The 57,671-nt window shown below is 46.7% G+C and carries 52 protein-coding genes and 1 tRNA gene (1 of these 53 running past the window's edge); 37 read left to right on the top strand and 16 right to left on the bottom strand.

What is annotated here, in order from left to right; translation table 11 throughout:
* On the bottom strand, positions 1-700 hold the 5' portion of the coding sequence (locus tag PHH59_RS10725) for a bifunctional (p)ppGpp synthetase/guanosine-3',5'-bis(diphosphate) 3'-pyrophosphohydrolase (protein ID WP_300015497.1). Its footprint begins 1,427 nt before the window's first position; the window shows 700 of its 2,127 coding nt (coding positions 1-700); the start codon lies at positions 698-700; its stop codon lies off the left edge, out of view.
* Between the two features lie 304 nt (positions 701-1,004).
* Between PHH59_RS10725 and PHH59_RS10720 the strand changes: the two genes are divergently transcribed.
* The 8 genes from PHH59_RS10720 to PHH59_RS10685 all read left to right on the top strand — a co-directional run bounded on the left by PHH59_RS10720 (position 1,005) and on the right by PHH59_RS10685 (position 10,452).
* Positions 1,005-2,825, top strand: coding sequence for an asparagine synthase-related protein (locus tag PHH59_RS10720; protein ID WP_300015495.1), 1,821 nt, complete (start codon positions 1,005-1,007; stop codon positions 2,823-2,825).
* A 21-nt stretch (positions 2,826-2,846) separates the two neighbouring features.
* Positions 2,847-4,202 (top strand): PEP-CTERM-box response regulator transcription factor, encoded by a 1,356-nt coding sequence (gene prsR / locus PHH59_RS10715; protein WP_300015493.1) that lies wholly within the window; start codon positions 2,847-2,849, stop codon positions 4,200-4,202.
* Between the two features lie 395 nt (positions 4,203-4,597).
* The gene (locus PHH59_RS10710; RefSeq protein WP_300015491.1) at positions 4,598-5,161 is read left to right on the top strand and encodes an SRPBCC family protein; all 564 of its coding nucleotides are present in this window, start codon (positions 4,598-4,600) and stop codon (positions 5,159-5,161) included.
* 9 nt (positions 5,162-5,170) lie between these two features.
* A complete protein-coding gene (locus PHH59_RS10705) occupies positions 5,171-6,124 on the top strand; it encodes a beta-propeller fold lactonase family protein (RefSeq protein ID WP_300015490.1) in 954 nt (317 codons plus the stop codon).
* A gap of 61 nt (positions 6,125-6,185) precedes the next feature.
* Positions 6,186-6,479 (top strand): hypothetical protein, encoded by a 294-nt coding sequence (locus PHH59_RS10700; RefSeq protein ID WP_300015488.1) that lies wholly within the window; start codon positions 6,186-6,188, stop codon positions 6,477-6,479.
* 346 nt (positions 6,480-6,825) lie between these two features.
* Positions 6,826-8,313 (top strand): NAD(P)H-hydrate dehydratase, encoded by a 1,488-nt coding sequence (locus PHH59_RS10695; RefSeq protein ID WP_300015486.1) that lies wholly within the window; start codon positions 6,826-6,828, stop codon positions 8,311-8,313.
* Positions 8,313-8,720 carry a tRNA (adenosine(37)-N6)-threonylcarbamoyltransferase complex ATPase subunit type 1 TsaE gene (gene tsaE / locus PHH59_RS10690; protein WP_300015483.1) on the top strand — a complete coding sequence of 136 codons (408 nt, stop codon included), beginning with the start codon at positions 8,313-8,315 and terminating at the stop codon, positions 8,718-8,720. Before PHH59_RS10695 ends, tsaE begins: the two co-directional genes overlap by 1 nt.
* 211 nt (positions 8,721-8,931) lie before the next feature.
* Positions 8,932-10,452, top strand: coding sequence for a sulfatase (locus PHH59_RS10685; RefSeq protein WP_300015481.1), 1,521 nt, complete (start codon positions 8,932-8,934; stop codon positions 10,450-10,452).
* Between the two features lie 86 nt (positions 10,453-10,538).
* On the opposite strand, the gene PHH59_RS10680 is transcribed toward PHH59_RS10685, so the two are convergent.
* On the bottom strand, positions 10,539-11,297 hold the full coding sequence (locus PHH59_RS10680; RefSeq protein WP_300015478.1) for an ATP-binding protein: 759 nt from the start codon (positions 11,295-11,297) through the stop codon (positions 10,539-10,541).
* 291 nt (positions 11,298-11,588) lie between these two features.
* Here PHH59_RS10680 and dhaL point away from each other — a divergent pair, with 291 nt between their 5' ends.
* On the top strand, positions 11,589-12,227 hold the full coding sequence (dhaL, locus tag PHH59_RS10675; RefSeq protein ID WP_300015476.1) for a dihydroxyacetone kinase subunit DhaL: 639 nt from the start codon (positions 11,589-11,591) through the stop codon (positions 12,225-12,227).
* On the opposite strand, the gene dhaK is transcribed toward dhaL, so the two are convergent.
* Both dhaK and PHH59_RS10665 read right to left on the bottom strand, forming a co-directional pair.
* Positions 12,210-13,199 (bottom strand): dihydroxyacetone kinase subunit DhaK, encoded by a 990-nt coding sequence (gene dhaK / locus PHH59_RS10670; RefSeq protein ID WP_300015474.1) that lies wholly within the window; start codon positions 13,197-13,199, stop codon positions 12,210-12,212. The genes dhaL and dhaK overlap by 18 nt on opposite strands.
* A gap of 20 nt (positions 13,200-13,219) precedes the next feature.
* The gene (locus PHH59_RS10665; RefSeq protein WP_300015472.1) at positions 13,220-14,053 is read right to left on the bottom strand and encodes an HAD-IIA family hydrolase; all 834 of its coding nucleotides are present in this window, start codon (positions 14,051-14,053) and stop codon (positions 13,220-13,222) included.
* Positions 14,054-14,467: 414 nt separating this feature from the next.
* On the opposite strand from PHH59_RS10665, the gene hxlA reads away from it, so the two are divergent.
* The 7 genes from hxlA to fbaA all read left to right on the top strand — a co-directional run bounded on the left by hxlA (position 14,468) and on the right by fbaA (position 21,717).
* The gene (gene hxlA / locus PHH59_RS10660; RefSeq protein ID WP_300015470.1) at positions 14,468-15,115 is read left to right on the top strand and encodes a 3-hexulose-6-phosphate synthase; all 648 of its coding nucleotides are present in this window, start codon (positions 14,468-14,470) and stop codon (positions 15,113-15,115) included.
* A 3-nt stretch (positions 15,116-15,118) separates the two neighbouring features.
* Positions 15,119-15,652 carry a 6-phospho-3-hexuloisomerase gene (gene hxlB / locus PHH59_RS10655; RefSeq protein WP_300015468.1) on the top strand — a complete coding sequence of 178 codons (534 nt, stop codon included), beginning with the start codon at positions 15,119-15,121 and terminating at the stop codon, positions 15,650-15,652.
* 127 nt (positions 15,653-15,779) lie between these two features.
* Positions 15,780-17,780 (top strand): transketolase, encoded by a 2,001-nt coding sequence (gene tkt / locus PHH59_RS10650; protein ID WP_300015466.1) that lies wholly within the window; start codon positions 15,780-15,782, stop codon positions 17,778-17,780.
* 113 nt (positions 17,781-17,893) lie between these two features.
* Positions 17,894-18,583 (top strand): hypothetical protein, encoded by a 690-nt coding sequence (locus tag PHH59_RS10645; protein ID WP_300015464.1) that lies wholly within the window; start codon positions 17,894-17,896, stop codon positions 18,581-18,583.
* 3 nt (positions 18,584-18,586) lie between these two features.
* The gene (locus tag PHH59_RS10640) at positions 18,587-19,399 is read left to right on the top strand and encodes a hypothetical protein (protein WP_300015462.1); all 813 of its coding nucleotides are present in this window, start codon (positions 18,587-18,589) and stop codon (positions 19,397-19,399) included.
* Positions 19,400-19,554: 155 nt separating this feature from the next.
* A complete protein-coding gene (locus tag PHH59_RS10635) occupies positions 19,555-20,541 on the top strand; it encodes a transaldolase (RefSeq protein ID WP_300015460.1) in 987 nt (328 codons plus the stop codon).
* Between the two features lie 96 nt (positions 20,542-20,637).
* Positions 20,638-21,717 (top strand): class II fructose-bisphosphate aldolase, encoded by a 1,080-nt coding sequence (gene fbaA, locus PHH59_RS10630; protein ID WP_300015458.1) that lies wholly within the window; start codon positions 20,638-20,640, stop codon positions 21,715-21,717.
* A gap of 90 nt (positions 21,718-21,807) precedes the next feature.
* On the opposite strand, the gene yfbR is transcribed toward fbaA, so the two are convergent.
* From yfbR to PHH59_RS10610, 4 genes are all read right to left on the bottom strand, one after another.
* Complete coding sequence (gene yfbR, locus PHH59_RS10625) at positions 21,808-22,413, bottom strand: 5'-deoxynucleotidase (RefSeq protein ID WP_300015456.1); 606 nt, start codon at positions 22,411-22,413, stop codon at positions 21,808-21,810.
* A gap of 344 nt (positions 22,414-22,757) precedes the next feature.
* Complete coding sequence (locus tag PHH59_RS10620; RefSeq protein ID WP_300015454.1) at positions 22,758-25,091, bottom strand: dynamin family protein; 2,334 nt, start codon at positions 25,089-25,091, stop codon at positions 22,758-22,760.
* Positions 25,092-25,101: 10 nt separating this feature from the next.
* On the bottom strand, positions 25,102-26,019 hold the full coding sequence (locus tag PHH59_RS10615) for a hypothetical protein (protein ID WP_300015452.1): 918 nt from the start codon (positions 26,017-26,019) through the stop codon (positions 25,102-25,104).
* Positions 26,016-28,178 (bottom strand): dynamin family protein, encoded by a 2,163-nt coding sequence (locus PHH59_RS10610; protein WP_300015595.1) that lies wholly within the window; start codon positions 28,176-28,178, stop codon positions 26,016-26,018. The genes PHH59_RS10615 and PHH59_RS10610 overlap by 4 nt, the downstream gene beginning before the upstream one ends.
* 752 nt (positions 28,179-28,930) lie before the next feature.
* On the opposite strand from PHH59_RS10610, the gene ylqF reads away from it, so the two are divergent.
* The gene (gene ylqF / locus PHH59_RS10605) at positions 28,931-29,836 is read left to right on the top strand and encodes a ribosome biogenesis GTPase YlqF (protein WP_300015449.1); all 906 of its coding nucleotides are present in this window, start codon (positions 28,931-28,933) and stop codon (positions 29,834-29,836) included.
* A 104-nt stretch (positions 29,837-29,940) separates the two neighbouring features.
* Here ylqF and PHH59_RS10600 read toward each other — a convergent pair whose 3' ends face one another.
* The gene (locus PHH59_RS10600) at positions 29,941-30,630 is read right to left on the bottom strand and encodes a rhomboid family intramembrane serine protease (protein WP_300015447.1); all 690 of its coding nucleotides are present in this window, start codon (positions 30,628-30,630) and stop codon (positions 29,941-29,943) included.
* Between the two features lie 167 nt (positions 30,631-30,797).
* On the opposite strand from PHH59_RS10600, the gene PHH59_RS10595 reads away from it, so the two are divergent.
* The 3 genes from PHH59_RS10595 (at position 30,798) to PHH59_RS10585 (ending at position 34,204) form a co-directional block, all read left to right on the top strand.
* Positions 30,798-32,129, top strand: a complete 1,332-nt coding sequence (locus tag PHH59_RS10595) for a DEAD/DEAH box helicase (RefSeq protein WP_300015445.1) — start codon at positions 30,798-30,800, stop codon at positions 32,127-32,129.
* Between the two features lie 321 nt (positions 32,130-32,450).
* On the top strand, positions 32,451-33,434 hold the full coding sequence (locus PHH59_RS10590) for an acetylxylan esterase (RefSeq protein ID WP_300015443.1): 984 nt from the start codon (positions 32,451-32,453) through the stop codon (positions 33,432-33,434).
* A gap of 41 nt (positions 33,435-33,475) precedes the next feature.
* Positions 33,476-34,204, top strand: a complete 729-nt coding sequence (locus tag PHH59_RS10585; protein WP_300015440.1) for an alpha/beta hydrolase-fold protein — start codon at positions 33,476-33,478, stop codon at positions 34,202-34,204.
* Between the two features lie 77 nt (positions 34,205-34,281).
* Here PHH59_RS10585 and PHH59_RS10580 read toward each other — a convergent pair whose 3' ends face one another.
* The 4 genes from PHH59_RS10580 to PHH59_RS10565 form a co-directional block, all read right to left on the bottom strand.
* A complete protein-coding gene (locus PHH59_RS10580; protein ID WP_300015437.1) occupies positions 34,282-35,064 on the bottom strand; it encodes an alpha/beta hydrolase in 783 nt (260 codons plus the stop codon).
* Positions 35,054-36,079 carry a M14 family zinc carboxypeptidase gene (locus PHH59_RS10575; protein ID WP_300015434.1) on the bottom strand — a complete coding sequence of 342 codons (1,026 nt, stop codon included), beginning with the start codon at positions 36,077-36,079 and terminating at the stop codon, positions 35,054-35,056. The genes PHH59_RS10580 and PHH59_RS10575 overlap by 11 nt, the downstream gene beginning before the upstream one ends.
* A gap of 87 nt (positions 36,080-36,166) precedes the next feature.
* A complete protein-coding gene (locus tag PHH59_RS10570) occupies positions 36,167-36,946 on the bottom strand; it encodes a lysophospholipid acyltransferase family protein (protein ID WP_300015431.1) in 780 nt (259 codons plus the stop codon).
* On the bottom strand, positions 36,918-37,709 hold the full coding sequence (locus PHH59_RS10565) for a GNAT family N-acetyltransferase (protein WP_300015428.1): 792 nt from the start codon (positions 37,707-37,709) through the stop codon (positions 36,918-36,920). The genes PHH59_RS10570 and PHH59_RS10565 overlap by 29 nt, the downstream gene beginning before the upstream one ends.
* 223 nt (positions 37,710-37,932) lie before the next feature.
* On the opposite strand from PHH59_RS10565, the gene coaD reads away from it, so the two are divergent.
* The 4 genes from coaD to PHH59_RS10545 all read left to right on the top strand — a co-directional run bounded on the left by coaD (position 37,933) and on the right by PHH59_RS10545 (position 41,131).
* Positions 37,933-38,418 carry a pantetheine-phosphate adenylyltransferase gene (gene coaD / locus PHH59_RS10560; RefSeq protein ID WP_300015425.1) on the top strand — a complete coding sequence of 162 codons (486 nt, stop codon included), beginning with the start codon at positions 37,933-37,935 and terminating at the stop codon, positions 38,416-38,418.
* 3 nt (positions 38,419-38,421) lie between these two features.
* Positions 38,422-38,667: a YfhL family 4Fe-4S dicluster ferredoxin gene (locus tag PHH59_RS10555; RefSeq protein WP_300015422.1), complete on the top strand. Its 246-nt coding sequence runs from the start codon at positions 38,422-38,424 to the stop codon at positions 38,665-38,667.
* 22 nt (positions 38,668-38,689) lie between these two features.
* A complete protein-coding gene (gene acpA / locus PHH59_RS10550; RefSeq protein WP_300015419.1) occupies positions 38,690-40,183 on the top strand; it encodes an acid phosphatase in 1,494 nt (497 codons plus the stop codon).
* Between the two features lie 240 nt (positions 40,184-40,423).
* Entirely contained in the window at positions 40,424-41,131 is a 708-nt protein-coding gene (locus tag PHH59_RS10545) for a 4'-phosphopantetheinyl transferase superfamily protein (RefSeq protein ID WP_300015416.1), read from the top strand.
* Between the two features lie 33 nt (positions 41,132-41,164).
* Here PHH59_RS10545 and prmC read toward each other — a convergent pair whose 3' ends face one another.
* The 3 genes from prmC to hemA form a co-directional block, all read right to left on the bottom strand.
* Positions 41,165-42,001 (bottom strand): peptide chain release factor N(5)-glutamine methyltransferase, encoded by an 837-nt coding sequence (gene prmC / locus PHH59_RS10540; RefSeq protein WP_300015413.1) that lies wholly within the window; start codon positions 41,999-42,001, stop codon positions 41,165-41,167.
* A gap of 364 nt (positions 42,002-42,365) precedes the next feature.
* Positions 42,366-43,451 (bottom strand): peptide chain release factor 1, encoded by a 1,086-nt coding sequence (gene prfA / locus PHH59_RS10535; protein WP_300015410.1) that lies wholly within the window; start codon positions 43,449-43,451, stop codon positions 42,366-42,368.
* On the bottom strand, positions 43,448-44,707 hold the full coding sequence (gene hemA, locus PHH59_RS10530; RefSeq protein ID WP_300015592.1) for a glutamyl-tRNA reductase: 1,260 nt from the start codon (positions 44,705-44,707) through the stop codon (positions 43,448-43,450). Before hemA ends, prfA begins: the two co-directional genes overlap by 4 nt.
* Positions 44,708-45,209: 502 nt before the next feature.
* Here hemA and PHH59_RS10525 point away from each other — a divergent pair.
* The 13 genes from PHH59_RS10525 (at position 45,210) to PHH59_RS10465 (ending at position 57,317) form a co-directional block, all read left to right on the top strand.
* The gene (locus PHH59_RS10525; RefSeq protein ID WP_300015407.1) at positions 45,210-46,964 is read left to right on the top strand and encodes a tetratricopeptide repeat protein; all 1,755 of its coding nucleotides are present in this window, start codon (positions 45,210-45,212) and stop codon (positions 46,962-46,964) included.
* Between the two features lie 2 nt (positions 46,965-46,966).
* Positions 46,967-47,560, top strand: coding sequence for a lipoprotein insertase outer membrane protein LolB (gene lolB, locus PHH59_RS10520; RefSeq protein WP_300015403.1), 594 nt, complete (start codon positions 46,967-46,969; stop codon positions 47,558-47,560).
* On the top strand, positions 47,550-48,422 hold the full coding sequence (gene ispE, locus PHH59_RS10515; protein ID WP_300015400.1) for a 4-(cytidine 5'-diphospho)-2-C-methyl-D-erythritol kinase: 873 nt from the start codon (positions 47,550-47,552) through the stop codon (positions 48,420-48,422). The genes lolB and ispE overlap by 11 nt, the downstream gene beginning before the upstream one ends.
* Before the next feature lie 4 nt (positions 48,423-48,426).
* Positions 48,427-48,501 (top strand) — tRNA-Gln (locus tag PHH59_RS10510).
* A 40-nt stretch (positions 48,502-48,541) separates the two neighbouring features.
* Positions 48,542-49,495: a ribose-phosphate diphosphokinase gene (locus PHH59_RS10505; RefSeq protein ID WP_366145449.1), complete on the top strand. Its 954-nt coding sequence runs from the start codon at positions 48,542-48,544 to the stop codon at positions 49,493-49,495.
* Between the two features lie 42 nt (positions 49,496-49,537).
* Complete coding sequence (locus PHH59_RS10500; protein ID WP_300015397.1) at positions 49,538-50,125, top strand: 50S ribosomal protein L25/general stress protein Ctc; 588 nt, start codon at positions 49,538-49,540, stop codon at positions 50,123-50,125.
* A gap of 35 nt (positions 50,126-50,160) precedes the next feature.
* On the top strand, positions 50,161-50,727 hold the full coding sequence (gene pth, locus PHH59_RS10495) for an aminoacyl-tRNA hydrolase (protein WP_300015394.1): 567 nt from the start codon (positions 50,161-50,163) through the stop codon (positions 50,725-50,727).
* A 176-nt stretch (positions 50,728-50,903) separates the two neighbouring features.
* Positions 50,904-51,305, top strand: coding sequence for a RidA family protein (locus PHH59_RS10490; protein ID WP_300015391.1), 402 nt, complete (start codon positions 50,904-50,906; stop codon positions 51,303-51,305).
* Between the two features lie 167 nt (positions 51,306-51,472).
* Entirely contained in the window at positions 51,473-53,554 is a 2,082-nt protein-coding gene (gene recG, locus PHH59_RS10485; protein WP_300015388.1) for an ATP-dependent DNA helicase RecG, read from the top strand.
* 2 nt (positions 53,555-53,556) lie between these two features.
* Positions 53,557-54,117, top strand: a complete 561-nt coding sequence (locus PHH59_RS10480) for a chorismate lyase (RefSeq protein ID WP_300015385.1) — start codon at positions 53,557-53,559, stop codon at positions 54,115-54,117.
* Positions 54,118-54,490: 373 nt separating this feature from the next.
* Positions 54,491-55,243, top strand: a complete 753-nt coding sequence (locus PHH59_RS10475) for a DUF5765 domain-containing protein (protein WP_300015382.1) — start codon at positions 54,491-54,493, stop codon at positions 55,241-55,243.
* A 518-nt stretch (positions 55,244-55,761) separates the two neighbouring features.
* Entirely contained in the window at positions 55,762-56,694 is a 933-nt protein-coding gene (msrP, locus tag PHH59_RS10470; protein WP_300015380.1) for a protein-methionine-sulfoxide reductase catalytic subunit MsrP, read from the top strand.
* Between the two features lie 2 nt (positions 56,695-56,696).
* Positions 56,697-57,317 carry a protein-methionine-sulfoxide reductase heme-binding subunit MsrQ gene (locus PHH59_RS10465; protein WP_300015376.1) on the top strand — a complete coding sequence of 207 codons (621 nt, stop codon included), beginning with the start codon at positions 56,697-56,699 and terminating at the stop codon, positions 57,315-57,317.
* Positions 57,318-57,671 lie beyond the last annotated feature (354 nt).

Raw genomic sequence — 57,671 nt, 5'->3', positions numbered from 1 at the left:
CATAAATGGTCGCGCTGATGCCTTCCTTGGCGAGCGTGGTTTTCAGGACTTCGATAAACCGGTTGACGCAATTTTCCCTTTCACTGCGCTTGTCACTGAGCGATTTGGCGATGTGCAGGTAGGATTGTGGCTTGAGATAACGGAACGCCATATCTTCCAGCTCCCACTTGAGCTGATGGATGCCCATGCGGTTGGCGATGGGGGCGTAAATGTCCAAGGTTTCCTGGGCGATGAAGCGGCGCATTTCATAAGATTCTTTCGGCAACACGCCCAGGCGTTTGATGCGGTAAGCCAGTTTGATCAGCACCGCCCGCACATCCTGGGTCATCGACAACAGCATCCGGCGCAGGATTTCCGATTGGTTGGGCTGGTCGGTCATATCCAAGGAATAAATGGCGATGGTGTTCAGCCAATTGACATCTTTGACCAAAGCCGCCACGGTTTCGCCAAATTGCTCTTTAATCTGTGGCAAGAGTTTTAGTGGCGTCAAACGCGGGTCGCTGAGAATGGCCGCTAAAATAGTATTTAAATCGACATGGAAATCCATCAGGATCATCGCCACTTCATAACCTTTAGGGCGGTAATACTGAGGGTCATCAACGATTTGCCCGACTATCGCCATCGCGTTGTCAATTTTCAAGCGATCTGGCTCTGAGAAATTGCCGAATAGGGATTTGCCGGGGGGGGTATTTTTTTTCATCAGAAGTTTGTCACCGGTTTAGAAACCTTAAAGTGGATGTTGCAACGGTTTTAACACTTAAAATGGCCGAAGAAGCAGGTGGTTTTCAACCCATTCGCCAAGTTTTGAGTACTTTTGGATAGGTTGAACCCCATCCTGTTATGGTTCGGCTAGAAACGTACCAACAGATAAGCGATAAACATGCCATTGTTTTTTATTTATAAATCCCCTTTGAATAACTTGGCCTACAGCTTTCATTAAGCAACGGTACAATGCCATAATATCTAGGTTTTTCGCTGCCCCAACAACTTTTGGAAGACTGCTTATGAGTGCTATCTACGGTTGGCTATCCGCCGCCAAGACTTTCGAACCGCTCCATTTGCTTGGAGTCCAACGCAACGCGGCTTATGGCCTGACCGGGCATTTGCCACATGTTGTCGCCCATTATAAATCGGCAGGACTAGGTGGTCATGGCATAAATGCCGCTCCCGGCATTTATGAGGGCAGGGGCTTGCTGGTGATTGTCGATGGGGTGCCGGATTGGCAAGACCCGGCATTGGCGGCAATCGCGCAACACCATGATGCCGCCCACGCCCTGGCGGAAGGCTTTCTACAGCAAGGCCGTGACGTGTTGAAGCAAATGACCGGCGCGTTTGCTGCCTGTGTGCTGCAAGCCGACCATCACTACGCCTTGTTGGCCGTTGACAGGATGGGGCTGCGTCCCTTGGCCTATTATCAAAAAGACGATGTGTTGGTGTTCGGTAGCCAATTGGACCAGATTCTCGCCCATCCAGATGTGCATTCAGAAATCTCGGGGCAGTCTATCTTCAATTATTTGTATTTCCACATGATCCCCAGCCCAGGCAGCATTTATGCCGGAATAGGCAAATTGCAGCCGGGCGAATTTTTGGAAGTCAACCAAGGGCAGGACACCCGCAGTTTTTACTGGCAAAGAAGTTACCAGGACAGCACCGCCAGTAAGCGGGAGTTGCTTGCCCAGCTCCCTATCGAGCTGGAACTTGCGACAAAACAGTGCGTAGCGGATAAGCAAACGGGTGCGTTCTTGAGTGGCGGTCTGGATAGCAGCACGGTAGTCGGCGTCTTCCAAAAAATGTCCGGGCAACCGGTAGATGCCTTTAGCATTGGATTTGCCGCCCAAGGTTATGATGAAATGGAATACGCCCGCATCACCGCCAGGCATTTCAAGGCCACGCTGCATGAATATTACGTCACGCCCGCTGATGTCCTGGCCGCCATCCCGATGATCGCCCATGCTTATGATGAACCTTTCGGCAACGCCTCCGCCGTCCCTGCGTATTATTGTGCGAAATTTGCCCACGAACAGGGCATGGCACAATTGCTGGCGGGTGATGGCGGCGATGAGATTTTTGCCGGTAACGCCCGCTATGCCAAGCAAAAAATATTTGATCTTTACCGGCATGTCCCCGATTTTGCCAAAGCCATGTTGGAATCCCTCGCAGATAACATTCCGTTGTTGAGGAAGCTGAAAAGTTATATCGAGCAAGCCAAAATTGCCATGCCGGAACGCTTGGAAACCTATAATTTCTTACATAGAACGCCATTGGCAGAGATTTTTGCTGCGGATTTTTTGGCGCAAACCAACGCCAATGCGCCGCTGGAACAATTGCAAGCGACTTATCAACGTACAGCAGGCGATGATCTGATCAAAAAAATGTTGTTTTTGGATAATAAATTCACACTTGCCGACAATGACTTACGCAAGGTCAACCGCATGTGCGAACTGGCAGGCGTGGATGTGAAATACCCGATGTTGCAGGAAAATCTGCTGGCCTTTGCCGCGTCAGTCCCGTCGAAATGGTTGATGGAAGGCTTTGAGTTGCGCTCATTTTACCGTCAGGGCATGGAAGGTTTTCTGGCGAAAGAAACCCTGGCTAAAAGCAAACAGGGTTTTGGTTTGCCATTTGGCGTGTGGATGGGTTCCGACAAAGCCTTGAAAGATTTCGCCGAAGCCAATTTACAAGGCATCGCCAAGCGCGGATTTTTGAATCCTGCTTATATTACCAAGCTCATCCAATTGCATCAAAGCAGCCATGCCTCCTATTATGGGGTGATGATTTGGCTTTTGGTGATGCTGGAACAGTGGTTATTAACCCATAAAGTTTAAATGGTAGAGGGCGGGTGGAACGTGGGCGATAAAAAAGTGCTGTTGGTTGTGGAAGATGATCCGGGCTTGCAAACCCAATTAAAATGGGGATTCGAAAATTACCAAACCGTCATTGCCGGCAATAGGAATGATGCGATTGTCGCCTTGAGGCGGTTCATGCCCGCCGTGATCACGCTGGATTTGGGCTTGCCGCCCGACACCGCCAATGCCAGCGAAGGCCTTGCGACCTTGAAGGAAATGCTGCAACTGGCACCGGCAAGCAAGGTCATTGTCGTGACCGGCAACGATGACCGTGAAAATGCCATCAGGGCAATCGCGATGGGTGCGTATGATTTTTATCAAAAACCCATTGATTTGGATGTGCTGACGCTCATTGTGGAACGCGCTTTCCAGTTTTCCGAGTTACAAAAAGCCTATACCCATCTGCAACATAAAATCCATGAACCCTTGGCGGGCATTATTGCCTCCTGTAAAAAAATGCAGGATCTGACGCGTATGGTGGAAAAAGTTGCGCCGACCAATGCGACGACCTTATTGTTGGGCGAGAGCGGCACCGGCAAGGAAGTGTTGGCAAAAGCCATACACAATTTAAGCGATAGGGCGGACAAGCCCTTTGTCGCCGTCAATTGTGCGGCGATACCGGAAAACTTGCTGGAAAGCGAGTTGTTTGGTTACGAGAAGGGCGCGTTTACCGGAGCGGCGCAACTAACCAAAGGCAAAATCGAATATGCCGACAAAGGCACTTTTTTCCTCGACGAAATTGGCGATTTGCCAACCGCCTTGCAATCAAAATTATTACGTTTTCTTCAGGAGAGGAGCATAGAGCGCATTGGTGGGCGCAAAGAAATTCCCGTCGATGTGCGGATTATTTGTGCAACCCATCAAAACTTACAGGGCTTGATTGACGAGGGGCGGTTTCGGAGTGACTTGTATTACCGCGTCAGCGAAATCACCCTGATTATTCCGCCGCTAAGGGAGCGCGAAGGCGATGCCATCACTATCGCCAATGTCTTGTTAAAACGTTTCAGCGAAGCCAATCACAAGGTGTTGAAAGGTTTTAGCCAGGAAGCGGTGCAAGCGATTGAAAGCTATCCGTGGCCCGGCAATATCCGTGAGTTGGAGAATAAAATCAAGCGGGCGGTCATTATGGCTGACGATGCCATTATCGATTTTGATGATTTGGAATTGGGCGAGACGGGTGAGGAGACCATGCCATTCAACCTCAAAACCGTCCGCGAAGTTGCCGAAACCTTGGCGATAAAACGAGCCTTGGCGTTTTCCCATAACAATATTTCCAATGCCGCAAAACTGTTGGGCGTGACCCGTCCCACCTTATACACCTTGTTTGAAAAATATGGGATCAAGGTTAATGATTGAGCGATGTCTTTCGTCCACGAAACGCCAAAAAAGTAAACCTCATCGTCCTGGCCAATTTTCGTGCCTTTCGTGCTTTTCGTGGACAAAGCTGACCAACTAAGTAGTAGTGCAAAAGTCTTTTAACATTACAATTTGTAAAATCCGGTGCCTACACCTTCACCATAAAGCCAAGAAAAGCATCGTCATTCCGGCAGGGATTGCCGGAATCCAAGGGCCACGGACGGCAATCTACACGCGTGTACATACCTGTATTCTGGATTCCGGCAATCCCTGCCGGAATGACGGCTTCTTTTTAAAAATGTTAAAAGACTTATGCACAACACCTACTTACTGGTGCTTGCAATGGGTAGTTGGCATATAATGCCGCGTTTATTTGTTCTCACTAGGAAAAGATTATGAAAAAAATAGCGTTACTGAGTTTGTCTGCGATGTTTATGTTTACAACGCTTGCCAATGCCCACGGCCCGGTCCGTCAAAAAGCGGAAGAAGAAATCACCATCAACGCCACCGCCGAAAAAGTCTGGAATATCATTAAAAATTATGATGATATGTCTTGGTTGCCCGGCGTTAAAAGCACTACGGCAGATAAAGGCAACAACAAAGGTTCAATCCGTGTCCTTACCTTGAAAGATGGCGGTACCATCACCGAAGAGCTGAAAAAGTATGATGATAAGAAAATGACTTACGCATACAAAATCACCGATATGAGCACGGCGAAAACCATCACCCATTCAGGTGCCGAAGAAAAAGTCCCCGTGTTGCCGGTTGACAATTATGCCGCCAGCATTGAAGTGGAAGACAAAGGCGGGGCGGCGTTGGTGTCATGGAAAGCGGGTTATTACCGTGCGTATATGAACAACAATCCACCAGAAGAAATGAACGAAGACGCCGCCAACACGGCTGTCACCGCCATTTTAAAAGGTGGCTTGGCGAACCTGAAAGCCTTGGCTGAGAAATAAGGTTTTTCAGTGCCAATTAAACTATTGCAAGCGGTGGTTGCCGCCACCGTTTTTTTTACGTCCGCACTCGCTGCCGCGCCGTTGGCGTATATCAGCAACCAATTAAGCGACAGCGTCTCCATTATTGACACCGGACTTGGCGAAGTGGTGGCAACCATTGCCGTGTCAGGGAAACCTGCCGGTGTCGCCATTGCCCCCGATGGCAAGCATTGCTATATCAGCACTCCCGAAGCCCACGGCTTTGCCGTGATAGACACCGAAAAACGTCAATTGGTGGCGCAGGTTAAAGTGAGCGACGGTGCATTGGGCATTGCCGTCAGTCCTGACAGCCAGCGGATTTATGTCGCCGATTGGTATAACAATACCGTTGCCGTCGTCGATGCGGGCAATTACCACGTTGTGCAAACCATTGCCGTTGGACAATCGCCTTCCGGTTTGATGGTCAGTCCAGATAACCGCTGGCTTTATGTGGCGAATCGTTTGGGTAATTCGGTGAGCAAGATTGACCTCAAGCGCGGGCTGGTCAAGCAAACGGTTGCCGTGGGTAGCCATCCATTTGGCTTGACGCTTGATAGCCGGGGCGAGAGGCTTTATGTCGCCAATGTCCAAAGTGATGATGTCACGGTGCTGGATACCCAATTGATGCAGGCCCTGGCAACGGTCAAAGTCAGTATGTTGCCTTATGCGGCGACGCTGGCTTTAAACGACAGCCGCTTGTTGGTCACCAATCAGGACGACAGTTCGGTTTCAGTGATTGATACCGGAACCTTAAAAGCGACGGGTTTGATACCGGTTGGCGACAAACCCGAAGGCATAGACACCCATCCCGATGACCGCCATGTCTATGTCGCCAATTGGTTTGACAGTAATGTCTCGGTCATTGACGCGAAAACCTTGCGCGTCATCAAGACCATCAAAACCGGTGAAGGCAGCCGTGCTTTCGGGCAATTTATCGGCAAATGATGTTTGCCTGTTATCTTGATGTGATAGACTCCGATTTATTTGTTAATGGTTGAGGATGACAATGGCTGAAACAGTAGATGAATTGACGGTGGGTTACCAAGATGGCGGTGTTGAAACCGTTAAGGAATTGGATAAAAAGGTTTTGACCAAAGGGGCCTGGGCGACCGTGATTTACCGCTATCAGGACTGGAACCGGGCTAAAGAAGAATACGGCCCCGATAAATACACCATCCGCCGTTACCAAAAACGCAATGGTGAATATCAGCAAAAATCCAAGTTCAATATTTCCAGCAAAGATCAGGCAAAGAGCATTATTGCGGCGTTGGAAGAATGGATGGATATGGATAAAGATTAAGGCTCTATATGGGTTTTAAGGTCTTTTGTCCGTTAATAAATATAGCGGTCATAAATACCCCCGTCATTCCGGCAGGGATTGCCGGAATGACGGGTATTTTAGATAACCACGCTTATTAATGGCTTAACGTATATTTTTAGCAAAAGACCTTAAAACCCATATAGAGCCAAGATTAATAAGCAATGGCTGGATATATTCATCACTTGGTGGATACGGATAATTTAACGATATTGGCTATTCTAACGTGGTTGGATGTATAGTTCCGTGCGATCTCCTATGAAATTAAGGCAAGAACCTAGGGGATTGTAATAAATTGGAATTCTGAAAAGCTTGCTTAAACAACATTATGCAAACACTCCCCACAACGCTTTACAGTACGGCTCAAATCCATGAATTGGAGGATAGGGCGATATACCAGTGCGGTATTTCTGGATTTGAATTAATGATCCGGGCGGGGACTGAGGTTTTCCGTTATTTACGGGAACGTTGGCAGAACACTAAATCTATCGCCGTGTTTTGTGGTGCTGGCAATAATGCTGGTGATGGTTATATTGTCGCGGAATTGGCACTGTCCTTTGGCTTTGGCGTTCAAGTCTATACTTTGGTCAATCCTGACGCGCTCATGGGCGATGCGGCGAAAGCCTATAAAAAGTACCTTGCCGCCCGTGGTACGGTATTGCCTTTTCGTAGCGAGTTGTCGATACGGGCTGATGTCGTCGTCGATGCTCTGTTCGGCGTAGGCTTGAACAGGCCGGTGGCAGGGGATTATTTAACCGCTATCCGCATGATTAACCGGAGTCCGGCACATGTTATAGCGGTGGACATGCCGTCGGGATTAAACGCCAATACCGGCAAAGTGATGGGCGAAGCCGTAAAAGCCGGCGGTACAGTGAGTTTTATCGCGTTGAAACAAGGTTTGTTTACCGGCGATGCGGCAGATTATTGCGGGGATATAAAATACGCATCGCTGGGCGTACCCGAAGACATTTTTGAAGAAGTCCCGTCTAAGGTCTACCGTGTCGTACCCAGGACATTTCCCCGTCGTGATCGCTGTATCCACAAAGGGAAAAATGGCCATGTCTTGGTTATCGGCGGGGAACAAGGCTACGCTGGTGCGGCGATGTTGACGGGCGAAGCGGCCTTGCGGGTAGGCGCAGGTCTGGTCAGTATCGCCACCCGCAAAGAGCATACCGGGCTGATGAGCATACATCGGCCTGAGCTGATGTGCCACGGGGTGGAAAATTCTGACGAGTTGACAGGCTTGCTTGAAAAAGCCAATGTGCTTGTCATAGGCCCTGGCCTAGGGCAAACCGACTGGGCAAAAGATTTATTGCTGGCGGTCATTGATTCCAGAAAACTGGCGGTCATTGACGCTGATGCGTTGAATATGTTGGCAAAAATACCGGCGGCGCATAGTAATTTGCTACTGACCACTTACCGCAGTATCTTGACCCCGCATGTAGGGGAAGCGGCTAGATTGCTCAATCTGTCAACGGCGCAAGTACAGCAGGACCGCTTTGCCGTGGCGAAAATGATTCAGAAAAAATACGGTGGTATTGCCATCCTCAAAGGAGCCGGGACATTGATCGCATCAAATGAGGATGTTTCTGTTTCGACGACCGGGAATCCAGGTATGGCATCAGGTGGCATGGGTGACGCGCTCGCCGGGGTTATCGCCGGGCTGCTGGCCCAAGGCTTCCCGCTTAAAGACGCCGCGCAACAAGGTGTTTATATCCACGGACAAGCCGCCGATATTGCCGCAGAACAAGGCGGCGAACGCGGCTTGTTGGCGAGCGACTTAATGCCGCATTTACGACGCCTGGTTAATCAATAGTGCAACGATATTTAGCGACGCCCGAAGCGACCGATCAATTCGGTGCCGAATTATGGTCATTATTGCCTGCACAGGCCGTGGTTTTCCTGCAAGGTGATTTAGGCGCAGGCAAAACCACCTTGGTGCGGGCCTACCTGCGTGCCGCCGGTTTTGTCGGTGCGGTCAAAAGCCCCACTTACACCTTGGTTGAAGAATATTTAGTCAATGACCGAAAAATCGTCCATTTTGATCTATACCGGCTTGCTGAACCGGAAGAATTGGAATGGATAGGCATCCGTGATTATTTTAATCAAGAGTGCGTTTGTTTTATTGAATGGCCCGACAAGGGCGAAGGCTTTCTGCCACTGCCGGATTATGTCATTACCCTAAGTGCCGAAGGTAGCGGGCGGCTGTTGGACATGAGCTAGGCTCCCTTTGGGGGAACTTAACAATCAACCGGCAAACGCGCCGCCAACCTATTTCATTCGATGGCAATATGAGCCTCAAATTCCAATGTGTGCATAGGCATTGCCCTTTGTGCAGTTTGGTAATGGTTCAGATCCTGTGGATGATGGCCAAATTACCCGCCATTAAATAGCAACCTTTTTTCTAAATAAACGATTGTATCTATTTGAAAATATGAATAATTTTTTATCTAAGTCCGGCTGGTTTTGTTTCTTGCCAGTTGTTTTTCTGTTCGGGATGCCGGCGCAAGCGAAATCGCCTAATATCATCTTTATTTTGGCGGATGATCTCAACAAGGAAGTTTTCAGCCATCAGGTGAAAATTAATTCACTGCTTACGGCCAATGGCATGACGTTTAAAAATAATTTTGTCAGCTTATCCCTGTGTTGCCCGTCCCGAACGTCTACCTTGAGAGGGCAATACGCCCACAATACAGGGCTGTTTAAAAACAATCCTCCTGATGGCGGTTTTGGAAAAATTTATAGCGGCGGTTTGGAGAAATCGACCGTCGCCACTTGGTTGCAAAATGCCGGATACAGGACGGCTTTGATCGGTAAATACCTCAATGGTTACCCCAGCAAATTATCAGGCATAAGTTACATACCTCCAGGTTGGACTTACTGGGTCAGCCCTAATCAAGGCGAGCCTTATTCAGAATTTAATTACTCGCTTAACGAAAATGGCAAAACCGTCACCTATGGCAATGCAGATAAAGACTACATGGTTGATGTGTTGGCGGATAAGACAACTCAGTTTATTGGCGACACGACAAGCAAATATCCGGGTAAACCTTTCTTTATCTTTTTGGCCCCTTACCTGCCCCACCAACCGGCAACCGCCCCTTTACGCTACGCCAATGATTTCCCCAATGTAAAAGCCCCCCGTCCGGCTTCTTTTAATGAGGCCGATGTCAGCGATAAACCCGCATGGGTGCAAGCCAAGCCGCTTTTGACAAGCCAGCAGATTGCGAATATAGACATTCTTTATCGCAGGCAAAGGCAGTCCATGCAAGCGGTTGGGGATTTAGTGGAAAACGTGGTGAATAAATTGCGTGCTGTCGGGGAACTCAACAACACGTATGTATTTATCACCTCCGACAATGGCTTCCATCTTGGTCAGCATCGTCTAAACTCAGGCAAGAACACGGCGTTTGAGGAGGATATCAATGTGCCGCTGGTGGTGCGCGGCCCCGGTGTGGCGGCTGGATCGGTGGTTTCTGAAATTACCGCCAATGTCGATTTTGCCCCCACTTTTGCCAAAATTGCCGGGATCACGCCACCTGCATTTGTCGATGGCCGATCTTTGTTGCCTATTCTGCATGGCATCACACCAACGAATTGGCGCAAAGTCTTGTTGCTCGAACATGCCAGTCAAAGCATCACGTCTTTCAGTGCAGATCCGCTGCTGGAACCTCAAGACGAGTTTGATATTCAGGCGGCGGCGACCTATGATCCCAGTGCTTTTGCGGGTCTTCGCACCCAAGAGCGGGCTATCGGTAATTATGGGCCAATCAATTATATTGAATATGATACGGGGGAGCGGGAGCTTTATCGTCTTTGGCCTGATCCGCTCCAGGTTAATAATGAATATTTAATTATGGATCAATGGGTTAAATATAAGTTGAAGCTTTGGCTGGGCAAATTACGCACTGCTTCGGGACAAGCCCTGCGTAATGCGGAGCAGACGGCCCCATGATCCTATCTAAAAAGTATAAACGCTGATTATCGGCCACGATTAAATCGTGGTGGGCAAAACATCCTTAATGGTCCAGTGGATCAAACTTAACCCCCCACAAACGCATTATAAAATTGCTTGGCTGTCCTGCCGCTTTTCGATGCCCGTTGATGGGCAAAATCCAGAGCTGCTTTATGTAAGTTTTCACGACCATCCGGCGCATCGGGGAAAAAGCCGTCAACTATGCTCAAATAAGTTTGCGCCGTTTGCGGATAAAATCCCAGGGACAAACCAAAACGGTCGGAGAGCGAGGTTTTTTCTTCCACAGTGTCGGAATAATGCACTTCCCGGTCTACCAAATGGGATTCAAGGTTGTCCTTCATCAGTTCCGGCAGCAAATGGCGGCGGTTAGAAGTGGCGTAGACCAACACGTTTTCCGGCGGCAGTTCAACCGAGCCTTCCAGGACGCTTTTTAAGGACTTGTACTGGCTGTCGCCGGATTCAAAAGACAGGTCGTCACAGTAAATGATAAACCGTTGCGGCAGTTCGCGGATGTCATCGACAATTTCCGGCAAATACACTAAGTCCTGTTTGTCCACTTCAATCAGCCGTAAGCCTTGGGATTTGTAAGTATTCAGCAAGGCTTTGATTAACGATGATTTGCCGGTGCCGCGCGAACCCCACAACAGGGCGTTGTTGGCGGGTTGGCTGGCAAGGAAACGTTCGGTGTTTGCCAGCAGTTGCTGTTTTTGTGCATCAATTCCCAATAATTCATCCAATCGGATCGGATCGGTTTGACGCACGGGGCGCAGGTATTCTTTACGTTGCCGCCAAATCGCGGCGTAAGTTAAATGCCAGTCAATCATTGTTTATTCCTTGCCAAGTAAAAGTTGCTTGGCATTATAAGGCAAAACAACAAGGCTTTAGTTGGGCACGGGATTTTTCTGAAGTTGTTTTTTTCAACTACGGTTTATAGGGATATGCTTTTGGCATCTTAGGAACGAGCATGAAATAATTTCCGCACCGGCTCGTCAGACCTGTCAGGTTTTGAAAACCTGACAGGTCTTTATCCGCGAATTTATTCCATGCACATTCCTTAATGTCGCCAGCCGCTAGGTTGATTTTTTTGAATTGTTTAATATCCCAAGAGGAACATCATGACTTATGCCACTGCGTTATTGCCACAATTGATTGAAGCCATTGCCGATGCTATCAACCAAAATGCCGGGGAAGTGACGGCACTCGACCAGGCGATTGGTGATGGCGACCATGTCGTCAACTTGCAACGCGGTATCCATGCCCTGATGGAGCAACGCCATGAATTGGTCCTGCTTGACTGGGTTGCGGCATGGCAAAAAATAGGCATGACACTGATGTCAACCGTGGGGGGTGCGTCGGGTTCTTTGTTGGGGACTTTATTTGTGGCGATGGCTAAAGCGGGTAAAGGACAGATATTGGATGCGGCCGGTTTCGCCGCCATTTTTAACCAAGGCGTGGAGTCGATGAAGCAGCGCGGTAAATCCGATGCGGGTGAAAAAACAATGCTGGATGTGTTGGTCCCGGTCGCCAATTATTTACAGGCATCGGCTAAGGCAGATATAGCCCTTGCAGGAGTTTTGGCGGCGGTACAGGAAGTTGCGCTGGCGGGTGTGGAGTCTACGCGGGATATGGTTGCGACCAAAGGCCGGGCATCATTTTTGGAAGCGCGTACCCTTGGCCATATTGATGCAGGTGCGAAGACCTCACAACTGATCATCTGTGCAATATGCCCGGTGTTATCAGCAAGCCCAGCGTAGGTTTGCGGTATGGACGGGCGCATCCCATAAGCCAAGCAATTCATCGTCCAATACACTCAGTGTGATTGAGCAGCCTGCCATATCCAGCGATGTGGTGTAATTGCCCACCAAAGAACGCACGATGTTGACGCCTTGGTTTTGCCAGTGTCGCGCCGCCAATTCGTAAATCAGGTAGAGTTCCATCAATGGCGTTGCGCCAAAACCATTGACATGCAGCAGTGCGGATTGGCCTTTTTGGGGGTTGAGATCCCCGTTGATTGCGTTGACAAGATGTTCTACGATTTCAGTGGCATTGGTCAACGGCAAAGTGGCGAGGCCCCGTTCTCCATGTATGCCAACCCCCATTTCCATTTCCTTATCATTAATGGCAAACGTTGGATGCCCCAAGGCGGGTACGGTGCAACTGCTGAGTGCCACGCCCATAGATGCGCTGCCACGGTTTATTTTTTCCCCTAAAGCTTTGCAGCTTGCCAGGTCAGCACCTTTTTCGGCTGCTGCGCCTAACATTTTTTCGACGATTAAAGTACCCGCGACGCCACGCCTTCCAGTACTGTGGGTTTTGGGTAGCGAGACATCGTCGTTGATGATGACCGATGCGTTTGGGCAACTGAGCATTTCGGTGGCAATTTCAAAACTCATGATGTCGCCGGCATAATTTTTGACGATAAACAATACGCCGCCGCCATTGTCCACCGCCTCTGCCGCCGCCAGCATTTGATCGGGGGTAGGGGAAGTGAAAATTTGGCCCGGACAGGCCGCATCCAGCATACCGGAACCAACAAAGCCAATATGCAAGGGTTCGTGGCCTGAGCCGCCGCCAGAAATTAATGCGACTTTGCCGGACGTTGCCGGTTGCCGGCGTTTGATGAAATGCGGTTGTGCGTTGAATTGGATAATATCTGCATGGGCTTTGGCAAAACCGCTTAGGCTTTCCTCCAGCAGGGTATCAACAGAGTTAATAAATTTTTTCATAACGACCCGCCTTTTCTGGTTTAGTGGGGCAAAGATTGCAATGCGGCCGTGACGGCGAGGATGTCATCCATGACCCAAGTAGGTTGGTAGTCCGAGGTCTTGAGATCTTCTTGGGTGGACACGCCAGTTAATACCATCAGGCTACGGATTCCGGTACGCACCGCACCCAGAATATCTGTTTCCAGACGGTCACCAATGGCGATGGTTTCGGATGTGTCCGTACCAAGCAATGCCATGGCTTGTTGATAAATGATAGGTTCAGGTTTGCCAATGATGGTCGGGATGACACCGGTAGCCGCTTGCAGGGCGGCTAGAATCGCGCCGTTGCCATGCGTGATGCCGTATTCTGTAGGTAGGGTGGTGTCTGCATTGGTGCCTATGAACTTAGCCCCTGCACGGATGTTTAGGGTTGCTGTTGCCAGCTTATCCCAGGTGAGTGTTTGGTCTTTGCCGCAAACGACAATATCCGCACCTTGGTTAGGCGTTGCGGTGGTATTGACCTCATACAAGCCTGTTAAGGTGAAACCGCATTTTTTTATCGGTTCGCTTGCCCCGGCTTCACCTAGGACAAATACCCTTGTAGTTGCCGGGTTTTCATGCTGGCTTAAATATAGTGCGGTAGTAATGCCTGAAGTGAGAATTTCATCTTCTGTAACGGTCACCCCCATTTTCGCAAGTTTGAGCACATATTGTGCCGGTGTCATGCCGGCATTATTGGTGGCGAGAATAAAGCGGATTTTTTGTTTGCGTAGCGTTTCGAAAAACGTGGTTAATCCGGGTATGGCTTGGTCGCCATGCCATAACACGCCGTCCATATCAATGATGAGGGCGCGAACGTTTAAAAATGGTTCCATAAATATCTCAATAGGGAATGTCTCAATATGGGGGGCGTTTAAAGTTTTTTACGATAGTATAAAAGGTTTGTTGTTTGCATGACATGCCTAAGATGTTAATGAACAAATAGATGGGGTTTTAAACGGAAATCCCACCGATAATCCAATCAATGGCTACCATGAATACCGAGTTTGAATGGCTATTATGCGTTCATTGATTTTAAAGTTTAGGGAGGAGGGGATGTTTATCGTGTTTTTATTATAACAATATAATTTTTTATGATATTTTTATGGGGTAATATTTGTCTGATAGGAGGAGGGATTAGCCAATAAGCATTGGGCATTGACAGGCGTCCCCTTTCTACTTTACAGTTACGTCCGCAAAACAATTATGCAACCAACAATAATTATTAATAACCCTTCGGAGCACATATCATGGCTAGACCATTAATTCAAATGGCATTGGATTCATTAGATTTCGACGCAACAGTTGCACTTGCAGAGCAGGTTGCACCACACGTTGACATTTTTGAAATCGGAACCCCATGTATCAAACACAACGGTGTCAACTTGGTTAAAACACTGAGAGCAAAATTCCCGGACAAACTGATTTTAGTTGACCTGAAAACTATGGATGCTGGCGAATATGAAGCTACTCCATTTTATGCTGCTGGTGCAGATATTTGTACAGTGCTGGGTGTGTCTGGATTGGCAACCTGCATGGGTGTCATCAAAGCTGCAAATGCTTTCGGTGCAGAAGCTCAAATCGACTTAATCAATGTAGAAGACAAAGTTGCTTGCGCACGCGCAACTGCTGAAGCAGGTGCCCACGTTATGGGTATCCATACTGGCCTTGACGCACAAGCTGCTGGTCACACTCCATTTTCTGATTTGAACGACATCGCCAGATTAGGTTTGAACGTCAGAATTTCTGTTGCTGGTGGTATCAAAGCCGCAACAGTTCAGGACGTTGTTAAGTCAGGTGCTAACATCATCGTTGTTGGTGCTGCAATATATGGTGCTCCATCTCCTGCTGAAGCTGCTCGCGAAATTCGTGAACTGGTTGATGCCACAGAGGCTTAATAAATGCATCAGCAACTTGTCGTAGAAAAGATATCAAGCATTCTTGAAGCTACAGATGACACCTATGATGTAAAGTTGACGCAATTGCTAGACAATGCCAAGCGTGTGTTTATTGCAGGTGCCGGGCGTTCAAAGCTTGTTGGTAACTTCTTTGCAATGAGATTGGTACATGCGGGTTACGATGTAAGTGTCGTGGGTGAGATCGTCACGCCTAGCATAAAAAACGGTGATTTATTAATCATTATCTCTGGTTCAGGGGAAACTGAGCAATTGATTGCGTTTACAAAGAGCGCCCAAAAAATAGGCGCCAACATTGTGTTAATCTCTGCGAAAAGCGAATCCACAATCGGTGACTTATCAGATGCAGTATTTCAAATTGGTCGTTCAGAACAATATGGAAAAGTTTTTGGTATGCCAATGGGGACTGTTTTTGAACTATCTACATTACTGTTTTTGGAAGCAACCATTTCTCATGTAATTCATGAAAAAGGGATACCAGAAGAAGTGATGAGGGAAAGACACGCTAATTTAGAGTAATGCTTAAGGAACGGGTTATTAAATAGCCCGTTCCTTATTCGTTTCGATAATAACAAAAAAATATTTCTGACAAATCATCTTTAGATGATAGTCAATAATTTGTAATTAAAATAGTAAGGAGAACAATATGACTTCGCGCCGAGAATTAGCGAACGCCATACGCGCTTTGAGCATGGATGCTGTACAAAAAGCAAACTCTGGACATCCAGGAGCTCCTATGGGCATGGCGGATATCGCCGAAGTTCTCTGGAATGACTTCATGGCTCATAATCCGACCAATCCAAAATGGTCAAATCGTGATCGTTTTGTTTTATCAAATGGTCATGGCTCAATGCTGATTTATTCTTTGTTACATCTCACAGGATATGATCTGCCAATCGAAGAGTTGAAAAACTTTCGTCAATTACATTCTAAAACCCCTGGTCATCCAGAATACGGATACGCCCCTGGCGTAGAAACCACAACAGGCCCATTGGGGCAAGGTATCACCAACGCCGTTGGTATGGCAATTGCCGAAAAAGCATTGGCCGCGCAATTCAATAAAGATGGACATAAAATCGTAAATCATCATACCTATGTTTTTATGGGTGATGGTTGCTTAATGGAAGGGATTTCGCACGAAGCTTGTTCGTTAGCCGGAACTCTGGGTTTGGGTAATCTTATCGCCTTTTGGGATGATAATGGCATTTCAATTGATGGTCATGTAGATGGCTGGTTTACCGATAACACGCCAATGCGCTTTGAGTCTTATGGTTGGCATGTTATCGCCGATGTAGATGGCCACGATTCTCATGCAATATCTAAAGCTATCGAATTGGCGAAAGTCATGACCGATAAGCCTACACTGATTTGTTGCAAAACCACTATTGGATTTGGTTCACCGAATAAATCGGGTTCACATGCTTGTCATGGCGCACCATTAGGCGATGCCGAAATTAACCTGACTAAGGCTGCATTAGGTTGGGATTATGGTTCGTTTGAAATTCCTGCACATGTTTATGCTGGGTGGGATGCCAAAGTAAAAGGAACTAAAGCCGAGCAAGATTGGAATGAAAAATTTGCTGCTTACAAAAAAGCTTATCCAGAATTAGCTGCCGAATATGAGCGCCGTATGGTAGGCGAATTGCCGGAAAATTGGTCTGAAGGTGCTAATAAATTTATAAGTGCAGTCAACGATGAAGCTAAAACGACGGCTACCCGATTATCTTCGCTAGCAGCGATAGAAGGTTACGCAAAATTATTACCCGAAATATTTGGTGGTTCAGCGGATTTAGGTTGCTCAAACATGACGGAATGGTCAGGTTACAAACCTATGCGGGCCAATAAGCCGGATGCTAACTATGTCAATTATGGTGTGCGTGAATTTGGTATGTCTGCAATTATGAATGGTGTGGCCTTACATGGTGGTTTGATACCATTCGGCGCAACTTTCTTGATGTTTTCTGAATATGCACGTAATGCAGTGAGAATGGCTTCGTTAATGAAGATTCGTTCAATTTTTGTCTATACTCATGATTCTATTGGCTTAGGTGAAGACGGGCCTACCCATCAACCAATTGAGCAAACTGCGACTTTACGGTTAATACCTAATATGCAAGTTTGGCGTCCATGTGATGCGGTCGAAACATCAGTTGCTTGGCGATCAGCTATAGAGCGAAAAGATGGTCCTTCCGTATTGGTTTTTTCGCGCCAGAACTTAACCCACGTTCCTCGCAATCAAGAGCAAATTGATGCTATTTCCCGTGGTGCTTATATTGTTGCTGATAGTGAAGGTGTGGCGGATGCAATTATCATCGCTACAGGTTCTGAGGTTGAGCTTGCGTTAAAAGCCGCAGAGCAATTGAAAGCTTCTGGAAAAAATATTCGCGTTGTCTCTATGCCATCGACCAACATTTTTGATGCTCAAGATTCTGCATACCGTGAATCCGTTTTGCCTAGCACGGTCACTAAACGTGTGGCAGTTGAAGCGGGTGTGACTGATGGTTGGTGGAAATATGTAGGTACTAATGGAAAAATTGTGGGCATTGACCATTTTGGTGAATCAGCTCCTGCTGGCCTGCTATTTAAAGAGTTCGGTTTTACTGTTGAAAATGTAGTTAAAAATGTAGAAGCGGTATTTCAGAATTAAAATTATAGATAATTGCTTAGCTTACAATTGGGAGAGGAATGGTTAATTTGAATAAATTTGAGATTTTTTGTTAATCTTCCCTCTCCCTAACTTCCAACTTAAAGGTGAACAACGTGAAAAAAAATAATCTTATAAATGGTTTGTTTGCAACTTTATTGATTGCTAGCCCGATAGTGGGTGCAGATCAAAAATACCCAGCGGCAGATTTTGAACCTCAAGTCGTTTACCAAGATAACGACTATATTGCCAAAAACAACCCATCATCAAAAACGGATGGGCAAGCGGTTTCATCTGAATCTAAAGCAGATCCAAAATATCCTGCTGCAAATTTCGAACCCCAAGTTGTTTATAGTGACCCTAATTATAAACATAATGCTGCCCCATCCGTTTCCTTGTCAACTACGTCCAATAGCGATAGCACGGAAATTTCAACCAATCCAACGAGTGAAAATGTTGCTGATGTTCCTGCAAAAACAAATTCACAGTCTAAGTATTTGATCGGGCTTATTGCTCTAGGTCTAGTTGGGGCTTTTTTGTTTAAAAATCAATTCAAATGCGGGTCTAAAAAGACTGAAAATAAAGTGTCTCCTGTACAAGTAAATAAGGGCGGTTTGACAGGTGTTGCAAGATATTTAAATAAAGCTTCCGGTACAGGCGTTTCAAGATATTTAGACAAGCAAGTCAAGTCTGTTTCTGCCTCTACTGGTGTTGCCAAATATATAGCAAAACAAGTGTTGGTAGCAAAATCGACTGCCGCAGGTGCAGCCACCGGAGTTGAAAAATATATGCGTAACCGGGGATAATCAATGAATCAGAATTACTTGAGCGGATCTTTTTTCCCTGCCGTGGCTGGCTTATTCTTTTTTATGAAAAGACCTAGTGTTGATAGGGTTCACGAAGAAAACCAAATGGTATTGCCGATTTATTCTAGCGATGCTAGCGGTTTGACAGGTGTTGCAAGATATTTGGAAAGCCAGAGAAAAATTTTAGAGGCAAGTAAAGAAGAGGCGGAATCACTGGAAGATCAAAGAAATACTCAAGTGGTTACGGGCGTAGCTAAGTATCTGGAAAAAAACCAGCAAAATCCTGTAAGTGGTGTGACTCGATATATGCTGAAAAAAATGTTGGCTGAAAAGAACGCGCCTAAAGCAGTTGGTAAAAAACAAGTTACAGGAGTTGCTAAATATCTAAGCAACCAAAAGGAAAAGCCGGTTTTGAGTGGTGTGGCAAAGTATTTGAAAAACCAAGAAAATTTGCCAAAAGCGACTAAGGTAGCCAAGTATATGGCTAAACAAGCCATCGTTGCCAAACAAACAAAGCATGTGGTGGCGCATATTGAGTTGACTGGGGTGGAAAAATATTTGAAGCAACAGGAAAACTTGCCACAATTGAGTAGAGTTGCTAAGTATATGAAAAAGCAGGCTTTGCTTGCTAAAATGAAAAAACCATCTGTGGCAAAACCTGAATTGACAGGGGTTGCGAAATACTTACAAAGTCAAGAAAGCTTGCCAAAAATAAGTCGTGTGACTAAATATATGGCACGGCAAACACTTGCAAACAAACAAAAAGTTGAAATGATTGAAACAGGTGTCGATAAATATATGAGGAATCGCGCCTAGTTTTTAAGTTTCAGATGATTGATGAGTGGAAACAATAAACAGCATCTTGGATGCTGTTTATTGTTTGTGTAGATGTGAATTTAGCACTGGCTTAATTGCAGGCACCATCCATCCGGTTTTAAAATTTTTTTACTTTATTTGAGAAGGCACTAGTTATGGCAAAAAATTTACTTGAACAACTTAGAGAGGTCACTGTTGTTGTAGCAGATACCGGCGACATACAGGCCATTGAAACATTTAAACCACAAGATGCAACAACAAACCCCTCTTTGATTACTGCGGCTGCACAAATGCCACAGTATCAGGATATTGTTGATGGCACTTTGAAAGGCGCAAGGGAGACTTTAGGAGCTGATGCTGTGTCAGCTCAAGTTGTTTCCCTTGCTTTCGAGCGTTTGGCTGTTTCCTTCGGACACAAGATACTGGAGGTCATTCCTGGACGAGTATCTACTGAAGTGGATGCGCGGCTTTCCCATGATACCGATGCTAGCATTGCCATGGGGCGGGAACTAATTAAGATGTACGAAGCCCAAGGCGTTTCCCGTGAACGGGTGCTAATTAAGATTGCTTCGACTTGGGAAGGTATTCAAGCAGCAGCCGTTTTAGAAAAAGAAGGCATCCATTGTAACCTGACATTATTGTTTGGTATCCATCAGGCAATTGCTTGTGCAGAAAATGGCATCACGTTGATCTCCCCTTTTGTGGGCCGTATCCTTGATTGGTACAAAAAGGACACTGGCCGCGATTCATACCCATCAGCGGAAGATCCCGGCGTATTGTCTGTGACCGAAATTTACAACTACTACAAAAAGTTTGGTTATAAAACTGAAGTTATGGGCGCAAGCTTCCGTAACGTCGGTGAAATTACTGAATTGGCAGGTTGTGATTTGTTGACCATTGCACCGTCCATTTTGGCGGAATTGCAAGCGACGGAAGGTGATTTGCCACGCAAGTTAGATCCTGAAAACGCGGCAACGATGTCCATCGAAAAAATCGATATGACCAAAGAAGTGTTTGACGCAATGCATAAAGAAAACCGTATGGCGACGGATAAATTGGCAGAAGGTATCAACGGCTTTACAGTGGCTTTAGAGTCATTAGAAAAGCTGTTGGCTGAACGTTTGGCAACTTTAGAAGGCTAAAATATTTGATACTTAAGGGTGTCCAGACAAGCTTTCGCTGTTTGGACATCTTGAGCTTTTTCGGCATTATTTATTTATATTTAGGACTCTACTTAAATGTCACAAAAAATTTTAGATGTTGTAAAACCAGGTGTAGTAACAGGTGATGACGTACAAAAAATCTTTGCCATCGCGAAAGAAAACAAATTCGCATTGCCAGCCGTCAACGTGATCAGTACTGGTTCTATCAATGCAGTGTTAGAAGCTGCCGCCAAAGTAAAGTCTGCCGTTATTATCCAGTTTTCTAACGGCGGTGCACAATATGTAGCGGGTAAAGGGCTTAAATTAGAAGGCCAACAAGTTGCTATTTTGGGTGCAATTTCTGGTGCCCGACATGTACATACTCTCGCGGAAGCTTACGGTGTACCTGTTATCCTGCACACTGATCATGCCGCAAAAACCCTGTTACCCTGGATTGATGGCTTGCTGGATGCGGGCGAAAAATATTTTGCCCAAACAGGTAAGCCACTGTTTAGTTCACACATGTTGGACTTGTCAGAAGAAAGTCTGGAGGAAAATATTGAGATTTGCGGGCAATATTTAGAGCGTATGTCTAAAATGGGCATGACTTTAGAAATTGAATTGGGTGTTACTGGCGGCGAAGAAGACGGTGTTGATAATAGCGGCATGGATCACTCCATGTTGTACACGCAGCCTGAAGATGTGGCTTATGCCTATGAGCACCTGAGCAAAATCAGTGACCGTTTCACTATTGCTGCTTCATTTGGTAATGTGCATGGTGTTTATTCACCAGGCAACGTTAAGTTGACACCGAAAATTTTGGACAACTCACAAAAGTATGTTTCAGAAAAATTTGCTGTGCCTGCAAATACGTTGAATTTTGTTTTCCACGGTGGTTCTGGTTCTTCCGCAGATGAAATCAGTGAATCCATCAGTTATGGCGTTATCAAAATGAACATTGATACGGATACCCAATGGGCAGCCTGGGACGGCATCAGACAATATTACCTGAAGAATGAAGGTTATTTGCAAGGTCAAATCGGTAATCCAGAAGGTGCTGATAAACCAAACAAAAAATATTATGACCCTCGGGTTTGGCAACGTGCTGGCGAAGTCAGTATGATTGCCCGCCTGGAACAAGCGTTCCAAGATTTAAATGCAGTTGGCAGTTTGTAATATAAAAAGAAGCGTAGAAAAGCCGATGTAGAATCATCGGCTTTTTTTTGCCTAAAATTTATATTGACGCAGCTTATCAAGTAAACAAACTCAGTAGGTTTTCATTAGTCCATCCAATGTCAATCCACAACTAGGCGCAAAAACCTGCATGAAAAAAATTACTTCATTTTGGTCAGATTCAGCAATTTTTAGGGCTAACTGTTTTGCGGCTACTTCAAATTCTAAATTTCCTGCTTTTAATTCCGCCTGGCATTTTAAATAAGCCGAAATTTTATCGGCAGCCTTAATAATTTTCACCTGCTCTTCTGGCATTTGCCCGTGACAAATCAGCATATCAAAATCGTCACGGATTTCTGAAGGCAATAAATTCAATAGCTCGATTTCCGCCTGTCTTTCAATTTCTTTGTATGCGTTACGAATTTCTTCGGAATGATATTTGATTGGGGTCGGTAAATCTCCCGTAATTACCTCAGTAATATCATGGTACAAGGCCGCAGTTGCCACGGCATTCGCATCGAGATTGCCATTAAAATAACGGTTTTTTATCAATGCCAAGATGTGGGCGATTACCGACACCTCCCAACTGTGTTCCATGACATTTTCTTCATGGGCATTGCGTTTCAACCCCCACCGCTTAATCCATCTTAAGCGGGTTAAATAAGCATAAAAACTGCTGGTTACGGTAATTTCTTCCATAGCTTACAAAATGCGGATAGAAACAGTTTTACATCATAATTGATTATTCAGCTAATTAAAGCCATATCTTGCAACAGATCGACTAATTTTTATCATGTACAGGGATTTATCCTATTGAAAATGAAGGACACTAATATTATTTAACTATTATTTAACGAATAGCTCAGCGTATCTTATGGTGAATTATCCGTTATTAGGCGAATAACCCACCTTTCATGATCTAATTACAAGCTATATCTATACTGCGGACGGTCACGATTTGTGCTTTTTAAAACCCCTCACCCCAACCCTCTCCCGAATGGAGAGGGAGACAAAAGCCGCAATCTGTGCCCGTGTTGAGTATATCAATGCACCGCATCCAAAGATACCCGTAACTGCTTTAATCTGTCACTGGTTTCGGTATTAAACTTGAAAGATTGCAAATTAACAGGTAATTCTTTTAATAAAGCAGGATTACCCGCTTGCCATTCATTCTGCACAACGCCAGTCCAATAACCTCGAATATTGACATCTAAAAAAGAATCCCTCAGATTATCTAATTCTTGCTGACAAAAAGCCGAAAAACCCGATGCTTCAAAAATGCCATAAATCAAATAATGCTCTAATACCCGAATATCGGCTTCCACTTCAGCAATCATGGTGTCTTGCTCATTCACTAAGGTTTCGCTTAATTCATTCACCGCTGTTTTTGCTACATTCAAGGCGATAGTAACAAAAGGATTTGCTGCAATAAGGCTTTCAACCACTGCATTAGCAGAAACACCTAATACGTCTTTGCGTTTTTGCTCATCGGTTAATAGTGAAACGCCATGATTCGCATATTGGCATAACCGCTCTAATGCAGGTTCTCCACCTGAATAATAATTATCAATGATTTCAATATCCGCGCCCATTTTTTTACGCGCTTCTTTACGGGTGGTGCTGCCAACGGGCGCACGCACTAATAACTCAACCACAGGACGGGCAAAGCGTAAAAACAAGGTGTTTAAGCTGTGCTCCAATAACGAAACATAGATTGTTTCATTCTGCACTAATTTAGTTTTAACCGTTTTACTGCCCCATAATTGCTTTTCTAATTCAGCAATTAAATCCAAGGCTTCTTGTTGTAATTCCAAGGCTAAATTTCTGGCTAATTCGGCAGTCATTACCCGCACATCACTATAGAGTTTTTCTCGCCATGCAATATTGGCTTTAGCCGCATCAAAAACGGGATTGCTGACACTATCAAAAATGTCCTGTCTTTGTTCTAATTGCCGTGAAGGTAAAGCGTTTATTTTTTCCTGCACTAATTCTTCATAACGGGCTTTAAATACTTGTCGATTTTTGATGGATTGTTCATTACCGTCTTTAAAACGATTATTGACATCGGCTTGAATTTTTTGCCAACGGTTATGCCACCATTGGGAAAATTCAATAGTATTATTCTCCGATTGAGCGCGTTTAGCTTGTTCGGGGTCTTCGGGATAAACAGCCGCAACAGTTTGATAAATATCCCGCGCGGTTTTTAGAATATCGCCTATCATACCGTCACAGCGTTTTTTTAATAACGCCGTGCGTTCGTTATCCAAATAATGTTGAATGCGCTGTTGTAATTCACTAATGCCAGTGGTTTGTTTTAGTTCATCATGTGAGCTTAAACCCGTTAAGTCCTGCATTTTTTGCAAGGTTTGTTCTAACGTGCCAACTTGGGGAATTTCAAAACCTTGTAAAACTAAATGTGCGCCTGCCGAACCGCGTACGATGCGATGTTCTGGGATTTCCACAGCCGCCCATTTTTCTAATAACTGTTGCCAGTTATCCTGTAAAACTTCTTTAGAAGGCTGTAAATCAACTTGCCCCCAAAATACAAATAATTTATCCGCGAGTTTTAAATACGGGTCGCCTGTTGCGCCGAATTTAATTAAATCCTGTTCGTGGGCTTTTAAATCAATATCACGGCGTTGCACTAAAATAATGGCATCACAATCTGCCAACATTTCTTTGGATTCTTCAATATGCTTGGCTAGTCCAGAATCTAAACCAGGAACATCATAAAACACCACCCCATCCACTGCCGCCAATTGCGAGGTGTAAAGCCGCGCTTCCTGCATGGCATGGGCATAACGCTCATCAGCCACATAACGGCTTAAATTGGTTTTAATTTCTTCTAAGCGACTAAAGCTATAAGTCTTTTTACCCTCGTTAATAATCTCGCGTAATGTGCCGTTATGCAGTTCCATGACTTTTAAATCATTTTCCGCTTTTTGTGCCGCGCTTTTATCCGCACTCTGCGTTTGTTCGCGTAAATCTGCTTGATAGGCTGAATACTGTGCTTCGGTTTTCGGCAAGGTTTCCAGTCGCTGTTCGTTTTGGTCTTGTACGGAATAAATTTGCGTGGTGGTGAAAGTACAGCGGGCGGTTTTAGCGGGCAGTAAATCACTGCCTAACCACGCATTGACAAAGGTGCTTTTACCCGCTTTTTCCAAACCGACCACGGCAATACGAAACTCGCCGTTTTGCAAGCGGTGCATGAGTTTTTCGGCGGGTTCACCTGCTTTTTGCAAGGTGGCTTTTTGTTCGGGCGTAATGCCCAATTGTGTGACTGAGGCTAAATTCGCTAAGTCTAAAGCGTGGCGGCGCACGGCTAACGCGGTTTTTAGTTGGTTAGCGTAAAGGGTTGAGGCGGTTTTCCAATCCATAATAATATCCTTAAACTACGCTATGAAATGCTGTGATTGAACGAGTTTTGAGTAGCTTTTTCAGCATTTTTATTTCAACTCGTTGGTTGGGATTCATTGCTTCTCTAATACCTAATTTATCAGGTTTTCCCTCTGCAATTTTGGGTTTAGCTGATAAAGAAAGTTGTAAAAATACTTTATCTTCGGATTCATAATTAATGTCTTCATCCTTTGAAAGTTCAACAGCTTCTAAAACCATTTGACCATCTGCATCATTTTCCGCAAAACAATAAGCGAACATTGCATTGGAAATAAGTTTTTCCGCTTCCTCTTTAGAAAAGCTACCTAGTTTTAGGTTTTTATCTAGTCGATTTGCTTCAATAATAAGCAGTAAGACATATTGCCCATATATTGGTGTCGTTTTTTTTGTGGGCTGAGAAGGTGGGCTTACTTGTTGTTGTGGTTTGTTGCTATTAGGATTTTCAAATCCTGCTTTTACTTCACTCCCAAACTTTATAACTTTTTCAATTATATTTTCATCTTTTTCATTGCTATTCGTTTTCGTTTTATTCTTTGAGCAACGATGAGCATATAAGGCAATCGCTATCACTGATAATACGCCAGCGGCAATAATAAACTTTGTGCCTATTGCTAATCCAGTACCTGTTGTTGCTAATTCAGCACCTGTTGCCATGTTTTTTTCTCCGTCATTAATTTGAATGATTATCTGGTTATTTACAGCATTAATCAGATCTAAAAAAGTATCGTCTTCTCCCCAATCTTTTTCATTTACTGAAACATGAGGTTTTAATCCATCAATAAATGATTTTAGAACCCCGTTATTCACCCATAAATAATTGGAATTTTGTTTTTCTGCTATCGTTTCAATTTGTTTTATTAAATGAATACGACTTAAAAGATTTTCTACGGAAGTATCAAATTGACTCATAGGTAATTCCTTGTGTCTGTCAGTTGTGACAATTCATCTTTGAATTGTTGTGCTTGGTCATATAACGGCTGCCAATCAGCAACTACTTTTTCATGATTATTTTGATGCCCTTGACGGGCTTGTTCTAATTTAGCATTAAAATCAAGTAACACTCGGTTTTGCTCTTTAACAACAGTCTCTGTCAATTCATTAATATAATCATGAATCATGTTATAAAATGGCTTGACCAATAAATCCAACTCTTGACTTAATTGCTCCTTGCTATTTTGATAAACTGAGTCAGAATTTGGTAGGCATCTATATGAAACTTCATATTCTTGAGAGTATGCCTCTTTATAACTTTCTGATTCAGGAATAAGCCATAAAGAATACCAACGTCTAACTGTCCGTGTTTTATTCCTATACTCGGTTCTATACTCTGTCTTATATTGAGTTTCAACCTCTGCCTCTAACGAAGAAAGGTTGATTTCTGGCATCTTAATCTCATTAAGTACATAAAGACCAATTTCCAAATTCCATTCTGGAGCAAGGTCTTTTATACCGTCTTGTAAATAATCAAGATAGTATTTCATGATTAATTCGACAGTATCACGAATACGCATATTTTCTTGATTAACTTGATTACCTAATGATTTAAAAATTACTTCACTAATTTGCGAGAGGAAATTTTCAAGCTGCTCGTCAAAACGGGATTCATCATTTGTTTTTCTTGCCATGCCATAATATTCACACGCCATACTTAACAACTGTTGTTCGCGTTCAGATAATTTATCAGCTTGCGTATTGCTGAAATTGCGTCTTCCACTATCCAGCGACTGTTTTACCCCTTGCAATATGCCGATGGAGTTTTCCCTTAGTTCTGTGCGCCAACTGGCTAAAGGCGATAATTTATCAGCCGTTATTCCTTGAAAAACTTCGGTTTCAGCCAATTCTTCAGCAACAATCGCAAGTAAAATCGTTAAATCAGTATCATTTTTTTTTAATCCTTCGATTAATTGGCTAAATGGTTCAAGTAAAATTTGCTTTGATTGGTCAAGGAATTGCTGTAATTCCGCATTTTGCCTCATAAGGATGGAACAAGCTTCCTCATATTTTTCTTGTGAACTGTTTATCTGACTGTAACAAGTCCGCATGATTTCACCCGCTGCATGGCTTGCTTCTTTGTCGAAGCGTTGCACAATAGATGGAATCACTAGCGTAGGAAAATGCGCTTGAATGTGATGGTCTAGCGTTGTAAAAAATTCTGCACCGTAGCTGTTTTTCCAAACAGCATCACTCACACGATGAAAATGATGGTCATTCCAAGCACTGGTTCTACGCGGTAAATCTAATAATATATCCTCTGAAATCAACGAATTAAAATGACTATCCAATTCGTCAGCCGCATAAATGCGATCATTGCCTATTTTAATGTGTTGAGCGTGTAATGCTGGCAATGAGCTTAATAAGCTGTAAGTTAAATTGGCTGAAATGTCGCTATGCTCTGATAAGCGTTTGTTCAAAATTTTTGAAATTTCTGTTTTTGTTTTAGTGACGTGTTCACTTTGATAACGCTCCCAATCTCTATCTTTGCGGAAAACATCAATTCGATTTAATACAAACAGCATCCGTGCTGGTGATCCCCCCATATTTTTGACTTGCCCTAACACTTGTTCCACTAATTCTAATCGTCGAGTTTCATCGGTTTCTTCCATGTTGTAGGCAACAAGACACAAGGCATCACTACAGTTTTTAATAACATTTGAGTTAGTGCTATCTTGCGCATTACGCAATCCGGGTAAATCCATCAACTTGAATTGTGTGCTTTTAGGTAAGCCAGAAAGGGCTAACAATTCAGGGTTGTTAAAACAGGCAAGCGGATAAATCAGTTCAATGTGCGGCGTGGCGGGTTGGTTAATGCCTTTGCTTTTATTAAATTCGTTCATTACTTTTGTGAGTTTGTCGCGAATATCGGCATCTTTTAAATCATGCCATTCGCCACATTCCCATAACGCGCCTTCGGTTTCATGGACTTTCAAATGATTTCTGTTATCAGGGCTGTGGTGAATATAAACCACGCCTGCACTCATTTCTTGCGCCATGCGCGGCATTAAATCCGCGCCGCACAACAAATTAACGATGGTGCTTTTGCCGCTGCTGGTGGTGCCTGTGGTGGCAATAATTAAGGTGGGGCTTTGTAAGTCGCTGTGTAGGCGGTCTAAAGCGGCGGTGATTTTGTCGTTTAGGGCATTAAAATGTTTGCCGTCGAGATGTGGGTAGTCAATGCTGGCATTGTAAATGCCTTGAAAAATAGTTGCCCAATGCTGTTGAATTTGGTTGGCGTGGTTGGTCAGTTGGTCGAAAATATTATGTGCTGTGCTGTGCTGTGCTGTGCTGTGCTGTGCTGTGCTGTGGCTTCATATTTTTCCTTTTTTTCATAGGGTGGCGTTTCATGGGGTGATTACCTTAAAGCTAAGAAGATTGTGTCTTGCTGGCAAGTATAAAATAGTGCGATGACAGGTTGTGTCATGTTTGTTTTTATTTTCCATTATATTAATAAGGGTAAGGCTCGGCTAACAGCAGTATCCTTATCTGGAATGGCAATTTAACTACTAAAGTTATTGAATGCCAGCTTTTTTCGGGATGTTATTGTTGAAAACCCTTAACATCAAATTGTCGCTGTAACCCTAAATGGCTTTATGGTGGATCACCAAAACGCTATGTACTGCGGACAGTCAGGATTTGTGCTTTTCAAACGCTTACGTTTTCGGTTTTTAGTGGGAGGGAGCGCGGGCATCCTGCCCGCCAGTTGCGGTCAAGATGACCGCGCTCCCGCCTTAATCTAGCCACCACCGAAAAAATGAACGGACTTTGGGATATCTGGTATCTTGCTTTCTCATATCAATTTCTCTGATCATTTAATTTAAACATCATGCTAATCCAGTGGTATCCCGGCCACATGCACAAGGCCGGCAAAGAAATCAAGGCTATTCTCCCTGAGATTGATTTGATTATTGAAATTCTCGATGCCCGCATTCCGTTCAGCAGCCAAAATCCTATGCTTGCAATATTGCGTGGCGATAAACCTTGCATCAAAGTGCTTAATAAAAGCGATCTTGCCGATGCTGATATGACGCAACAGTGGCAAACTTATCTGGAACAGGAGCAGGGCGTTAAAACGTTGGCACTGACGGCAAGCCAGCCAGAAAAAATACGCCAATTGACTGCTTTGTGCCACAAACTGGCTCCGGTAAAAGCAGGTAAATTGTTACATACGCTGATTATGGGCATCCCCAATGTTGGCAAATCAACCTTAATTAACATTCTCGCGGGGCGGACGATTGCCAAAACCGGCAATGAGCCTGCGATTACCAAATTCCTCCAGCGTATAGATATAGGCAATGGCATTATTTTAATGGATAGCCCTGGGATGCTTTGGCCTAATCTTGACAACAAAAACAGCGGCTATCGTTTGGCAAGCACAGGGGCGATAAAAGACACGGCGATACAGCATGACGATATTGCTGCATTCCTCGCGGAGTTCTTGTTACGGCATTATCCAAACCATCTGAAAGCGCGTTTCCAGTTGGTGGAATTGCCCGAACGGGAAACTGGGTTGTTGGAATTGATTGGCAAGCAACGCGGTTGTTTACGTTCTGGCGGGCAGATTGATTACGATAAAGTAGCCAAAATTTTACTCTCAGAATTCCGAACTGGAGCATTAGGTGATATTAGCTTGGAAACACCCGCCATGATGGAGCAGGAGTTGGTGGAATTGGCGGTCATCCGCCAAGAAAAAGAAGCTAGGAAAAAGTTGAGGAAGCAAAAAAACAAATAAGGAATAGGCATGAAATAACTTGAGCATTTGATTTCCCTCACCCTAGCCCTCTCCCAGTGGGAGAGGGGACAAGTTGTCGACGTTATTTCATGCCCGTTCCTAAGTCACTGTGCTTGAAAATAGTCTTTACGCAAAAAGTGACGGTATAAAATGGAACCGGCGATAAAACCACCTAAATGCGCCCACCACGCGACATTGACCGTGATATTGTCAAAGACGATGGATGTTGTTGCATTGTATAGTTGCAATAAAATCCATAAACCTAAAAAAGCGATGGCGGGTACATGAATAACAATGGGCAGGAAAAATAAAGGCAGCCAAACAATGACCCGTTCTAATGGATAGAGAAAAAAGTAGGCCGCCAATACACCGGCAATGGCACCAGACGCACCCACTACCGGAATGGTTAGGTTAGGGTCAAAATACCATTGCAACGCCGTCGCAAAAATCCCGCAAATAAGATAGAACAGTAAAAAACGCCATCGCCCCATACGGTCTTCGACATTATCGGCAAAAATCCATAAAAACCACATGTTCACCAGCAAATGAGTCCAACTTGAATGCAAAAACAAGTTGCTGATAAAGGAAAAATAGCCATCGAACGACATGCCGTTGTAACTTGCCCAGCCGTGGGCATAGCGCATCGGTACCATTCCGTACAGATTAAGCAGCCGATAACTGTCCGCTTCCGGCATAAAGTACATGGTGATAAAAATAAGCACACACACGCCTATCATGCTCCAGGTAACCAAGGGTTTTGCATAACACGGCGCAGTATCTCTAATAGGGATCATAGGGTTGGTTCTCGTTTGTCTATCAAGCTGATGGCTAAATTGTCATCTAAGCTTAACATTTAAACGCCGATTGGCAATTGGACATTTACACAGGACCTGCTTTGTAAAGCGTTTATAATGGCTATTAATCAATAACCCGCATTTAGCTCCAGAATCATTCCTTATTCATGCACACAAATTCAAGCGACATTCCCTTATCTTTTGCCCAGTTAGCACTGGAAGAAGCATTACAGGCCGCCATTGCCAAACTCGGCTTTACCCAACCCACCCCTGTGCAACAGCAAGCCATACCACCTGCATTGGCGGGCAAAGACTTATTGGTCAGTGCTGAAACAGGCAGCGGCAAAACCGCCGCATTTTTATTGCCGACTTTCCAAAACCTGCTTAACAAGCCCACCTCTTTATTTGGTACCCGCGCCCTGATCTTGACACCAACGCGGGAACTTGCCAGCCAAATTTTCCAGCAATGTTTACAACTCGCCGAATTTACCGATATTAAAATAGGGTTGATTACCGGCGGCGAAGACTTCAAACAACAACAAGGGGTGTTGCGTAGAAATGCAGATATTATTATCGCCACGCCCGGTCGTTTGCTGGAACAGATAAAACAGCATTCGTCAGATTTTACGCATCTGGAAGTGCTGGTGCTCGACGAAGCCGACCGTATGCTCGACATGGGCTTTAGCGATGATGTGCTGAATATCGCCGGACGCTGTAACCCGGAACGGCAAACACTGCTATTTTCTGCGACCTTAACCCATTACGGCGTGATTAAAATCGCCGATAAGGTATTAAAACAGCATCAGGTCATCGCGCTCAATACCCTGCATGATGGGCACAGCAATATCGAACAACAAATCGTGCTGGCGGATGACAATGACCATAAGCAGCGGTTATTAGCGTGGTTATTGCTTAATGACAGTTACGACAAAGCACTGGTTTTTACCAATACCCGCAACAAAGCCATTGAATTAGAAAGCCCTTTGCGTAACCAAAATCTGCGTATTGGCGTATTACATGGAGAAATGGAGCATTATGAACGCAAACGTATCATGAACTTGTTCCGCGAAGGCATCATCACTATTTTGGTTTCCACCGACTTGGCAGCGAGGGGCTTGGATGTTAAGGGCATCAATCTGGTGGTCAATTTTGATGTCCCCAGAAATGGGATTGACTACATCCATCGTATAGGCCGGACTGGCCGCGCTGATGAGCAAGGTGTCGCCATCGCGCTGGTCAAAAGCACTGAATGGAATTTAATGTCCGGTATCCAACGGTTTTTGAAACAAGCTTTCATCCGCCGCACGATAAAAGAGTTGGCTGGTAGTTATCAAGGGCCGAAAAAAATCAAATCATCCGGCAAAGCCGCCGGAGCTAAAAAGAAGAAAGAAGAAGATAAAAAGAAGCCTGCCGAGAAAATAAAAATCCGCCATCGCGACCAAAAAAATATAGGTAAACGGCGTGTGCCAAGCGCGAAGCCGGATACAGAAGCAGGTTAATGAATGTTATCAGTATGATAGCAAAAAATAACAGGTTAAAATTATGCTTAATTAGAACAGGGCGTATGTAAATTTAACAGAAAATATATCTGTAAAATTCTGCTTTTGGAAAGCAATCAAAAGGTGGATAGGTGGATGTCGTTACACCAGCAACTGTCAAATTCTTCTCAAGAAATAGTCTCTCAGGCTTCACTAATCTAATATTTGCCTGCTCCACTTATTTTCGCTTGAGCAATGCCCTGGAATTAAAAAAACCAACCCATTCCATGTCAATAATCCTGTCATGGACGCAATGGTATAACTATAAAAATGAGAAAGTACATGCCCGACGATAGTTGTAATGTTATTAACAAAAATAGCTACGGATTTGACCCTGCTTATGGTTATTCCCTAGCGCAATTGTTAGCGGTGGGCACCGCCAAAGCCCCTAAAGATTTTTCGGAGTTCTGGCGGCATCGTTATCAGCAAGCGTTACGCGTTGCCCCTTTGCCCAAGATAAAATTTTTATGCACTGACAAATCTGGTTGGCAGGTGTTTGATATTCGTTATACCTCTACCGACCATCGGCTCATCCGTTGTTGGTTGTTATTGCCAAAGTATGGTGTAGTCAAGCGTGGCTTTGTTGTCGGGCATGGTTATGGCGGGCGTAATGCACCGGATTTCCACTTGCCGTTCCATGATTCCGCCTTGTTGTTTCCGTGCTTTCGCGGTTTGGGTTTGAGTGACGAGGCGGATATTTCCGCCGATCCTTTCTGGCATGTCCGGCACCATATAGAGGACGCCGACAAATATGTGCTGGGCGGGTGTGTTGAAGACCTATGGTTGGCGGTCAGTGCCTTATTGAATTTGTTTCCGTATTTAAGCGGGCATTTGGGGTATTTGGGCATTAGTTTTGCTGGTGGTATTGGGGCGTTGGCGTTGGCGTTTGAACAACGTATTGCCAGGGCGCATTTCAATGTGCCGACCTTTGGCAACCAGCCGCTACGTTTGCGGTTGCCATCACAAGGCAGTGCCCGCAGTGTCCAGCAATATTACTGTGAACATAAGAAACAAACCCTGAAAGTATTGCGCTATTACGATGCGGCGACTGCCGCCCAATTCATTGAAATGCCCGTACATTGTGCTTGTGCAACGTTTGACCCCTGTGTCGCACCGCCTGGGCAATTTGCCATTTACAATGCATTGGCTGGGGAGAAACAATTATTTGTTTTGGAAGCCGGGCATTACAGTTATCCGAACCAAGCGCGTCAACAGCAGCAATTAGTTGATGAACTGGACGTTTTTTTTGCGCCACTAGCAAAATAGTTTTAACCACATTATCAACACAGGCAATCAGGAGTTGTGCGATGAACCGCGAGTATCACAAGATGTGGAGTGATAAATTACAACGCGATATGGAATTACTGGTCTTTGGTCATGCCGGGGCAAAAGTATTGGTGTTTCCAACCCGCGACGGGCGGTTTGACGAATATGAAAAGTTGGGCATGGTCAAGGCTTTGCAGCATAAAATCGACCAGGGCTGGTTGCAACTGTATTGTATCGATGCGGTGTATGCAGAAAGTTTTTATTGTTGGTGGGCGCATCCTTCTGGGCGTATCCGGCGGCATATCACTTTTGAAGAATATGTGCTGGAAGAAGTGATACCGTTTATGGACAGTAAGAATCCTCATGAATGTATCATTTCACACGGTTTGAGCCTTGGGGCGTTCCATGCCGCTACGATTGCTTTCCGTCATCCGCAGTTGTTTAAAAAAATGGTGGCGTTTTCAGGCCGCTATGACCTGACTTTAAATGTGGAATGCTTTAATGATTTGCTGGATGGGTTTTATAACGATGATGTGTATTTCCACACGCCATCGCATTTTTTACCCAATCTGGAGTGCAGTAACTTGTTAAGCAAATTGAAAGAAATGGATATTATTCTGGTCATTGGCAATGAAGACCCATTTTTGCAAAATAACCAAGAACTCAGCTCTATTTTGACTAAAAAGGGCATCCCGCATCAATTGATACTCTGGAATGAGCGGGCGCACAGTGGATATTATTGGCGGCGTATGGCTCCGCTTTATATTTGAAAAGAATATGGCGATAGGCCGCCGCGTTATCCGACCGAAGAAAGAGCGTTAATTTTTGCAAGGATAGGAAGGTGGGCTTAGCCAAAGCTACTGTGTTGATTTGCCATCCATTGTTGCAACTGGGCAATGACCCAAGCGCCATCATCCAAGGTCAAATCATGGCCTGCCCAAGGATGGGTGCGTAAATCTAAATTCCATTGTTTTTGAATGGCTTCTGAACAAACAGGGGACACCAAGCGGTCACTTTTGCTGTTGAGCAATAAAACGGGGGTCTTGGGTTTGGCTTTGGCGGGCCGATAAGTTGCCGCCGCCACTAGCTGATTGATCGTATTTCTTAAGCTGAGTGGTCTGGCTATTTGTATGTTTGCCCAGTCTTTGGCAAACTCTTCATAATGTTTTTCCTGATTGCTGACTAACTTTACAATCTCCAACTCGCGTTGATAAATATCGCGGTGTCCGGGCAGGGCGAATAGCTTCAAGTAGCTTTGCCAACGTAAGCGTTGATAAAACGGGCTTAAACTAGCAAAACTGGTGTTTATGAACACCGCGCCGCAACTATCGCCTGGATAGCGTTGTAGCCATTCCCAAGCCACCATAGCACCTAATGAGACCGCCAGTATCATGACCGGCTGTCCGGGCAAGCCTTGTTCATGGGCATTGGTTCGAACTTGTTCGGCAATGGCGGGGATTCTATTGGGGCCGGATTGTTGAAAAAACCGCCCTGTTCCGGGTAAGTCTAGTGCGGTGATGGTTGCTGAGGGGAAGCTGGCTTGGAGTTGGGGGACAAAATTGCCCCAGTGTGCAGATTCACGCGCTAAACCGCGCAATAAAATCCAGTGCTGGCCGCATCTATTGTCCATACCATAAAGCCTCGGCCTTTTGCTGGTTTAAGGCTTTTTGCGCCTCCGACAAGTTCGCCCATTGTGTTGGGTAAAGCAGGCTGCGGTGCAAAAAATCAAACAGGACAAAATGTCGGCGGAAAACGCGTTGTTGGCGATGCGGTAACATGGGGTGGAACAAACCATGCCGGTAAAACAAGTGCAGGGGATTTTTGCGCAACCACAGCCATGAGCCCATTTCCAGTGTCAACGGCAAAAATAGCTTTTGATCGCCAAACTGGCCGACGAATTGATCAAACAGATAATCCCATAAATCGCCGTTAATCACATATTCCATGGACATCGGCTCGATTTTATAGACATGGTTCTGATAACAGCGGTCGAACAATTTCTTAAGCGCCAGTGCTTGCGGAATATAGGTGAAAGGCGTTTGCCGCGATGCGTAGGGAAACCATAAGCGGTCTTTGATGCCAAAACCGGAATGTAAATCCAGCGCAATCGACAATGGTGAGGTGAACAATTGCTCGGCGGCGACCTTGCATAATGCCAGCGACTCTTTTTCCATTTTATCTATATCGCCGCGAAACCAGGGCAGATACCGCGTCATCCTTTGCCCGCTGTAAATCTTCCTTGCCCCAATCCCTTCACCTTCGATGGGGGAATTGCGCATTAAATCAACACAATTGCCGTTCGAGCGCCGTCCCAGATAAACGCCGACCGGATTGACAATAGGCACAAACACCAGCCGCGATTTTTCCAGCCGTTGCAGCAATTCTTCATCCCAGTCCAGCAATTGCAAAATGGTTTGCAGATACGACAAAATCACTTCTGAACCAATTTTTTCCAGGCCATGGACGCCACCGAAAAAAGCCAAAACCGGCACATCCGGTTTTGTTGTTCCCAGCGTCAGGCTGTAAATGGGGAATTCGAGATTTTTGTAATGGATGCGGTCAATGACCTCGGTACGCGCACGCTCCCCGAACTGCCCGATGAGGCGTTCGAGTTGTTCCAGTTCGGGGAAGTTAAAGCCGGTCATGGTTTGGCGTTAAAGGCCGCAAAGCCAAGGCATGGTTGCCCGATTGGGGAAGTGCGATGAAATAGGATGCTGGAGGCCTGGAATTTATCACGCGCTGTGGTGTTGCTTGTACAAGGCATCATTAGAAATTTGACCGAGTATCAAATCCCTGGCTTCATGGCTGACGGCGTGGCGGTTTTTACCCGACGCGTTGACCGTCGGTAGAAAGCTCAAACGTACTTCAATTTTTTCCAGCCCCAGCATTTTTATCAGATGAGGGACAAAAGCATCATCACCGATAAAAGGCGCCAAATGTTGGGCATCCCCTAAATATTCGATAGCCACGGGTTGGATCGCTGTTTTGGTTAGCAAAGCGGGTTGAAATAATGAAGCATGAAAATTGAGCACATGATTGCCAACCGTGGTGGTGCCTTCAGGAAAAGCGATCAGGTTGCGGTTCTGTTTTAACAGCCAGACCATTTTTTCGGCGGTTTCCATAATATGCTTTTTATCGCCGCGCCGGATGAAAATAGCCCCCGCCTGCCTGGACAGGAAGCCTAGCAACGGCCAAGCTAAAATATCGCTTTTGGCGACGAAATAAGCGGGCAAATACTGGCCGATAACAATAATATCAACCCACGAAATATGGTTGCTGACCACAAGTGATGAGTGCAGGGGCACATTACCTTCCCGGGTGATCTCTAGCTTCAATATCGAGCTAAACCAGCATATCCATTGTTTTTTAAGGGCATCCCGGTGATTTCTTGCCGCATTCGCCGAACACAGCAGATTGAGCGTGGGAAAAACGATGGCGGCAATGATGAACCCTGCAACAAACAGCAAGATGACCAGCAGTAACTTATAAAACAGCCGACTTTTCGATTTCATTACTTGTTGGGAAGTCGCGCATATAATGTTTGCTGTAACGTTCTTGCAATTGGTCTAAAGGCAATAACACGAATAAATCCATACAGTTAAAATCTTCATCCCAGCAGGGTTCACCACAGATCAAGGCACCGAAACGCAGATAAGCTTTTAACAAAGGTGGAATGCCAGATTCGTCGCGGTTGCAACGTAAGGCATGGGGGACGGGGATGGTCGGCGCCACTTCTAATGACAGCGGGGCGATGTTTTTGGCATCTATATTGCGATAGACCGCATCTACTGCAAATCCACTAGGGCCTGGTGTGATACTGGCGCAGCCTAACAAATAATTAAACTGGCCTTGTAAAGCGTATTCCACTAACGCAGACCACAATGTAGTCAACACCGCACTGCCGCGAAAGTCAGGATCAACACAAGTCCTGCCGATTTCCAGAAAACGCCCTGGCAATGCCAAAACTTGGTCTAGCTTAAATTCACTTTGGGAATAAAACCGGCCCAATTGTTCAGCCTGGAATTGGGTCAGCAGGCGTGTGTAGCCCACGACTTTTTGGGTCGTATTGTCAAAAACTACCAGATGATCGCAATATTGATCAACTTCATCGTAATCCAGTCCTTCTGATCCAGATTTCAATTTTGCGCCCATTTCTTTGGCAAAAACACGATAACGCAACCGTTGCGCTTCTTTGATTAATGCCTCTGAATTTGCGACAAAACAATCCAACCGTTTCGTAGGTTTGACGAGTACTTCAGCAGTGTCTTTTCTCATAATTATCCATGTGTTCAAGAGTATCAGTAAGAAAGAATAATTAAGGAAAATGTCAGCTTAATGACAAATAGATTAAAGTTAAATGACAAACTGCGTCCATGAAGCGATTTTTAACACGAGCGTAATGTACGCCAACGGTGGACGCGCCATCGCCGCCAAATGCCGTTATAATAAAGCATTACTTTGTGTTTCGGTTCATTACCGTTTTCTTTTACCAAATATTATGCAAATTATCGCCATTTATCCGGGTACTTTTGATCCGATCACCAACGGTCATTTGGATTTGATAGCCAGGGCATCGAGACTTTATCATAAAATCATTGTCGCCGTGGCCGTCAATCGCAGTAAAGCCCCTTTATTTTCGCTAGATGAACGGGTGGCTTTGGCAAAAGCCGTCACCCCGGAATTTCCCAATGTCGAAGTCATCGGTTTTGACAATTTGCTGGTCGATTGCGCTAAAGAACAAGGCGCGAATGTCATCTTAAGGGGGTTGCGGGCGGTATCCGATTTTGAATACGAATTTCAGCTTGCCGGTATGAACCGGCGCTTGGCGCCGCAACTGGAAACCATGTTTTTGACCCCCGCCGAACAATACGAATTTATCTCTTCCAGCATGATCAGGGAAATCGCCCAACTGAACGGCGACGTGTCCAGTTTTGTCCCTGAACTCGTCCGCCAAACCCTAATCCAAAAATTCGCTGAGGAATAAGCAATGGCCCTGATTATCCATGATGCCTGCATCAATTGTGATGTCTGCGAACCTGAATGCCCGAATGGCGCGATCTCCCAGGGCGAAGACATTTATATCATCAATCCGGCTTTGTGCACCGAATGCGTAGGCCATCATGGCACACCGCAATGTGTCGAAGTATGCCCCGTCGAATGTATAGAAAAAGATCCGCAGTTTGTTGAGGATCATGAGACCTTGTATCAAAAATATTTAAAACTGACGCGATAATTTTGCAAGTTCCTTAAAGCCTATGATTAATAAACAAATTCAATATTTCGCAAACGCTTTGATTTTTTTTGTCGGGTGGGTTGCCAGCGCATCGGTTTTGGCGGGAAGCAAAAAAACTGAACCGCATGTAGCCATCGGGCATATTGTCATCATCTACGCCGAAAACCGCAGTTTTGATAATCTTTACGGTTTGTTTCCTGGGGCTGATGGCATCAAACAGGCGGCTCCTGAACAGTACGCACAAATCGACCACGATGGTAAGGTGCTGAAGGAATTGCCACCGATCTGGGCGAGTAAAAAAACACCGTTGATAGCTGCCAAACTGCCCAACCAACCCTTCCAAATTGATGCCCCCCCGGTCAATTTACCTGCATCGGTAAAAACCCGCGACCTTGTCCACCGTTATTATCAAAATATCGGGCAAATCAACGGTGGGCTTAATAACCGTTTTGCCGCCATTTCCGATGCGGGTGGTTTGGTCATGGGCTATTACGACGGAAGTAAATTACCGCTGTGGCAATGGGCTAAGGACTATGTGCTGGCGGATCATTTTTTTATGGGCGCGTTTGGCGGTTCTTATTTGAACCACCAATGGCTGGTTTGTGCCTGTACGCCACAAGACCTGAAAGCACCCTCGGAACTTCGCGCCCAACTTGACCCACAAGGGCGGCTAAAACGCAAACCCGAATCCAAGCCGTCGGCTATGCAAGCCGCGCCTGTTTTTTTTGATGGCGCGTTCACCCCCGATGGCTATACGGTCAACACCGTGCAACCGCCCTACCAGCCTTCCGGTATTCCGCCTGACAAAGGCGGCGACTTGCGGTTTGCAGGTACAGAACGTTACCAGCTGCCGCCCCAAACCACGAAAACCATAGGCGATACGCTTTCTGACAAAAAAATCTCTTGGGCCTGGTATGCAGGAGGTTGGAATAAAGCCCTCGCTGATGGCGTGCAAACTGCCGATAAAAAACGCGGGGTGATTTATTCCGATATTCAAGGCACTTTGAATTTCCAAGCCCACCACCAGCCGTTTAATTACTACGCCCGTTTTGCCCCCGGCAGCAAAGACCGGGAAACGCATTTAAAAGACGGCGAGGATTTTCTGCAAGCCATCAATAACGGCACCTTGCCACAAGTGTCATTTTACAAACCCACCGGCGATTTGAATGAGCATCCAGGTTACACCGATGTGCTCAGCGGTGACCGCCATATCGCCGAATTGCTTGACCGACTAAGCCACAGCAAACAATGGCCGGATATGGTGGTCATTGTCACTTACGACGAAAACGGCGGTTTTTGGGATCATGCCGCACCACCTAAAGGCGACCGTTGGGGGCCAGGGACGCGTATTCCAACCCTGATTATTTCGCCTTTTGCCAAACGCGGATTTGTTGACCATACAGTTTACGACACCACTTCGATCCTCAAATTTATCACCCGCCGTTATGGTCTGGAAGCCTTGCCGGGAGTTAGGGGCAATGTTGGCGATTTAATGGGTGCGTTTGAGTTTAAATAAGGTGATTTCCTGCAATGAATTTACCCAAAAATCTGTCCACGAAAGCCAACAGTAGGCGCATTAGGCGACACAAAAAACACGAAAAAACGTCTCCAAGTTATTTTTTCGTGCCTTTCGTGGACTTTAGTTTTTCTACGAATCAGATTTTTGATGGTGTGTTCTTTCTCGAAAATCACCTAACTATACTGAAAATACGGGTATCTAATAATTTCAGTAAGCTAAACAGCCACAGTAAGGGGCGTGCCATTGCCGGAATTTGATGGGCACACCGTCGATTTCTGGCACGGTCAATTGTCAGGCGATGAAGCGGTAAGCCAACACTATCTGCCGCTGTTAGATGCCGCCGAACTTGCCCGTGCCAAAACACTTGCCAATCCGCTGATAAGGCGGCGTTTTATCGAAGTACGCGGTCGTTTGAGAGGGGTTCTGGCGGACACGCTCAAGCAAAATCCTGCCGCCATCCGCATCGCCCGGACTGAATATGGCAAACCGTATCTTGCCGACCATCCGCAATTTGCATTCAATATCTCCCACACCGCCAATCAGCTCGCCATTGTTGTCGCGCCGAGCTGCCAGCTTGGCGTTGATATTGAACACATCCAAGCCCGTGCCAACCTTGCCGCGCTGGTTGCCAAATGTTTTTCTGCCACCGAAGCCGCTTACTGGCAAGCATTGCCTGACGCAGAAAAAACGTCAGTGTTTTACCAGTTTTGGACTAAAAAAGAGGCTTTCGTCAAAGCCACCGGGCGCGGGATTGCTTTGGGTTTACAGCATTGTGTGGTCAATCCGCAGCAGCCGGAAGCCTTTTTAGGTGTACCTGAAGGTTATGGGGTGGCTGAGGCATGGCGGGCCATCAGCCTGGATTTGCCGACAATGGACAAGCCGCTATGTGCGGCGTTGGTGCTTGATAAACGGCAAGTGCTTATCCGCCGTTTTCGACTGGATTGAGTCAGGTAAATATTGCCATATAAAACCATCTGCTTACATTCGGCCATAAGTCGCCCTGGGTTGCCCGGACAAATCGCAGTAAGTCTGCACTTCCCGATAGGCGCATGATGTAAAAATAGCCTGTACGACAGCTTCTTGGTCATAACCGTGTTCGATTAACAAATGCCCGTCTTCGGTCAGCCAGTTTTTGGCGGTTTTTGCGATAGTTTTAATATCATCCAAGCCTTGTCCACTGGCGATAAGGGCTGATTCGGGTTCAAAGCGCAGGTCACCTTGTTGTAAATGCCCGTCATTTTCGGCGATGTAGGGCGGATTGCTGATGACGAGCTGGAAGCGTTGCAAGGGCACGGCGTTGAACCAATTACTGTGTAGAAACTGGACATTGTTGGTTTGATGGCGGCTGGCGTTTTGCCGGGCGGCTTGCAGGGCTTTCTGGCTAAGATCAACGGCGGTCAGTTGGACGTTGGGGCGTTCGGCGGCGAGGGTGATGGCGATAATGCCGGAACCCGTGCCGAGGTCAATAATATTCCAAGCCGCATGGGCCGGAATCAATTGCAGGCTGAGTTCAATCAACAGTTCGGTGGCTGGGCGCGGGATCAATACATCCGGGGTGATGAAAAAATCGCGTGACCAGAATTCCCGTTGGCCCGTTAGATAGGCGATAGGCTGGCCTTGGCAACGTTGTTGCCAGAGCCGTTGGAATTGCCGTTGTTGTTCGTCGCTGATGGTCTGGTCGCACCAGGCCCGCAAGTAGGAGCGGGGTTTGTCCAGGACGTGGCAGAGCAGGACTTCGGCATCCAAGGCCGGGGAGTCGCTGGTGGCGGCTAAATCTTTGGTGGCTTGTGCCAGTAGGATTTTGATGGTGGGCATGGGGTGGTTGATTTTTTAGAGTGTTTCGCATTGTCCACGAAATACACGAAAGGCACGAAAATTTTAATGGTGGTTGAGTTGAAACTGTTCTAAAGATGCTTTACGTTTTCGTATGCTTCAAGCGGTCAAGTTTTCGGTTTTTTAGGTAGGGTACGCTGTGCGTACCTTTAAAAATCATCATAAAATCAATGCAAAAGGTACGCATAGCGTACCCTACGATGGATTGCAAAAACCGAAAACGTGACCGTTTGAAGTAATATTGGATTCACTCACCCGTTTTGGGAATCAACAACAATTCCCCCTGGCTCATTTTTTCGTGCCTTTCGTGTTTTTCGTGGGCATCGTTGCCCGTTGCCCGTTGCAATCAATCATCCCCCAATTGCGTGAGCAATTCGGCCTGATGTTCGCTGATTAGCGGTTGCAGCACTTGCTCCAGGCCGCCCTGCATGATGTCGTCGAGTTTGTACAAGGTCAGGTTGATGCGGTGGTCGGTGAGGCGGCCTTGCGGGTAATTGTAGGTGCGTATGCGTTCGGAACGGTCACCGCTGCCGACTTGCAGTTTACGCGTGAGCGACTGTTCGGCATGGTGCTTTTCCTGTTCGGCGGACAACAGGCGCGAGGCCAGCAAGGACATGGCGCGGGCGCGGTTTTTGTGCTGCGAGCGTTCGTCCTGGCATTCCACCACCACGCCGGTAGGGATATGGGTGATGCGGATCGCCGACTCGGTTTTGTTGATGTGCTGGCCGCCGGCACCGGAAGCGCGGTAGGTATCGACTTTTAAATCCGCCGGATTGATGTCGATGGCGTCAACTTCTTCCACTTCCGGCATGATGGCGACCGTGCAGGCGGAGGTATGGATACGGCCTTGTGACTCGGTTTCCGGTACGCGCTGGACGCGGTGGGCGCCGGATTCAAATTTCAGTTGCGAATACACGTCGCGGCCTGATATGCGCAGGATGACTTCTTTGTAACCGCCGTGGTCGCCAGGGCTTTCGCTGATGATTTCGGTTTGCCAGCCTTTGCGTTCGGTATAGCGTTGGTACATGCGCGACAAATCGCCGGAGAATATCGCCGCTTCGTCGCCGCCGGTCCCGGCGCGGATTTCCAGAAAGATGTTGCGGTTGTCGTTGGGGTCTTTAGGCAGCAATAACAGTTGCAGTTCGTGGTCGAGTATTTCGATTTGGTTTTCCGCTTCTTTCTCTTCCTCTTTGGCAAGTTCACGCATGTCGGCATCGCTGTCGTCCAGCATTTCTTTTGCCGAGTCGAGCAGCTCCAGTGCCTGTTCATAGCGTTTATAGCATTCTACTAGCGGGTTGATTTGCGCGTATTCCTGGCTCAAGGAACGGAAGCGGTTTTGGTTGCCTTGCACTTCCGGTTCCGAAAGCAGGGCGGCGATTTCGTCGTAGCGTTCGCACAGGTTTTCCAGTTTGGTTTGTATGGATTTTTTCATTGGGTATGACTAAGTTTAAAAATTTCGCGGGCGGCGGCGATTAAATCATGGCGTTCGTTTTCGGCGGCGATCCTGATTTGGGTGCTGGGCGTGTGTATCAGTTTGTTGGTGAGGGTATGGGCGAGCCGGTTTAGGGTTTCTTCGGGAGACGCGCCATTTCTCAGGGATAACAACGCCTTTTGTAAGGCTTCATCACGGATTTGTTCGGCGGACAGGCGGTAATCGCGGATGGTCGATTGCGCCCCTTGGGCGCGCAGCCAAGCCAGGAAATGTTCAACCTGGGTGTCGATGATTTCTTCCGCCTGATCTGCCGCTTGGCGGCGCGAGTTCATGTTCTGGTCTATGGTCTGTTGCAGATCGTCTACGGTATACAGATAAATGTCGCGCAATTGTTCAACTTCGGCTTCGATGTCACGGGGGACGGCCAAATCCACCATGAACATCGGTTTATGTTTGCGTTTTTTTAACGCGCTTTCGACACGGCCCTTGCCCAGGATAGGCAAGGCACTGGCGGTTGACGAGATGACAATATCGGCCTCGGCAAGGTGGTTGGGCAATTCTGACAGGTCTATCGCATAGCCGTTGAATTGCACAGCCAGGCTGTGGGCCTTGTCGTAAGTGCGGTTGGCGATAATCAAGCGGCCTATGCCTTGCTGGGTCAAGTGCCGGGCGGCCAGTTCTATGGTTTCGCCGGCGCCGATCAACAGCGCGGTTTGTTGGCTGAGCTTGTCAAAAATCTGCTGGGCGAGCTGGACGGCGGCAAAGGCGACGGACACGGGGCTGGAGCCGATGGCGGTGTCGGTGCGGACTTTTTTGGCGGCGGTGAAAGTGTGCTGGAACAGTTTGCCCAGATGCTTCCCTAAGGTTCCGGCATCACAAGCGGCTTGATAAGCGGTTTTCATTTGCCCCAGGATTTGCGGTTCGCCCAAAATCATCGAATCCAGCCCGCAGGCGACGCGGAACATGTGGCGGATCAGTTCGCCATCGGTGTGGCTGTAGAGATAAGGTGCGAAATCTGATGTATTGAGGCGTTTATTTTGCGCGACCCAGTCGATCAGGATTTGTTGGTTGGCCGTGTTTGCCGAGCAATAAAATTCGGTGCGGTTGCAAGTCGATAAGATTGCCGCTTCGCTAATTTCCCTGAGATGGTGCAATTCCTGTAAAGCGGGTTGTAAAACCTCAGTAGGGAATGACAGCCGTTCACGGATGGCGACCGGGGCTGTTTGGTAATTAATCCCTACGGCGAGTAGTGTCATGGTATTGGTGGTCAATTGGATGTTATGGGTTTTGATATGGGCTTTGCCGCGTGACAATAGCTTAAGGCGATTTCCGGCGAAGAATATATCCAACTCGCTAGTTTTTTTGCCCATTTTCTGCGTTGTAAAAACAGTTGCATAGCCCGCTATGCGCCTATTTTTACGCCTCGGCAACCGCTCTGTCCTTAGACCCCCTTGAGGGGCGTCGCCTCAAGCGCCTACTGTTGGTGCTCTACCTCTGTCCATAGACCACTCTTGTGGTGGCATCCTTGCAGTCGTTGAAAATGAGCAAAAATCCTGCGCGATTTGGGTACATTCATTCTTGGAAATTGCCTAAAATGGGCGGGTCGCGTGTGGCTTTTTGCTTAATTAGCCGTATATTATCCCGCTCTCTGCCAAGAAATAGAATAGCTTATTGAAAATGGTGCAATCAGCTCTCTAAATCAACGGCTTTTTCTGCTAATCTATAAGCCTATCTTTGGGGCCTAATAAAGGATTGTGAGTGTTAAGTTTTAGACTGTTTGTTTTTAGATTATTCTCTGTAATAACGCTGGGTTTACTATACGGCTGTGCCAGTTCGCCAGCAAAACCACAGCAAACCGAAGCGGCACCGGCCAAGCCAGTTAGTCCTGGACAGCAAAGCAAACCCAAAGAAGTTAAAACATCAATCGACCCCGATGTGTTGTTTATGTTGTTGACAGCAGAATTGGCAGGTCAACGGGGGCAATATGGCATTGCTTTGGAAGGTTATATGGAAGCCGCAAAACGTGTCCACGATCCACGTTTTGCAGAACGCGCCGCTATGATTGCGATGTATCTGAAAGACAGTGGCAAGCTCAATGAGGCGGTAACAATTTGGTTAAGGCAGGATGCCAATAATATCACCGCAAGAAAATTTGCGGCCCTTGCTGCTGTAAAGTCGGGGGACAAAGTGGCGGCGACGGCGCATATCGAGTCATTGCTAAAGAACGACCCGGCGGGTTTTGACAAATCAGTCTTGGAGTTGGCGTCTGTCCTGCAAAAAGAAAACAAATCTGATCTGATTTTTGATGTGCTTAGTAACGTCGCAGCCAAGCATCCTGATCAGGCAGTGGTTTATTTTGTCCAGGCCTTGCTGGCGACACAGATGGAAAAGCCGGATGTTGCTGAAGCAAAGGTTGGGCAAGCCCTGCGTGTGCAGCCTGGCTGGGATAAGGCATTGATGTTGCAGGCGCAATTGGCGATGTTTTCGGGTGACTTCAATAAAGCCAAAACCGCGTTAAAAAATGCTTCGCTTAAGTTTCCTGATGACAACAAAATCAAAAAATTGTTGGCCCAGGTGTTGGTCAAGGCCAAAGACTATGCCGCAGCGGGCCAGGTTTACCAGGATATGCTCAAATCCAATCCTAATGACAATGAAAGCCGTCTGGCCTTGGGATTGGTGTATTTGCAACAGGATAAGCCTGAAGAAGCGGAAGACCTATTTACCAAGCTTTTGGATGTGCCGGAATGGCGCTCGCAAGCGAATTTTTATTTGGCAAAAATTGCCGAACAACAAGATGATACGGACCGGGCTTTACGTTTGTACGATAAAGTCAGCGACGAGCCGGTGGTGTTTGAGGCGGGTATTGCTGCGGTTGCCTTGCTCGGAAAAGAAAAACAATTTGCGCAAGCCGATACACGGCTAGCGTCGTTGGCAAAAAAATACCCTAAACAAAGGGTGCGGATTTTGCTGGTATATTCGGAATTGCTAAACCAGCAACAACAGTATGAAAAGGCATTCAATTTGTTGACCAAAGCGTTGGTTGATTTGCCGGATGATAAAAATTTGTTATATGCCCGTGCCTTGATGTCTGAGCATCTGGGGAAATTGGATGTGTTGGAAGCGGATTTGAAAAAAATCCTTGATAAACATCCTGATAATGCAGAAGCCTTGAATGCCTTGGGTTATACGCTGGCAGACAAAACTAAACGTTACCCGGAAGCGGAAACCTATTTGTTACGCGCACTTAAACTGGCCCCCAACGAGGCGGTTATCCTGGATAGTTATGGCTGGTTGCAGTTTAAGCTGGGCAATACCACCAAAGCGTTGGATTATCTCGAACGTGCCTACGCAAAACAGCAGGAAAATGAGATTGCCGCGCATCTTGCGGAAGTCCTATGGGCGGTGAACCAAAAGGACAAGTCGAAAAAAATCTTTAATAAAGCATTTAGGGAAGCACCGGAAGACCATTATCTGCTAGATTTTAAAGCGCGGATATTGGACAAGGCCGAATAGTCGTGTGGTTTGTGAAAATCAGGCAACTTGCCGTTCTGGCCTTGGTTTTTTTAGTATCGGCGTGTTCAAGCCTGGATGTGGTTCCTGACGGTGCTTATTCAAGAGCGGCGATGGAGGATTTGCAACCCTTGGCGCAGTGGTCGCTGGAGGGGCGTTTATCATTGAGCGGCAATAAAGATTCTTGGTCGGCAAACCTGCTTTGGGATCATGATCCTGCACAAGACCAGCTAAAATTATCCGGGCCATTAGGGCAGGGGGCTACGCTCATCCGGCTTAATGGCGGCTTGGTAAGTATCGACCGTGGCGGCGGCAAGGTGCAAACATCGGCGCAACCGGAAGTTTTTATCAACCAGCAATTAGGTATGTCGATACCTATCAGGGCATTGAGTTACTGGATAGTCGGTTTGCCTGAGCCTGGGCTGGCATTTGTCGATGTGGCTTCTGGTTTCAGCCAATCGGGCTGGATGGTTGAATACAAGCAAATGCAGTCGGCCAGCAACCGCAGTTTGCCGCGCAAAATGACGGTCATGAATGAAAAGGTCAAACTGAAATTGATTATTGAGCAATGGGTTTTAAATGGCACTGATGGACTCTAATCACCCATACCGGGCGGCAAAATGGCCGGCACCGGCAAAATTAAATTTGATGTTGCGGATCGTCGGGCGCAGGCCGGACGGCTACCACTTATTACAAACCGTGTTCCAATTTGTTGAATTGTGCGACTGGATACGATTCTATCCCGATGCCAGTGGACGGGTCAGCCTGAAAAACACCCTTCCCGATGTGGCTGAATCAGAAGATTTGACGGTCAGGGCGGCTATGCTATTGAAATCTACAACGGCTTGCCAGCAGGGTGTATGTATTGAAGTCGAAAAAAACCTGCCTATGGGCGGTGGTTTGGGCGGCGGCAGTTCTGATGCGGCGACGGTTTTGACCGTGCTGAATAAATTATGGGATTTGCAGCTATCAACTGAAAAATTGATGGAGCTGGGTTTGTCATTAGGTGCGGACGTGCCCATTTTTGTGTTTGGCCACGCCGCTTGGGCGGAAGGTGTCGGTGAAAAAATCCAGCCAATCATTGTGCCGGAGCATTGGGTCGTGGTTATCAAACCGGATTGCCATGTCAATACCAAAGAAATTTTTTGCGCCGAGGAATTGACACGCGACAGTAAATCAATCAAAATATCTGACTTTACAGCGGGTCAGCATCAAAACGATTGTCTTGATGTGGTTTGCCAGCGTTATCCACTCGTTAGAGATGCTTTAGTCGATTTGTCTGAATTTTCAGATGCAAAATTGACTGGAACTGGGGCTTGTGTATTTGCACAGTTTGATTCAGAAATAAATGCAACGAAAGCATACCAATCACTTAAAAATAAGTGGCAAGTGTATCTTTCAAAATGCGTCAATGAATCGCCCTTGTTTTCAATGATGAAACAGGGTGGTTCACTATCTTGATTATTGGGTCGTCGCCAAGCGGTAAGGCACGGGGTTTTGATCTCCGCATACCAAGGTTCGAATCCTTGCGACCCAGCCATTTACATCCATTTAAGTTAAATTCGTGTGGGAGAGCTTGAATGAATGACACCTCAATGATGGTGTTTTCTGGAAATGCTAACTTGGCCTTGTCCGAAGGTATTGTTAAAAAGTTGAACATGCGCTTAGGGATGGCGGCAGTCGGCAGGTTTAGTGATGGTGAAATTGCGGTGGAAATTGAAGAGAATGTCCGAGGTAAGGATGTTTTCGTAATCCAGCCTACTTGTTCACCAACCAACGAGAATTTAATGGAGTTATTGGTGATGATTGACGCCCTTAAACGGGCATCTGCATCGCGTATTACCGCCGTGATGCCTTATTATGGTTATGCACGGCAAGACCGGCGTTCACGTTCGGCACGGGTCCCCATCAGTGCCAAGCTGGTGGCCAAAATGATCGAGCAAGCAGGGGCCAGCCGTTTGTTGACGGTTGATTTGCATGCGGATCAAATCCAAGGTTTCTTTGATATACCTGTCGATAATGTTTATGCCTCGCCGATATTGTTAGGCGATATTTGGCGGCAACAGTATAAAGATTTGATAGTCGTTTCGCCGGATGTCGGTGGCGTTGTCAGGGCCAGGGCACTTGCCAAACGCTTGAATGATGCCGATTTGGCGATCATAGACAAACGCAGGTTAAAAGCCAATGTTGCAGAAGTTATGCACATTATCGGTGATGTTGATGGACGCACTTGTATCCTGATAGATGATATTGTCGATACCGCTGGCACTTTATGCCATGCGGCGGCGGCTTTAAAAAAGCACGGGGCCGTTAAGGTTTTGGCTTATTGCACACACGCTGTTCTGTCTGGCCCGGCCATGAAGAATTTGACTGGCTCTTCCTTGGATGAGCTGGTAGTTACGGACACCATACCGTTGAGCCAGGAAGCAGTAGATTCTGGCAAAATCAGGCAATTGTCGGTTGCTGAAATGTTAGCGGAAACGATAAGGCGGATTGCTGTGGGTGAATCTGTCAGTTCGCTATATGTTGATTAAAAGTTTAATAAAAGCACGTTGAAGTGCGGGGTTGAAAAGAGAATGTCTAATGTATTTGAGTTTGTAGCCGAAGGTCGTGCCGATTCTGGAAAAGGTGCGGCGAGACGTTCACGTCGCCAAGGTAACGTGCCTGCGGTAATTTATGGTGGTCATCGTGACCCTCAAATGCTGGTGTTGAACCACAATGAAGTGATCAAGCATCTTGAGCATGAAGCGGTTTATTCCCATGTGCTTGATATAACAGTTGACGGGAAAATCGAAAAAGCGATTCTCAAAGGTGTCCAACGTAACCCTGCCAGATTCCAAGTCCTGCATTTGGATTTTTTGCGCGTTGATATGTCAGAGACCGTTAAAGTCCATGTGCCTTTGCATTTTATCAATGAAGCAACTTCTGTTGGTGGTAAAAAAAGCGGTGTTGCCGCACACTCAATGGCTGATGTAGAAATTTCTTGCTTGCCTTCCTCTTTGCCTGAGTTTATAGAGGTTGATTTGGCTAATTTGGATATTGGTGAAACTTTGCATTTGTCAGATTTAGTTTTGCCTAATGGCGTGGCAATCGTCGTTTTAGCGCAAGGTGAAGAGCACAATCACCCGGTCGTCACAATGATGCCTACCAAAGCTGCCAGCTAATGTGTTTTAAAGATTTGGAATGACCAAACCCTATCATGATTAAATTGATTGTCGGTTTAGGAAATCCAGGTCGTCAGTACGAAAAAACCCGGCACAATGCCGGGTTTTTGTTTTTAGACACTTTGCTTGCCGATTATCGTGGTTCTTGGCAATTGGAAGCCAAATTTCAAGGGAGTTTGGCGGAATGTAGCATCGCTTACCATAAGCTCTTGTTGTTAAAACCCGGAACCTTTATGAATCGTAGCGGGCAAGCCGTCGGCAAAGTCGCCCGATATTACAAAATCCCGCCCGAAGAAATTCTCGTTGTCCACGATGAACTGGATTTCGACGTTGGCGTGGTCAAGCTTAAAAAAGGTGGCGGTCATGCCGGACACAACGGCTTGCGCGACATCATCGCCCATCTTGGTGGCAACGATTTTTACCGTCTTCGAATCGGCATAGGCCGGCCCGCCGCTGGTAAGGTAGTTGCCGATTATGTCTTGTCAGAACCTTCCAAAACCGATTGGCTGTTATTGGAAGGCAGTTTTGAATTGGCGAAACCTTATATAGGGCAAATTGTCAGCGGTCAAATTGCGGCGGCGATGAATAAGCTAAATACCTAAACTTATTCTGTTAATTTCAAATTACCCCCCAGTTTTATTTCCAATCCTCAACATGGGTGGCAAAGCAAGCCACCATCCCGCAATTGCCAGTCACATCCGCTTAAAAATACCCTATAATTGCGCCGATAAATCCTCATCCACGCAAGGCAGTTTTGCCGTATATAAAAGGTAGCAGCATGACCAAAGAAATTATCCAGACTGATAAAGCCCCGCAAGCCATAGGCACATATTCCCAAGCCGTCAAAGTCGGGCATACCGTGTACCTGTCAGGACAAATCCCGCTAATCCCAGAAACGATGACGCTGGTTGAAGGCGGCATCACCGTGCAAATCATCCGGGTGTTTGATAACCTGAAAGCCGTTGCCGAAGCGGCGGGCGGGGATTTTTCCCATATCGTCAAATTGAACGTGTTCCTGACCGACCTGGCAAATTTTCCGGTGGTCAATGAAATTATGGGACAGTATTTTGAGCAGCCGTATCCGGCACGCGCGGCGGTAGGCGTGGCTTCTTTGCCAAAAGGCGCGGCAGTGGAAATGGACGCGGTCATGCACTTGCCCATCCAAGAATATCCGCTGTAAGCATCAGCCAACAGGATGGGCGAACGAAGGGATGCCCATCGTTTTGACGTAATTGATGGGCTTCCTGTCGTCAACCCATCCCACCATTCTCTAAATGTCGGCAATTCATATTTCTGTGAATAGGCATCATCTCGTCCAGGAAGGGTAAACGCTTGGAATACGATTGCATGAACCTTCTGAAACAACCCCTTATCTGCCTCAACGGTATCGGTGCCCAAACCGCCAGCCGTTTTGAAAAACTGGGTTTGCGTACCGTGCAAGATTTATTGTTCCATTTACCGCACCGTTACGAAGACCGCACCCGCGTCACGCCCATAGTGGGGCTGATGGCGGGCATGACCGCGCTAGTCTGCGGCAAAGTGGAATTTATTGATGTCCTGCCCAGAGGCCGCAAAAGCCTGGTCTGCAAAATCAGTGACGGCACAGGGGCGGTGATGTTGCGGTTTTTCCATTTCACCGCCAACCAGCATAATGTTTTCAAGCCGGGTACTTGGCTATGCGTGTTCGCCGAAATCCGCTTGGGCATGGCGGGTTTGGAGATGGTGCATCCTGATTACAGCGTCATCAGCGGTCCCGATGCGGCAGTCACCGACACGCGGTTGACCCCCGTCTATCCGCTCACCGAGGGCTTAAGCCAGAATGTCGTCCGCAAAGCCATTAAACAAGTTTTGCAGTTTTGTGAAAAACATCCCGAGCTATTGACCGATTGGTTGCCTACGATGCTGTTGCAAGATTTTGGCTATCCCTCTTTGGCGGAAGCCATTCAAACCCTACATGCCCCTGATGAAACCGTCACCGTGGAGGCCCTGCAAGACGGTAGCGTTCCGGCCTTGAAACGTTTGGCCTTTGAAGAACTGCTAGCGCATCATTTACGGTTGTCGTCGTTGAAACGGCAAGCCAGTGTCTGGCAAGCCCCGGTTTTTCATGAAGACACGTCAAGCACCGCACATTTTTTACGTTCCTTGCCGTTCAGTTTGACGGGTGCGCAACAACGGGTGATTGCCGACATCGTCGCCGATTGCCGCCAGCCTAAACCGATGATGCGCCTGGTGCAAGGCGATGTCGGTTCCGGCAAGACCATCGTCGCCGCCTACACGGTCTTGCTGGCGATGACGGCGGGTTATCAGGCCGCGCTGATGGCCCCGACCGAATTGTTGGCGGAACAACATTTGCGTAATTTCAGCGTGTGGTTTGCCGGATTTGATATGCAAATCAGTTTCTTGAGTGGACAAAGCAAAGGCCGCGCCCGCCAGACGGTGCTGCAAGGGCTGGCGGATGGCACGGTCAATCTGGTGATCGGCACCCACGCCTTGTTCCAGGAAGCCGTGCAGTTCCACAAGCTTGGGCTGGTTATCATTGATGAACAACACCGCTTTGGTGTCCATCAACGCCTGGCCTTGCGCGAAAAAAGCCAGCAAGCGGGGATGCGTCCGCACCAATTGGTGATGACCGCCACGCCGATTCCGCGCACCTTGGCGATGCTGCAATACGCCGATTTGGACGTGTCCGTCATCGACGAATTGCCGCCCGGACGGCAGCCCGTCGTCACCCGCGTCATCCCGTCCGAACGCCGCGCCGACGTGGTGGCGCGGATCAACGAATGGGTGGGCAAACGCCGCCAAGCCTATTGGGTATGCACTTTGATCGAAGAATCGGAAACTCTGCAATGCCAAGCCGCCGAACAAACAGCCGAAAGTTTGACGCAAGCCTTGCCCGCTGTGCGCGTCGGGCTGGTGCATGGGCGCATGAAAAGCTTGGAAAAAGACGCGGTGATGCAGGCGTTCAAACAGCACCAACTGGATTTGCTGGTCGCCACCACCGTGATTGAAGTCGGCGTGGACGTGCCGAATGCAGGCTTGATGATTATCGAAAACCCCGAACGCTTAGGGTTGTCGCAACTGCACCAATTGCGCGGCAGGGTAGGGCGGGGCAAAGATGACAGCTACTGCTTGCTGATGTACCAATCGCCCTTGTCGGAAACCGCCCGGCAACGGCTGGGGATTTTGCGTGACAGCAACGACGGTTTTGTCATCGCCGAAAAAGACCTGCAATTGCGCGGTCCCGGCGAAGTCATGGGGACGCGGCAAACGGGCGCGATGCAGTTTAAAATTGCCGACTTGCAACGCGATGGCGAATTAATTGCCGAAATTGCAAAAGTTAGCGAACGATTGTTTACCGAAACACCCGACGCGGTGCCACGGCTGTGTGGCCGCTGGTTGGGTACAGAAACGTTTTACGCCGAGGTTTAAGCTTGACCACCAGAAGCCAGTTATTCCTGCGCGATCCGCAATGGCGGGAAAATCGGCGCGGAACCCGCCACCAACTGCCCACCGCCGTACAATCCTGGACGTATGAAACCGGATCATTGACGCAACGTCTACGCCGCACTTATGGCAACGCGGTCAAAGTCAGCGTCCTTTGGCAACAGTGGCAAACGCCGTTTTTATCCGAACAACACCGTTTGCAAATTCCAACCCACATTCACGCATTAGTCCGTGAAGTCCTGCTCCACGCCGATGGCAAACCACTGATTCTTGCCCGTACCGTGATTCCGGCAGACACCATCACCTTTGCCCATAGCAATTTGGCAAAACTCGGCACACGCCCGCTGGGTGAAGTGATTTTTGCCTATCCGAAACTGGCTCGTTTGCAGTTGGATGTCTGCCAGACGCAGCCTTATGCTTGGATTGCCGATACGCGGGAATTGGCACAGATCGACCGGCCAGTTTGGGGTAGGCGCACGGTGTATGGCTTGCAACACCAGCATTTGCTGGTGAGCGAGTTTTTTTTGGCGGACAGTTTGGAAATTTGAGTTTGTGCCCGAACAGCGCGGTGGCGAATCTGGGTGAATCTGGGTGGCTACTTTGGTAGGCAGCCGTGTAATATTTCAAGGCCGGATAAAACAGGAGTAGGATGTGCCAAGCTGAAAGCACATTATTTGCTTCATTATTTGCTTATGATGCGGCTTTGTATCGTTGGTCTATGCTGGCTTTTAACGTAATTTCAGCGCGGGGGGCAATAATTTTGCACTCATAATGTCCGTGAAGGTTTTTAAACCTTCGGTCATTTACTGGTTTCCGACCGGGAGCGTGAAAAGGTAAGCCAGCATAAATACGCTTGGCGTTTATGTGATTCACCATCCCCTAAAAAGGATAAATAATAACAATAGGATAGGGGAAGTTGTTATGTGCTGGAGTGGCGAAGCGTCCACCGTTTTGGCGGGCATTGGATTAAGCAGTACTGTTTATTTTTACTATAAAAAAGAGCCGTTGGCTTTGTGTGCGGCGTTGGGCTTTTTTTCTTTGATGGAAGCCTTGCAAGCTTATACCTATACGGTGATAGACGATTGCGCCAACCCTGGCAACCAGATCGCCACCTTGCTGGGCTATATCCATATCGCCTTCCAGCCATTTTTCGTCAACGCCGTTTCCCTGTATTTTATCCCCGCAGCTATCCGCCAGAAAATTTCGCCGGCGGTGTATTTCATCTGCTTTATCGCCACCGTTTGCCTATTGATACGCCTGTATCCGTTTGACTGGGCACCGATGTGTTATGACGTGAAAACCAAGATCGTGTTGTTCAGCGATTATTTTGAGTCATTTAACGTGCCGTTTTGCGGTAAAAAAATCTGTTCTGTTTCCGGTCAATGGCATATCGCCTGGGAAATTCCGGCGATTGCCAATCTGGTGCTGTTTAATATGTACATTGTCGCCGCGTTTATCATGCCGGTGCTTTATGGTTCGTGGAAAATGACAGCGTATCATTTGGTCACCGGGCCATTTTTGGCGTATCTAAGCACGAATAACCCTAACGAATGGGCGGCGGTTTGGTGCTTGTACTCGATTGGTTTGTTGCTGCTGCTTTTGAAAACACCGATTCGGGGTTATTTACATGTGCGAGGCTGGTTTTGGTGGCGGTGGTTGAGGGTTGATGATTAATGTAAGGAATGGGCATGGAATAAGTTTGTGGATTGAGACCTGTCAGGTTTCTTGTGCCCCAGAGGGTATTAAAACCTGACAGGTCTAGCGGGTAATTGCCAAAACTATTCCATGCCCATTCCTAAGCAATCTTTCAGGTTTTTAATATCTGCAAGGTCTTGTCCATCTGGCTTGCCTTATCAAGATTATCGGGTAAACGATTTTAGATGCCCTGTCCGCTGTTAGAGCTGGTTTGCTAACCGTCCATTAGGTTTTAATCAATGATAGGGACAAAATGTAAATGATGGGGTGACAAAGCCAAAGCGATGTTTCTTATAATATTACAATCCTATTCAATAAGTTATGTGTGTTTCATAAATGCCTACATTGAACAGGGAATGCCTCGCCCACGCTTTTTTTGGCGTAAGCACTTATGAGTTGAATGTAAGATTAATAAAATATAAAAACAGGTAAGCAAACTAACTCCCGCACGACCACTTATAAAAGCCATCCACCTAACACCCAACAGGAACGCCGTTATGAGAGATAAAATAGACACTAGGATTTTGCCATCTGAAATCACTTCACGCGAACATTACACTGATAGGCGGCGTTTTATGCAAATGGCGGCAGGCGTCTCAGCAGCCGGTTTGTTGCCTGAATCGCTATGGGCCGCCGATAAACTGCCTGCTACTGCCAATCAGGCGTATTTGTTGGATGAAGAGAAAACCCCATACAAAGACGTGACGGGCTATAACAATTTCTACGAATTCGGCACCAGCAAAGACGATCCGGCGCGACACGCCCACACCTTAAAAACCCGCCCGTGGACTGTTACGGTGGAAGGTGAGGTCCACAAACCTAAAACCTTTGCTATCGAAGAATTGCTGAAACTGGCGGCGATGGAAGAGCGCGTCTACCGTTTGCGTTGTGTTGAAGCCTGGTCAATGGTGATTCCGTGGCTAGGTTATCCCTTGTCCGAACTGATTAAACAAGTCGAACCCACCGGCAACGCCAAGTTTGTCGAGTTCATCACCCTGCAAGACCCGATGCAAATGCCAGGGCAACGTTCCGCTGTGCTGGAATGGCCTTACAACGAAGGTTTGCGCATGGACGAAGCCATGCACCCTTTGACCTTGCTGACTTTTGGTTTGTACGGCGAGATGCTGCCCAATCAAAATGGTGCGCCGATCCGCATCGTCATTCCGTGGAAATACGGCTTCAAGAGCGCGAAATCCATCGTCAAAATCCGCTTCACCGAACATCAGCCTGTTTCCGCCTGGATGAAAGCCGGGCCTAGCGAATATGGTTTTTACTCAAACGTCAATCCCGAAGTCGATCATCGCCGCTGGTCGCAAGCCAAAGAACGCCGTATCGGCGATTTTTTCAAACGCCCGACTTTGCCGTTTAACGGTTATGCCGACCAAGTCGCGGGGCTTTATTCGGGTATGGATTTGCAAAAATATTTCTAAATATGATAGCCATCAAAAAACTCGACGATAAAACCCTAAGCCGGGTAAAAACCATCATCTTTTTATTGGCACTGATTCCGTTCGTCAGGCTCATCATCGGCGGCATAACGGATGGTTTGGGCGCGAACCCCATCGAAAAAATTACCCGTAGCACCGGTTATTGGACGCTGACGCTGATCATGGTGACGCTGGGCATCACGCCATTACGCAAACTCACCGGTTGGAATTGGCTAACACGTACCCGCCGCATGTTAGGCTTGTCCGCATTTTTCTACGCAAGCCTGCATTTTTTGACCTACTTGGTGCTAGACCAATTTTTTGACTGGAACGGCATCGTCAAGGACATCATCAAACGTCCCTACATCACCGTTGGTTTCCCGTCATTCTTATTGCTGCTTCCGCTGGCAATCACGTCCAATAATGCGTTGATCAAAAAACTCGGTGGCAAACGCTGGCGATGCTTGCACCGCTTGGTTTATGTCGTCGGTGTCGGCGGCGTGGTGCATTATTGGTGGCTGGTGAAAAAAGACCTGACCAACCCGATGACTTTTGCGGTGGTTTTAGCGGTGTTGTTGGGATTTCGGGTTTTTTATTGGTGGCGTGGGAGACAAGCTAAAAGTTGATGCCAAGTTGTCCACGAAAAGCACGAAAGGGTACTGAGCATTTGTTTAGCTTCGATTGATTGGAGCGGGACGGAGTTTCAAAATCGCTATAGGTACTAAAATCGTTACATAACGGGTCGCTTAAGATGCCTACTATTGGAACAAAACGACTCCGGCTTGCGTTATAAAGCGAAAAAAGGCTAGGGGACGATTTCAAGTTGCCACTTATTTGCCCACAAAGGCGTTAGTTGTTTAGTCCCGCATTTAAATGGTTTACTATATCCTAAACTCAAGGAGCAAAAGCTATGGGGCAACTACTACACGGAACAGCCACGACCACGCACGCCGTCCGAGAAAAAATACAAAACGCTGAAG

This window comes from Methylovulum sp. (assembly GCF_028687615.1).
In the GTDB taxonomy this organism is placed as follows: Bacteria; Pseudomonadota; Gammaproteobacteria; order Methylococcales; family Methylomonadaceae; genus Methylovulum.
The sequence above is the reverse complement of the archived record's forward strand: the minus strand, read 5'-3'. Positions and strand labels throughout refer to the sequence as shown.

Bases quoted from the DNA above. Each gene is read 5' to 3' on its own strand.
- PHH59_RS10720 (WP_300015495.1), top strand. From the start codon at position 1,005: ATGAGTGCTATCTACGGTTGGCTATCCGCCGCCAAGACTTTCGAACCG.
- PHH59_RS10710 (WP_300015491.1), top strand. From the start codon at position 4,598: ATGAAAAAAATAGCGTTACTGAGTTTGTCTGCGATGTTTATGTTTACA.
- PHH59_RS10700 (WP_300015488.1), top strand. From the start codon at position 6,186: ATGGCTGAAACAGTAGATGAATTGACGGTGGGTTACCAAGATGGCGGT.
- PHH59_RS10695 (WP_300015486.1), top strand. From the start codon at position 6,826: ATGCAAACACTCCCCACAACGCTTTACAGTACGGCTCAAATCCATGAA.
- PHH59_RS10685 (WP_300015481.1), top strand. From the start codon at position 8,932: ATGAATAATTTTTTATCTAAGTCCGGCTGGTTTTGTTTCTTGCCAGTT.
- PHH59_RS10680 (WP_300015478.1), bottom strand. From the start codon at position 11,297: ATGATTGACTGGCATTTAACTTACGCCGCGATTTGGCGGCAACGTAAA.
- dhaL (WP_300015476.1), top strand. From the start codon at position 11,589: ATGACTTATGCCACTGCGTTATTGCCACAATTGATTGAAGCCATTGCC.
- dhaK (WP_300015474.1), bottom strand. From the start codon at position 13,199: ATGAAAAAATTTATTAACTCTGTTGATACCCTGCTGGAGGAAAGCCTA.
- PHH59_RS10665 (WP_300015472.1), bottom strand. From the start codon at position 14,053: ATGGAACCATTTTTAAACGTTCGCGCCCTCATCATTGATATGGACGGC.
- hxlA (WP_300015470.1), top strand. From the start codon at position 14,468: ATGGCTAGACCATTAATTCAAATGGCATTGGATTCATTAGATTTCGAC.
- hxlB (WP_300015468.1), top strand. From the start codon at position 15,119: ATGCATCAGCAACTTGTCGTAGAAAAGATATCAAGCATTCTTGAAGCT.
- tkt (WP_300015466.1), top strand. From the start codon at position 15,780: ATGACTTCGCGCCGAGAATTAGCGAACGCCATACGCGCTTTGAGCATG.
- PHH59_RS10640 (WP_300015462.1), top strand. From the start codon at position 18,587: ATGAATCAGAATTACTTGAGCGGATCTTTTTTCCCTGCCGTGGCTGGC.
- PHH59_RS10635 (WP_300015460.1), top strand. From the start codon at position 19,555: ATGGCAAAAAATTTACTTGAACAACTTAGAGAGGTCACTGTTGTTGTA.
- fbaA (WP_300015458.1), top strand. From the start codon at position 20,638: ATGTCACAAAAAATTTTAGATGTTGTAAAACCAGGTGTAGTAACAGGT.
- yfbR (WP_300015456.1), bottom strand. From the start codon at position 22,413: ATGGAAGAAATTACCGTAACCAGCAGTTTTTATGCTTATTTAACCCGC.
- PHH59_RS10620 (WP_300015454.1), bottom strand. From the start codon at position 25,091: ATGGATTGGAAAACCGCCTCAACCCTTTACGCTAACCAACTAAAAACC.
- PHH59_RS10615 (WP_300015452.1), bottom strand. From the start codon at position 26,019: ATGAGTCAATTTGATACTTCCGTAGAAAATCTTTTAAGTCGTATTCAT.
- ylqF (WP_300015449.1), top strand. From the start codon at position 28,931: ATGCTAATCCAGTGGTATCCCGGCCACATGCACAAGGCCGGCAAAGAA.
- PHH59_RS10600 (WP_300015447.1), bottom strand. From the start codon at position 30,630: ATGATCCCTATTAGAGATACTGCGCCGTGTTATGCAAAACCCTTGGTT.
- PHH59_RS10595 (WP_300015445.1), top strand. From the start codon at position 30,798: ATGCACACAAATTCAAGCGACATTCCCTTATCTTTTGCCCAGTTAGCA.
- PHH59_RS10590 (WP_300015443.1), top strand. From the start codon at position 32,451: ATGCCCGACGATAGTTGTAATGTTATTAACAAAAATAGCTACGGATTT.
- PHH59_RS10585 (WP_300015440.1), top strand. From the start codon at position 33,476: ATGAACCGCGAGTATCACAAGATGTGGAGTGATAAATTACAACGCGAT.
- PHH59_RS10580 (WP_300015437.1), bottom strand. From the start codon at position 35,064: ATGGACAATAGATGCGGCCAGCACTGGATTTTATTGCGCGGTTTAGCG.
- PHH59_RS10575 (WP_300015434.1), bottom strand. From the start codon at position 36,079: ATGACCGGCTTTAACTTCCCCGAACTGGAACAACTCGAACGCCTCATC.
- PHH59_RS10570 (WP_300015431.1), bottom strand. From the start codon at position 36,946: ATGAAATCGAAAAGTCGGCTGTTTTATAAGTTACTGCTGGTCATCTTG.
- PHH59_RS10565 (WP_300015428.1), bottom strand. From the start codon at position 37,709: ATGAGAAAAGACACTGCTGAAGTACTCGTCAAACCTACGAAACGGTTG.
- coaD (WP_300015425.1), top strand. From the start codon at position 37,933: ATGCAAATTATCGCCATTTATCCGGGTACTTTTGATCCGATCACCAAC.
- PHH59_RS10555 (WP_300015422.1), top strand. From the start codon at position 38,422: ATGGCCCTGATTATCCATGATGCCTGCATCAATTGTGATGTCTGCGAA.
- acpA (WP_300015419.1), top strand. From the start codon at position 38,690: ATGATTAATAAACAAATTCAATATTTCGCAAACGCTTTGATTTTTTTT.
- prmC (WP_300015413.1), bottom strand. From the start codon at position 42,001: ATGCCCACCATCAAAATCCTACTGGCACAAGCCACCAAAGATTTAGCC.
- prfA (WP_300015410.1), bottom strand. From the start codon at position 43,451: ATGAAAAAATCCATACAAACCAAACTGGAAAACCTGTGCGAACGCTAC.
- hemA (WP_300015592.1), bottom strand. From the start codon at position 44,707: ATGACACTACTCGCCGTAGGGATTAATTACCAAACAGCCCCGGTCGCC.
- ispE (WP_300015400.1), top strand. From the start codon at position 47,550: ATGGACTCTAATCACCCATACCGGGCGGCAAAATGGCCGGCACCGGCA.
- PHH59_RS10505 (WP_366145449.1), top strand. From the start codon at position 48,542: ATGAATGACACCTCAATGATGGTGTTTTCTGGAAATGCTAACTTGGCC.
- PHH59_RS10500 (WP_300015397.1), top strand. From the start codon at position 49,538: ATGTCTAATGTATTTGAGTTTGTAGCCGAAGGTCGTGCCGATTCTGGA.
- pth (WP_300015394.1), top strand. From the start codon at position 50,161: ATGATTAAATTGATTGTCGGTTTAGGAAATCCAGGTCGTCAGTACGAA.
- PHH59_RS10490 (WP_300015391.1), top strand. From the start codon at position 50,904: ATGACCAAAGAAATTATCCAGACTGATAAAGCCCCGCAAGCCATAGGC.
- recG (WP_300015388.1), top strand. From the start codon at position 51,473: ATGAACCTTCTGAAACAACCCCTTATCTGCCTCAACGGTATCGGTGCC.
- PHH59_RS10475 (WP_300015382.1), top strand. From the start codon at position 54,491: ATGTGCTGGAGTGGCGAAGCGTCCACCGTTTTGGCGGGCATTGGATTA.
- msrP (WP_300015380.1), top strand. From the start codon at position 55,762: ATGAGAGATAAAATAGACACTAGGATTTTGCCATCTGAAATCACTTCA.
- PHH59_RS10465 (WP_300015376.1), top strand. From the start codon at position 56,697: ATGATAGCCATCAAAAAACTCGACGATAAAACCCTAAGCCGGGTAAAA.